The 56692-nt window shown below is 70.9% G+C and carries 47 protein-coding genes and 1 pseudogene (1 of these 48 cut by a window edge); 21 read left to right on the forward strand and 27 right to left on the reverse strand.

Annotated features, from left to right (window positions below; genetic code table 11):
* The 6 genes and pseudogenes from DW297_RS18745 to DW297_RS03225 all read left to right on the forward strand — a co-directional run.
* Positions 1–464, forward strand: a pseudogene (locus tag DW297_RS18745) (serine/threonine-protein kinase); the annotation flags it as partial.
* Between the two features lie 5 nt (positions 465–469).
* A complete protein-coding gene (locus tag DW297_RS03205; RefSeq protein WP_372490605.1) occupies positions 470–1186 on the forward strand; it encodes a hypothetical protein in 717 nt (238 codons plus the stop codon).
* Positions 1183–5655, forward strand: a complete 4473-nt coding sequence (locus tag DW297_RS03210) for an FtsK/SpoIIIE domain-containing protein (RefSeq protein WP_136029307.1) — start codon at positions 1183–1185, stop codon at positions 5653–5655. The genes DW297_RS03205 and DW297_RS03210 overlap by 4 nt, the downstream gene beginning before the upstream one ends.
* A gap of 104 nt (positions 5656–5759) precedes the next feature.
* A complete protein-coding gene (locus tag DW297_RS03215) occupies positions 5760–6725 on the forward strand; it encodes an intradiol ring-cleavage dioxygenase (RefSeq protein ID WP_136029310.1) in 966 nt (321 codons plus the stop codon).
* A 98-nt stretch (positions 6726–6823) separates the two neighbouring features.
* Entirely contained in the window at positions 6824–7120 is a 297-nt protein-coding gene (locus tag DW297_RS03220; RefSeq protein ID WP_017204355.1) for a WXG100 family type VII secretion target, read from the forward strand.
* Positions 7121–7359: 239 nt separating this feature from the next.
* Complete coding sequence (locus DW297_RS03225) at positions 7360–7752, forward strand: hypothetical protein (protein ID WP_136029312.1); 393 nt, start codon at positions 7360–7362, stop codon at positions 7750–7752.
* A 116-nt stretch (positions 7753–7868) separates the two neighbouring features.
* On the opposite strand, the gene DW297_RS03230 is transcribed toward DW297_RS03225, so the two are convergent.
* Positions 7869–8345, reverse strand: a complete 477-nt coding sequence (locus DW297_RS03230; protein WP_136029314.1) for a recombinase family protein — start codon at positions 8343–8345, stop codon at positions 7869–7871.
* Positions 8346–8458: 113 nt separating this feature from the next.
* Between DW297_RS03230 and DW297_RS03235 the strand changes: the two genes are divergently transcribed.
* Positions 8459–9025 (forward strand): hypothetical protein, encoded by a 567-nt coding sequence (locus DW297_RS03235; RefSeq protein WP_136029316.1) that lies wholly within the window; start codon positions 8459–8461, stop codon positions 9023–9025.
* Positions 9026–9043: 18 nt separating this feature from the next.
* On the opposite strand, the gene DW297_RS03240 is transcribed toward DW297_RS03235, so the two are convergent.
* The 4 genes from DW297_RS03240 to DW297_RS03250 form a co-directional block, all read right to left on the reverse strand.
* Complete coding sequence (locus DW297_RS03240) at positions 9044–9325, reverse strand: hypothetical protein (protein WP_136029318.1); 282 nt, start codon at positions 9323–9325, stop codon at positions 9044–9046.
* On the reverse strand, positions 9325–9498 hold the full coding sequence (locus tag DW297_RS18750) for a hypothetical protein (RefSeq protein WP_168442782.1): 174 nt from the start codon (positions 9496–9498) through the stop codon (positions 9325–9327). Before DW297_RS18750 ends, DW297_RS03240 begins: the two co-directional genes overlap by 1 nt.
* On the reverse strand, positions 9498–11786 hold the full coding sequence (locus tag DW297_RS03245; RefSeq protein WP_136029320.1) for a hypothetical protein: 2289 nt from the start codon (positions 11784–11786) through the stop codon (positions 9498–9500). The genes DW297_RS18750 and DW297_RS03245 overlap by 1 nt, the downstream gene beginning before the upstream one ends.
* 97 nt (positions 11787–11883) lie before the next feature.
* A complete protein-coding gene (locus DW297_RS03250; protein ID WP_136029322.1) occupies positions 11884–12873 on the reverse strand; it encodes a malate dehydrogenase in 990 nt (329 codons plus the stop codon).
* 51 nt (positions 12874–12924) lie between these two features.
* Here DW297_RS03250 and ypfJ point away from each other — a divergent pair, with 51 nt between their 5' ends.
* Together ypfJ and pip are read left to right on the forward strand one after the other, a co-directional pair.
* A complete protein-coding gene (gene ypfJ / locus DW297_RS03255; protein WP_136029324.1) occupies positions 12925–13809 on the forward strand; it encodes a KPN_02809 family neutral zinc metallopeptidase in 885 nt (294 codons plus the stop codon).
* Positions 13810–13877: 68 nt separating this feature from the next.
* Positions 13878–14852: a prolyl aminopeptidase gene (gene pip / locus DW297_RS03260; RefSeq protein ID WP_205812613.1), complete on the forward strand. Its 975-nt coding sequence runs from the start codon at positions 13878–13880 to the stop codon at positions 14850–14852.
* A gap of 10 nt (positions 14853–14862) precedes the next feature.
* On the opposite strand, the gene DW297_RS03265 is transcribed toward pip, so the two are convergent.
* Genes DW297_RS03265 through DW297_RS03290 form a run of 6 tightly spaced genes read right to left on the reverse strand, consistent with a single transcriptional unit; the run spans position 14863 to position 20751 of the window.
* The gene (locus tag DW297_RS03265; RefSeq protein ID WP_136029326.1) at positions 14863–16656 is read right to left on the reverse strand and encodes an aldehyde dehydrogenase family protein; all 1794 of its coding nucleotides are present in this window, start codon (positions 16654–16656) and stop codon (positions 14863–14865) included.
* Positions 16657–16682: 26 nt separating this feature from the next.
* A complete protein-coding gene (locus DW297_RS03270; RefSeq protein WP_136029329.1) occupies positions 16683–18074 on the reverse strand; it encodes an MFS transporter in 1392 nt (463 codons plus the stop codon).
* 30 nt (positions 18075–18104) lie between these two features.
* The gene (locus DW297_RS03275) at positions 18105–18368 is read right to left on the reverse strand and encodes a glutaredoxin family protein (RefSeq protein ID WP_136029330.1); all 264 of its coding nucleotides are present in this window, start codon (positions 18366–18368) and stop codon (positions 18105–18107) included.
* A gap of 9 nt (positions 18369–18377) precedes the next feature.
* Entirely contained in the window at positions 18378–19277 is a 900-nt protein-coding gene (locus DW297_RS03280; RefSeq protein WP_136029333.1) for an alpha/beta fold hydrolase, read from the reverse strand.
* On the reverse strand, positions 19274–20251 hold the full coding sequence (locus DW297_RS03285; protein ID WP_136029334.1) for a cation transporter: 978 nt from the start codon (positions 20249–20251) through the stop codon (positions 19274–19276). The genes DW297_RS03280 and DW297_RS03285 overlap by 4 nt, the downstream gene beginning before the upstream one ends.
* Positions 20248–20751 carry a hypothetical protein gene (locus tag DW297_RS03290; RefSeq protein WP_206251856.1) on the reverse strand — a complete coding sequence of 168 codons (504 nt, stop codon included), beginning with the start codon at positions 20749–20751 and terminating at the stop codon, positions 20248–20250. The genes DW297_RS03285 and DW297_RS03290 overlap by 4 nt, the downstream gene beginning before the upstream one ends.
* Before the next feature lie 115 nt (positions 20752–20866).
* Here DW297_RS03290 and DW297_RS03295 point away from each other — a divergent pair, with 115 nt between their 5' ends.
* Positions 20867–21259, forward strand: coding sequence for an SIP domain-containing protein (locus DW297_RS03295; protein ID WP_136029336.1), 393 nt, complete (start codon positions 20867–20869; stop codon positions 21257–21259).
* A 61-nt stretch (positions 21260–21320) separates the two neighbouring features.
* On the opposite strand, the gene DW297_RS03300 is transcribed toward DW297_RS03295, so the two are convergent.
* From DW297_RS03300 to DW297_RS03310, 3 genes are all read right to left on the reverse strand, one after another.
* Entirely contained in the window at positions 21321–25187 is a 3867-nt protein-coding gene (locus tag DW297_RS03300) for a fibrinogen-like YCDxxxxGGGW domain-containing protein (protein WP_136029338.1), read from the reverse strand.
* 40 nt (positions 25188–25227) lie between these two features.
* Entirely contained in the window at positions 25228–28881 is a 3654-nt protein-coding gene (locus tag DW297_RS03305; RefSeq protein ID WP_136029340.1) for a fibrinogen-like YCDxxxxGGGW domain-containing protein, read from the reverse strand.
* A gap of 201 nt (positions 28882–29082) precedes the next feature.
* On the reverse strand, positions 29083–29538 hold the full coding sequence (locus tag DW297_RS03310) for an adenylyltransferase/cytidyltransferase family protein (RefSeq protein ID WP_136029343.1): 456 nt from the start codon (positions 29536–29538) through the stop codon (positions 29083–29085).
* Positions 29539–29705: 167 nt separating this feature from the next.
* Here DW297_RS03310 and DW297_RS03315 point away from each other — a divergent pair, with 167 nt between their 5' ends.
* From DW297_RS03315 to DW297_RS03325, 3 genes are all read left to right on the forward strand, one after another.
* Positions 29706–30878: a glycosyltransferase gene (locus DW297_RS03315; RefSeq protein ID WP_136029345.1), complete on the forward strand. Its 1173-nt coding sequence runs from the start codon at positions 29706–29708 to the stop codon at positions 30876–30878.
* Between the two features lie 55 nt (positions 30879–30933).
* Positions 30934–32262, forward strand: coding sequence for a phenylacetate--CoA ligase family protein (locus tag DW297_RS03320; RefSeq protein ID WP_136029347.1), 1329 nt, complete (start codon positions 30934–30936; stop codon positions 32260–32262).
* A 99-nt stretch (positions 32263–32361) separates the two neighbouring features.
* Entirely contained in the window at positions 32362–33288 is a 927-nt protein-coding gene (locus DW297_RS03325) for a YveK family protein (protein WP_206251849.1), read from the forward strand.
* 65 nt (positions 33289–33353) lie between these two features.
* Here DW297_RS03325 and DW297_RS18755 read toward each other — a convergent pair whose 3' ends face one another.
* The 3 genes from DW297_RS18755 to DW297_RS03345 all read right to left on the reverse strand — a co-directional run bounded on the left by DW297_RS18755 (position 33354) and on the right by DW297_RS03345 (position 37095).
* Positions 33354–34955 (reverse strand): glycoside hydrolase family 16 protein, encoded by a 1602-nt coding sequence (locus DW297_RS18755; RefSeq protein WP_168442783.1) that lies wholly within the window; start codon positions 34953–34955, stop codon positions 33354–33356.
* Positions 34956–35074: 119 nt separating this feature from the next.
* Complete coding sequence (locus DW297_RS03340; protein ID WP_206251847.1) at positions 35075–35971, reverse strand: hypothetical protein; 897 nt, start codon at positions 35969–35971, stop codon at positions 35075–35077.
* Positions 35968–37095, reverse strand: a complete 1128-nt coding sequence (locus tag DW297_RS03345) for a Gfo/Idh/MocA family protein (RefSeq protein WP_205814420.1) — start codon at positions 37093–37095, stop codon at positions 35968–35970. Before DW297_RS03345 ends, DW297_RS03340 begins: the two co-directional genes overlap by 4 nt.
* Positions 37096–37289: 194 nt before the next feature.
* Here DW297_RS03345 and DW297_RS03350 point away from each other — a divergent pair, with 194 nt between their 5' ends.
* Genes DW297_RS03350 through DW297_RS03360 form a run of 3 tightly spaced genes read left to right on the forward strand, consistent with a single transcriptional unit; the run spans position 37290 to position 39218 of the window.
* The gene (locus DW297_RS03350) at positions 37290–38201 is read left to right on the forward strand and encodes a glycosyltransferase family 2 protein (RefSeq protein ID WP_168387168.1); all 912 of its coding nucleotides are present in this window, start codon (positions 37290–37292) and stop codon (positions 38199–38201) included.
* 4 nt (positions 38202–38205) lie between these two features.
* A complete protein-coding gene (locus DW297_RS03355; protein WP_136029358.1) occupies positions 38206–38655 on the forward strand; it encodes a UDP-N-acetylglucosamine--LPS N-acetylglucosamine transferase in 450 nt (149 codons plus the stop codon).
* Positions 38652–39218: a glycosyltransferase gene (locus DW297_RS03360; protein WP_136029360.1), complete on the forward strand. Its 567-nt coding sequence runs from the start codon at positions 38652–38654 to the stop codon at positions 39216–39218. Before DW297_RS03355 ends, DW297_RS03360 begins: the two co-directional genes overlap by 4 nt.
* Positions 39219–39239: 21 nt before the next feature.
* Here the strand turns inward: DW297_RS03360 and DW297_RS03365 are convergent, their stop codons facing one another.
* From DW297_RS03365 to DW297_RS03390, 6 genes are all read right to left on the reverse strand, one after another.
* Positions 39240–40751, reverse strand: coding sequence for a lipopolysaccharide biosynthesis protein (locus DW297_RS03365; RefSeq protein ID WP_136029362.1), 1512 nt, complete (start codon positions 40749–40751; stop codon positions 39240–39242).
* Positions 40741–42081, reverse strand: a complete 1341-nt coding sequence (locus tag DW297_RS03370) for an O-antigen ligase family protein (protein ID WP_136029364.1) — start codon at positions 42079–42081, stop codon at positions 40741–40743. The genes DW297_RS03365 and DW297_RS03370 overlap by 11 nt, the downstream gene beginning before the upstream one ends.
* 16 nt (positions 42082–42097) lie before the next feature.
* Complete coding sequence (locus DW297_RS03375) at positions 42098–42802, reverse strand: CDP-alcohol phosphatidyltransferase family protein (protein ID WP_136029366.1); 705 nt, start codon at positions 42800–42802, stop codon at positions 42098–42100.
* Positions 42799–46494: a fibrinogen-like YCDxxxxGGGW domain-containing protein gene (locus DW297_RS03380; protein WP_136029368.1), complete on the reverse strand. Its 3696-nt coding sequence runs from the start codon at positions 46492–46494 to the stop codon at positions 42799–42801. Before DW297_RS03380 ends, DW297_RS03375 begins: the two co-directional genes overlap by 4 nt.
* A 121-nt stretch (positions 46495–46615) precedes the next feature.
* Positions 46616–47305, reverse strand: coding sequence for a hypothetical protein (locus DW297_RS03385; RefSeq protein ID WP_136029370.1), 690 nt, complete (start codon positions 47303–47305; stop codon positions 46616–46618).
* Positions 47305–48831, reverse strand: coding sequence for a sugar transferase (locus tag DW297_RS03390; RefSeq protein ID WP_136029372.1), 1527 nt, complete (start codon positions 48829–48831; stop codon positions 47305–47307). The genes DW297_RS03385 and DW297_RS03390 overlap by 1 nt, the downstream gene beginning before the upstream one ends.
* A 363-nt stretch (positions 48832–49194) precedes the next feature.
* Here DW297_RS03390 and DW297_RS03395 point away from each other — a divergent pair, with 363 nt between their 5' ends.
* A complete protein-coding gene (locus DW297_RS03395; protein WP_136029374.1) occupies positions 49195–50343 on the forward strand; it encodes a low temperature requirement protein A in 1149 nt (382 codons plus the stop codon).
* 12 nt (positions 50344–50355) lie between these two features.
* Here DW297_RS03395 and DW297_RS03400 read toward each other — a convergent pair whose 3' ends face one another.
* Positions 50356–50970: a TetR/AcrR family transcriptional regulator gene (locus tag DW297_RS03400; protein ID WP_136029376.1), complete on the reverse strand. Its 615-nt coding sequence runs from the start codon at positions 50968–50970 to the stop codon at positions 50356–50358.
* Positions 50971–51447: 477 nt separating this feature from the next.
* On the opposite strand from DW297_RS03400, the gene DW297_RS03405 reads away from it, so the two are divergent.
* Complete coding sequence (locus tag DW297_RS03405; RefSeq protein ID WP_136029378.1) at positions 51448–51726, forward strand: hypothetical protein; 279 nt, start codon at positions 51448–51450, stop codon at positions 51724–51726.
* A 63-nt stretch (positions 51727–51789) separates the two neighbouring features.
* Here the strand turns inward: DW297_RS03405 and DW297_RS03410 are convergent, their stop codons facing one another.
* The 3 genes from DW297_RS03410 to DW297_RS03420 all read right to left on the reverse strand — a co-directional run bounded on the left by DW297_RS03410 (position 51790) and on the right by DW297_RS03420 (position 54260).
* Positions 51790–53193, reverse strand: coding sequence for a cell division initiation protein (locus tag DW297_RS03410; protein WP_136029379.1), 1404 nt, complete (start codon positions 53191–53193; stop codon positions 51790–51792).
* 210 nt (positions 53194–53403) lie between these two features.
* The gene (locus DW297_RS03415; RefSeq protein ID WP_136029381.1) at positions 53404–53922 is read right to left on the reverse strand and encodes a hypothetical protein; all 519 of its coding nucleotides are present in this window, start codon (positions 53920–53922) and stop codon (positions 53404–53406) included.
* A gap of 32 nt (positions 53923–53954) precedes the next feature.
* Positions 53955–54260 carry a DUF7882 family protein gene (locus tag DW297_RS03420; RefSeq protein ID WP_136029383.1) on the reverse strand — a complete coding sequence of 102 codons (306 nt, stop codon included), beginning with the start codon at positions 54258–54260 and terminating at the stop codon, positions 53955–53957.
* Between the two features lie 169 nt (positions 54261–54429).
* On the opposite strand from DW297_RS03420, the gene DW297_RS03425 reads away from it, so the two are divergent.
* The 3 genes from DW297_RS03425 to DW297_RS03435 form a co-directional block, all read left to right on the forward strand.
* The gene (locus DW297_RS03425; RefSeq protein WP_136029385.1) at positions 54430–54690 is read left to right on the forward strand and encodes a hypothetical protein; all 261 of its coding nucleotides are present in this window, start codon (positions 54430–54432) and stop codon (positions 54688–54690) included.
* Between the two features lie 138 nt (positions 54691–54828).
* Positions 54829–56154, forward strand: coding sequence for a VCBS repeat domain-containing M23 family metallopeptidase (locus tag DW297_RS03430; protein ID WP_136029387.1), 1326 nt, complete (start codon positions 54829–54831; stop codon positions 56152–56154).
* Positions 56155–56180: 26 nt separating this feature from the next.
* Positions 56181–56692, forward strand: the 5' portion of a protein-coding gene (locus DW297_RS03435) for a transposase (RefSeq protein WP_136029389.1). 334 nt of this gene lie beyond the right edge of the window; 512 of the gene's 846 nt are visible here — the first part of the coding sequence; its start codon is at positions 56181–56183; its stop codon lies beyond the right edge, outside the window.

Raw genomic sequence — 56692 nt, forward strand, 5'->3', positions numbered from 1 at the left:
TCGCTCCGGCCGTCCAGGCCCCGGCCGACGCGGAGCCGTCCGCCCCGCGGTCGCGCCGCGGGCTGTGGATCGGGCTCGCTGCGGCCGCGGTGGTCGTGGTCGTCGGCGGCATCGTAGGTCTCAACGTGCTGGTGTCCGGGCTCACGCCCGACCCGGCGCCGGAGAGCACCGAGTCCGCGGTCGACCCGCAGGACCCGGTGTCCGACGCGGTGCCCAAGGTCACCGAGCTCGCGGGCACCCGGGCCGGGGAGCAGGTCACGTTCACGTGGCAGAACCCCGACCCGCAGGAGGACGACAGCTTCATCTGGACCGAGACCGGCAGCGCGGCCGACGGAGCCGTGAAGCAGGTGGCGGAGCCGACCGTCACGTTCGCCCCGGCGTCGGCCGGCGAGGTGTGCATCGAGGTCATGCTGCGCCGCGGCGACGGCAGGGCGTCCGAGCCCGTGACGGGGTGCGTGGAGTGAGCGCGGTGGCGGGGGTCACGGTCGAGTTCGCGGGCGAGTACTACCCGATCGACCACGGGAACCGATTCGTGGTCGGGCGCGAGGGCGACCTGGCCCTCGACGACAACCTGTTCCTGCACCGGCACTTCCTGGAGATCAGCGAGGGCGACGGCCTGTGGTGGCTGACGAACATCGGCACCCGCCTCACCGCCACCGTCACCGACTCGGCCGGCGGTGTGCAGGCGTGGCTCGCGCCGGGGGCGCGGCTGCCGCTCGTGTTCGAGACCACCACGGTGGTCTTCAGCGCGGGACCGACCACGTACGAGCTGGTGCTGCACGCCGCGGAGCCCGCGTTCCGCGCCACCAAGCGCGACTACGACGACGACGGCATGTCCACGATCGGCGACGTGCCGCTCACGCTGAGCCAGAAGCTGCTGATCCTGGCGCTCGCCGAGCCGCAGCTGCGTCGCGACGGCACGGGCATGAGCGAGATCCCGTCGTCGGCCAAGGCGGCCGAGCGGCTCGGGTGGACGGTCACGCGGTTCAACCGCAAGCTCGACAACGTGTGCGACAAGTTCGACCGCGTCGGCGTGCCCGGCATGCGCGGCGGTCAGCGCAGCTTCGCGACCAACCGCCGTGCGCGTCTGGTGGAGCACGTGATCGCGTCGCGTCTCGTCACGAAGGACGACCTCCCGCTGCTGGACGCCCCGCAGCCGAGCGAGGCAGAGGGAGACAACGAGTGAAGGTACGGCTGACCCTGCTGCGTCAGGGCGCGGCATCCAGCGACATCGAGGTCACGGCGGAGAGCACGGCGACGATCGGCGAGATCGCCGCGATGATCGTGCGCGCCGATCCGCTGGGCTCCTTCGCGCACGCCGACCCGACCGCCGTGACCCTGGAGGCGTACAGCTCGGTGGTGTCGGGGGCGGGCGACCTGCTCGCGCCGGAGTCCACGTTCGCGCACGTCGGACTGGCGCACGGCGCCACGGTCCGTGTGGTCCCCGCGTCGTACGAGCAGCGTCCCGTGGTCGGCCGCATGGAGGTCGGTGCGGGCCCGGGTGCGCGCTCGATCGCGCTGACCCGCGGCACGATCGTGCTCGGTCGCGACGAGTCGTGCGACGTGGTGATCGACGATCCGCTGGTGTCGAAGAAGCACGCGCGACTGGAGATCGGCGACCGCGTCGAGCTGATCGACCTGAACTCCGCGAACGGCATCCTCGTCGACGGCGCCTCGGTCGTGCGCCTGGTGGCGGCGGAGGGCGAGCTGTCGGTCGTGCTGGGCGACACCCCCGTGCGCGTCAAGGTCGAGGCGGGTGCCACGACGCCGTCGCCCGCGGAGGCCTCCATCCGCCAGGTCGAGTTCGTGCGCTCGCCGCGCGTCGAGGAGCGGTACCTGGGCGAGGAGCTCGACGGCACCGACCTCCCCGTGCCCGCCCGCAAGCAGCCGTTCCCGCTGCTGACGCTCGTCGCCCCGCTGCTCATGGGCGGCGCGATGTACGCGTTCACGCAGAACCTGCTGTCGATCATGTTCGTGGCGCTGTCGCCGCTGCTGATGATCGGCACGTGGCTCACCACGAAGAACCAGCAGAAGCGCGAGCTGGAAGAGGACAAGAAGCGCTTCGAGGAGCAGCTGGAGCGCCTGGACGCGCGGCTGCAGAGCGAGCGCGACCGGGAGATCGACGTGCGCCGCCGCGAGGTGCCGCTGCTGCGCGAGATCAGCGACGCCGCGCTCACCGCCGGTCCGCTGGTGTGGACGCGCCGCACCGAGCACTGGTCGTTCCTGCACGTGCGACTCGGGATCGGCGACACCGCCTCGCGCAGCTCGGTGAAGGACTCCAACGGCCGCGACCGCGCGATCCCGGAGTACGTCGACCGCCTGGACGCGGTCGTCGAGGCGACCAGGATCGTGCCGCAGGTGCCGATCCTGGAGGACCTGACCGACGTCGGCGCGCTCGGCATCGCGGGCCTCGGCGGCCGCTCGACCGGATACGCCAGGGCCCTGCTCGCGCAGCTCGCGGGGCTGCACGCACCCGCCGATGTCGGGGTGGTGGGCCTGTGGGGTCCGCGCTGGGGCGCTCAGCTGGCCGATGCGAAGTGGCTGCCGCACGCGTGGTCGGCGCAGGCCGTGCTGGGTGTGCAGCCGATCGGCGACGGTCCCACCTCCGCTGGACAGATCGTCGCGCGCCTGGAGGAGCTGATCGCGCAGCGCTCGACCCGCAGCGGCGACGCGGTGGAGCTCGGGGCGCTGGAGGCCGAGAAGGCCGCGACGAACAGCGGCTCGAAGGTCGGCGAGGACTCCCGCAGCCGTCATGACGCGGTGCCCAAGCCCGCGATCGTCGTGCTGATCGCCCCGGACGCCCCGGTCGACCGCGGCCGCCTGATCCAGCTGTCCGAGCGTGCGGCCACCCGCGGCATCTTCCCGGTCTGGCTCACGGAGGACGCGGCCGCCCTGCCCGCGTCGTGCCGCACGTTCGTCGAGCTCGGGTCGACCGACAGCGCGCACTTCGTCCGGCTCGGCGAGGTGATCGACGACCTGTCCGTCGACGAGCTCACGCGGGAGCAGTTCGCGGTGTTCGCGCGCGCTCTGGCGCGTCTGACCGACGCGGGCGAGGTCGCCCTGGACCGCAGCGACGTGCCGCGCACGATCTCGATGCTGCACCTGCTCGGCCGCGACATGGCCACGCAGCCGGAGAGCGTGATCGACCGGTGGACGCAGAACGACTCGCTGCACTCCCGGCGCAAGGTCGGCTCCGCGCGCCGGTACCAGCCGAAGCTGCGCGCCCTGGTCGGCGCGGGGGCGGAGGGCGCCCTGCAGCTCGACCTCCGGCAGCAGGGCCCGCACGCGCTCGTGGGCGGGACCACCGGTTCCGGCAAGAGCGAGTTCCTGCAGGCCTGGGTGCTCGGCATGGCGACCGAGTACAGCCCGGAGCGCCTGACGTTCCTCTTCGTGGACTACAAGGGCGGCTCGGCGTTCGCGGATTGCGTGAGCCTGCCGCACTGCGTGGGCATCGTGACCGACCTGAACGAGCACCTGGTGCGCCGCGTGCTGGTCAGCCTCCGCGCCGAGCTGCACTACCGGGAGCACCTGTTCAACCGCAAGAAGGCGAAGGACATCCTGGAGCTGGAGCGCGCGGGCGACCCGCAGGCCCCGCCCGCCCTGGTGCTCGTGATCGACGAGTTCGCGGCGCTGGCGAAGGAGGTGCCGGAGTTCGTCGACGGCGTGATCGACATCGCCCAGCGCGGTCGCTCCCTCGGCATCCACCTCATCATGGCCACGCAGCGTCCGGCCGGTGTCATCAAGGACAACCTGCGGGCGAACACGAACCTCCGGGTCGCGCTGCGCATGGCCGACGAGACCGACAGCAACGACGTGATCGGCACGAAGGACGCGGCGCTGTTCGATCCGGGCACGCCCGGCCGCGGCATCGCGAAGACGGGTCCCGGCCGCATGACGCTGTTCCAGTCGGCGTACTCGGGCGGCTGGAGCCTGGGGGAGGACGACGGCACCGACGTCTCCATCGCCGCGTTCGGCTCGACGGACCAGGGCCCGTGGGAGCTGCCGATCGACGAGAACGCGGTCGTGGTCGACGACGACCTCGGCCCGAACGACCAGCAGCGTCTGGTGAGCACGATGGTGCTCGCCGCGCAGGCCGCGCAGGTCGCCCAGCCGCGGCGTCCGTGGCTCGACGAGCTGGCGCCGACGTTCGACCAGCTCAAGCTGCCGCAGCGCACCGATGCGGCCCTGCTGCTCGGCGTGATCGACGAGCCCGAGCGTCAGGAGCAGGTGCCGTTCCACTTCCTGCCCGACACCGAGGGCCACATGGTCATCTACGGCACCAGCGGCTCCGGCAAGTCGGCGGCCCTGCGCACGCTCGCGGTGTCGGCGGGCATCACGCCGCGCGGCGGACCCGTGCACGTGTACGGTCTCGACTTCGGCTCGGGCGCGCTGCGCATGCTGGAGCCCCTGCCCCACGTGGGTTCGGTCATCTCGGGCGACGACGCCGAGCGGGTCGCCCGGCTGTTCGCGACGCTGCGTCAGGAGCTCGACCGCCGCGGCGACGCGTATTCGGCGGTGGGCGCGGCGACGCTCACCGAGTACCGGCAGCTGTCGGGCAAGAGCGATGAGCCGCGCATCGTGGTGCTGATCGACGGGTTCGCGGCGTTCCGCAACGACTACGAGGCCGTGATCGGCCGCACCGACACGTACAACGCGCTGCAGGAGGTGCTGTCCGACGGCCGTGCGGTCGGCATCCACGTGGTGCTGTCGGCCGACCGGTTCCAGAGCATCCCGAGCGCTCTGAACGCGATGATCCAGCGCCGCGTGGTGCTGCGCATGGCCGATACCGACGCGTACAACATCCTCAACGTGCCCAAGGACGTGCTCACGCCGGAATCGGTGCCGGGGCGTGCGATCGTGGGCGAGAACGAGGCGCAGATCGCGATCATCGGCGGTACGCGCAGCATGAAGGAGCAGTCGCTGGCGATCGAGCGGATGGCCGCGTCGATGTCGCGCCGCGGCGTGCCCGACGCGCCGCCGGTGCGTGCGCTGCCGCTCAGCTACGGGCTGGAGGAGGTGCCGGCGACGGTCGGCGACCAGCTCGTGGTGGGTCTGGCGGACAGCGACCTCGGTCCGTTCGGCATCGAGCCGACCGGCACGTTCGTGATCGCCGGTCCGCCCGCGAGCGGCAAGAGCAACGCGCTGGCCGCGATCACGCAGCAGGTGCTGCGGGCGCGACCGGGCACGCCGACGCTGTTCCTCGGGTCGACCCGCTCCCCGGCGCGCCACGCGGTGTCGTGGACCGCGACGGCGGCGGACGGCATCAGCGGCACCGCGGCCGTGGCCGAGATCGTGGAGAAGGCCGAGCAGGGCCTGAAGCCGGTCGTGGCGGTGGAGGGCGTCGCGGAGTTCGCGTCGTCGCTGCTCGAGATGCCGCTGTCCGACCTGGTCAAGCGCGCGACGCGCGGCGAGCTGCTGCTGCTGTTCACGGGCGACACGAGCGAGTGGACCAGCAACTTCGGGCTGCTCGGCGAGATCAAGCAGGCGCGGCGCGGTGTGGTGCTCCAGCCGGAGACGATCGACGGCGAGCTCGTGCTCAAGGCGCCGCTGCCCCGCATCGGCCGCGGCGAGTTCCCGGTCGGCCGGGCGGTGCTGGCGCAGCGCGGCAAGATCGTGCGGGTGCAGTTCCCGCTCGTGATTCCCGAGACCGTCTGACCGGCGGCCCTTCGCCGCCCATACGAAAGCCATAGCCCCGCGAGAGGCTCCTGATCATCGGGGCGGGCACCATGGTGACTCCCGACGCCCCCGAAGGAGCCGCCATGAGCCCGAGTCCCGAACCCACGCCCACACCGCGGGGCCCCGCCTACGAGGGGCGACTGCTGCCGCGTACCGACGAAGAGGTCGTCGATCAGGGGGCCGCGTTCGACCTGGGCACGCTGTTCAGCCGGCGCGGCGTGCTCGGGCTGGTGGGACTGGGGGCTGCGTCCGCGGCGCTCGCGGCCTGCGCGCCGCTGTCGTCCGGAGCCGGCACGACCGCCGCACCCACCGCCGACCCGGGGAGCGACGGCACCGCGACGACGGGCGTGGACGGCGAGATCCCCGACGAGACGGCCGGCCCCTATCCGGGCGACGGCTCGAACGGCCCCGACGTGCTGGAGGAGTCCGGGATCGTCCGGCGCGACATCCGCTCGAGCATCGACGGGGGCGCGACGGCCGAGGGGGTGCCGCTGACGTTCGAGCTCACGGTGCTCGACCTCGCGAACGGCGGGGTGCCCTTCGCCGGGGTCGCCGTGTACGCGTGGCACTGCACGGCGCAGGGGGAGTACTCGATGTACTCCTCGGGTCTGGAGGACGTGACCTACCTCCGCGGCGTGCAGGTCGCGGATGCGGACGGCCGTGTCTCCTTCACGTCGATCTTCCCCGGCTGCTACTCGGGACGGTGGCCGCACATCCACTTCGAGGTGTACCCCGACGTCTCCGCGATCACCGACTCGACGGCTGCCATCGCGACCTCGCAGCTGGCGCTGCCCGAAGCCGCGTGCACGGCCGTGTACGCGCTGCCGGTCTACGACGGCTCGGCCGGGAACCTCGCGCAGACCTCGCTCGACGCCGACATGGTGTTCGGCGATGACGGCGGTGCCCTGCAGCTCGCGAGCATCGCCGGCGACACCGGCACCGGTTACCGCGCATCGCTCATGGTGGGCGTCGACACCACGACGACCCCGAGCGCCGGCAGCGCCCCGCAGGGTGGTCCCGGCGCGGGTGGGCGACCGCCGGGGAGCTGATGGGGACTTCTCCCCATTTGCGTGGCGGGTGCCCTTCGTTACTCTCGAAGAACAAGAACACCTCCGGCACCGGCCGGGGCGACCGGAAGGTAACACCAATGACGAACCTCAAAGTCAGCTACGCCGACATGAAGGACGCTGCTGGCCGTCTCCGCACGGGCCAGCAGGACATCGAGACCCAGCTCAAGAACCTGCGCGCCTACGTGTCGCAGCTCGTCTCGGGCGGCTTCGTGACCACGTCCGCCTCGGGTGCGTTCGACGCCTCGTACGCGCAGTTCAACCAGGGTGCCACCGCGACCATCGCGGGCATCGAGGGCATGGCCCGCTTCCTCGACGTGGCGGCCCAGTCGCTGCAGTCGACCGACGAGCAGCTCGCGGCGCAGATCCGCCAGTAACGCCTCAGCGAGAAGAGGGGATGCCGATCCGGCATCCCCTCTTCTGCGTCTCCGGGCGCTGTCCCCGACCCCGCACGAGGACGGATGCGGCACGCTCCGCGTCACCCGCGTCGGCATATTGCCATGCGCATGACCCGTGCCTACCGTGACTTCCGAAACACGCTGACGGGGGGCTGGCGTTTCGGAAAGCATCATCGTTTCGAGGCTTCATCCTGCCCGCAGCGGGAAAGGAAGAGATCATGGAGACGACGATGAAGAGCAACGGCAAGGGACGGCGGTTCGCGCGCTGGGGAAAGCTGGCGGTGGCGTCGGGAGCCGTCGCGGTCGCCTGCGGGATCGCGTTCGCGGCTCCCGCCTCGGCCGATGACGGCTACGGAGGCTACGACTTCGGCTCCGGCAACACGTACAGCTGGGGCCAGGGGTACGACGGCGGCTACGGCTACGGCAGCTCCTACGGCGACGGGTGGGGTCAGCCCAACGGATCGTCGAACTGGTGGGCGTCGAACGACGTCGTGCAGAACGTGCTGCAGGGCAACTCCTGGGCCGGAGCGCCCAGCGTGCAGAACTCGGGATACTCGCCGCAGCAGGTCTCCTCGTGGGGCAACAGCCTGTTCTCGTCGTGGTGGCGCTGAACGCTCGTCGCGTTTCGGTCGCGCAGCGGTGAGCACGAGTTCCTGACCGCGTCGGCGACCCCCACCGCGCAGAGTTCGACCCCTGGACGTCCGGACGTCCAGGGGTCGAGGTCTGCTCAGCGGAGGGCCGCGGCCGCGTCGGCCAGATGCCGGGCGTTGTGGTTGAGCACCTTCACGATGATGCCGTGGCGGCGCAGCTCGGCGACCGTGCGGGCGCCCTCCTCGCTGTCGCGGCCGAGCGCGGCGATCGTCGCGACGACCAGCACGTCACCGGCGTGCAGGGTGCCGATGAGACGGGCGATCCGGTCGCTCCAGCTCTCCAGGATGTCCGGGGCCGGATGGCGGAAGCCCTCGATGGGCACGCCGAAGCGGGTGAGGTCGGCGCGCTGCTCCACGACCGAGGGCATGTCGTCGCGGGAGACGACGAGGCCGACCAGGCGGGAGCCATCGGGCCGGGCGAGCCAGAAGTTGCGGTTCGCCTGCAGCTCGGTGAAGCACTTGGGGCACTCGGCGGCCGCGTGCGGCAGATGCAGCGGGCTCGTCAGGGCCTCGTCGACGGATGCCGCCGTCGTGGGTTCGATCGTCTCGCTCATCGCGCACCTCCGTCCTCCATTGTGCCCTGTCCGCGACCGGATCTGTGCCCTGCGGGCGCCCGCCGGGCGTCCGGTTTTGCACCCGTGGCGGGAGCCCGACCAGAATAGGGGTCATGCGTCGCCTCACCGCTGTCCTTCTCGCGTCCGCCTCGCTCCTCCTGCTGGCCGGATGCGCCCCATCGGAGGACGAGCGGCGCGGCGACCTCGCGGCCGAACTGGAGGGCATCGACGGCGTGGACACCGCGCGCGTGGACAGCGTCGAGGTCGTGGTCGCGACCGAACCGGGGCTGTCCGAGGACGACTCCGCGGAGGTGCTGCAGGGCGTGCGCGATCTCGTGCTCGCGCAGGACGACGCCGAGGACTACACCTCCGTCGCCGTCTGGTTCTACGGACAGGGCGAGAGCTCGTGGACCGGTGACTGGGGCCTCGGCGCGATCGCCGCGGACGGGTTCGACCAGCAGGCGGCGTTCCTCGCGTCCCTCGCCGGCTGGGACGGCGTCACCGCCGCCGATGCTCCCGTGAGCAGCGTCGAGCTGAAGGTGACGCGGAACGACGACCAGGTCGTGGAGCTCACGGCGAGCGCCGAGTCGGCGGGTGTCGCGGACGAGTGGAAGACCGGACTGCAGGAGCTGTGGACCTCCAGCGGCGGTGACGCGGATCAGGCGATCCGCTGGCGCTGAGCGAACGCGCCCCGCAGGTTACGGGGTGCCGCCGTTCGCGGCACTGGTGATCTCGGCCTCCTGCGTCTCGAACGCGGTCGCGGCATCGCGGGCGACCACGCCCGCACCGGCGGTCATGCTCTGCAGCTGCAGCAGCGTGCCCTTGGCCCACATCGCCCAGGTGTCGGCGGCCGCGGAGACGGCGGAGCTGCCGCACGCGCCGAGTGCGAGGTCCACGTCGAGGCTCATGGCCCAGGCGGTGCTCTGCAGCGTGCCGCCGGTCGCGCCGACGGCTTCGGAGTCGAACTGGAGATCGGTCATCACGGCACCTTCACATCGTCGGGGGAGTAGGTCTCGGTGGGGTCGGGTCGGGGGTCGCCGGAGGGTGCCGACGGCTCCGCGGAGACCGCGCGCGGAGCGGCTGCGGCGGGCGTGCAGCCGACGAGCGCGATCCCGCCGATCAGGATGAGCGCCCAGCCGCCGGACCGCCGCATCAGGTGCCCTCCGCCCACGAGGTGTTGGCCTCGACGCCGCGCTGGTAGTCGGCGAACATCTCGCGGGCGAGGTCGTCGACCTGTCCCGCCGAGAGGCCCTCGGTCATTCCCAGGTCCACGAGCATCTGCTCGATGGTCTCCATGGTCGCGATCTCGCGGCCGTTCGCCGCGTCGGCCTGAGCCTCCAGCAGCGCCTCGTGCGAGTTCGCCCACGCCGCCGTCGCCTGTCCGGAGCCCCAGTCGGAGACGCCGCCGATCACGGCGCTCTGCGCCACATCGATCACCACGCTCCCGCCGGCCACGAGAACGTCGCCCACGGCCGGGATCGGGATCAGGCCGACCACGGTGCCCACTCCGTCGATCGCGGCCTGGACCGCTTCGTCGTGACGGGTCGCCTCGCCGAGGGCGGCTCCGGCCGGGGAGCCGTCGAGCCAGCCCTGCAGCTCCACGACACGCTCCAGGGCGTCGGCCTTGAAGGCGCTGTCGGCGGGCGCCAGGTCGGCGATCGCGATGAGCGCGTCCTGGTACTGCTGCACCGACTGGGCGATGACCGCGGCGCCGGCGGACGGCGTCTCCCCGTCGCTCCAGGCGGCCGTGCCGAGGAGCTGCGCGAGCTGCGCCTGCGTGACATCGGGGATCGCGCGCGGGTCGTCCGTCCCGATCAGCAGGTTCTCGAAGTACGGACGGGTTCCCGCGGCCGGGTCGCTCTCGCTGATGGCCTCGGAGAAGTAGGGCATCGCGACCGAGATGCCCTCGGCGACGCGCACCTGGCCGATGCTCGTGAGGTTCTCCGGCAGGAACGATTCGTTGCCGGTGAGCTCGCGCACGACCTGGGTGGTGAGTTCCGCCACGCGCTGCCACGTCTCGGGGTTGTACGTGTGGGTCGCATCGGCCGGGCCTCCCGCGGCCTGCTGCGCGCCGGCCCACAGAGCTCCGGGCCCTTCGAAGCCGTCGCCGGACGAGTTCGCGCTCCAGTCGCGCTCACCGAACCAGTACTCGATGCGGCCGTCGCCGAGGTCGCCGTCGCCGAACGGGTCGTTCTCGGTGGAGGTGAGCCAGTCGAGGGCCGCGTCGGGGTAGGTGCCGAGGGTCGAGAAGATGCGCCCGGCCAGATCGTCGACGCGGTTGCCGTCGAGTCCGGTCTGCTCGCCCTCCAGGAACGCCAGGGTGCGGCCGCCCGCGTTCGGGGAGAAGTCGGTCCAGCCCCCGTAGAGCATGCTGGCGGGGTCGCGCTCGATGCGATCGATCTCGTCGGCCATCGCCACCGTGAGGTTCACCCCGAGCGGGTGGTTCTTCTCGTCGGAGAACAGGAAGCCGATCGCGGCGACCGCGCCGCCGACGCTCGACGAGGCGCCGGTGAGCATGCTCTCGGCGAAGTCCTTCGACGTCGACTCCATCCAGATCTGGGATCCGGTCGACAGGCCGCCGCGGATCGACGTCGCCAGGGCGAGCGCCGTCGCACCGGCAAGGCCGTCCACCATGACGGCGTCGCCGAGGTTGTCGATCATCGAGACGGTGTTCTCGCCGCCGACCTCCAGGAAGAACTGCGACATGACGAACGTGTCGTCGCCCCACACGTCGAAGAAGTCCTGCATCGCCTGCAGGTTCTCGTCGGTGATGTCGCCCTCGGCGATCTCGTCCGCCACGTTCGCGAACGCGTCGCCGAGGTTGTCGTAGTTCAGGTCGTCGATGTCGTCGATGCCCGCGAAGCTCAGCGCCGACTGCATGGCGTCCCAGCGCGGAGAGGCCGGCGGGGCGAGAGCGGCCACCAGGGTGCTGTCGGCGGTCTCGCGCTGCGTGGCGAGGGCCTTGAGCTGGTTCGCGGCCTGCCGCATGTCGGCGAGGCCCGCGGTGGTGCCGCTCGGCACCCACAGGCCCGGCTGCAGCGTGGGGCTGGGGGCGTTGAACGTGTAGGTCGAGAGCGGGAACGGGCTCTCCTCGGCCTCGGCGGCCTTCCACGTCGCATAGCCGTTCGCATACGCCTGGTGGGCGGCGGCGGTCGCGGCGCGGATGCGGTCGACCTCGGCGGCGTAGGCCGTGAGCGCCGACTGCACGGCCGCGAACTCGGTGGTCAGCTCGGTGCACAGGTTCTGCGGCTTGGTGAGCGAGGTCCGGAAGGCCGCACCGGCGTCACCCGCCCACACCTCGTCGGTGGTGCTCGTCGCGGCGTTCGCCAGCGCCGAGCGCACCGTCTCGGTCCCGGTGCTGCGGTTGCTCACGCGCGTCGCCGCGTCGTTCACCGCGCTCGTGACCCCGCGCCCCGGATGCAGATCGTCCCACTGTGCCATGTCGTCGCCCCTCCTCGACGGTGTCCCGTCCGCAGCAAATCTACCGGGGCGGCACGAACGCGGCGATGGGCAGAACTCCCCATGCGCCCCAGGGCCGTCAGAGCAGCCCGAGCGCCCGCACCGCCTCGCGCTCCTCCTGCAGCTCGGCGACCGAGGCGTCGATCCGGCGCCGCGCCCAGTCGCTCAGCTCCAGACCCTCGACGATCCGCCATTCGCCGTCGACCGACCGCACGGGGAACGACGACACGAGCCCCTCCGGCACGCCATACTCGCCGTGCGACACCACCGCGGCGGAGGTCCAGTCGTCGGTGCCGCGCACCCAGTCGCGCACGTGGTCGATGGTCGCGCTCGCCGCGGAGGCCACGGAGGAGGAGCCGCGCACCTCGATGATCTCCGCACCGCGCTTCGCGACCCGCGGGATGAACGTCTGCTCCAGCCAGGTCGGCACGTCCCCGACGATCTGCGCCAGCGCCTCCTGCACCGGTTCCCCGCCGACCGTCGCGTGCGACACGTCGGGGAACTGCGTGGCCGAGTGGTTGCCCCAGATCGGCACGCGCCGGACCGTGCGCACGGGCGTGCCGAGGGTCTGTGCGAGCTGCGCCCTCGCCCGGTTCTCGTCGAGCCGGGTGAGCGCCGTGAAGCGTTCGGCCGGCACCCCGTCCGCGGCCGCCGCGGCGATCAGCGCGTTGGTGTTGGCGGGGTTGCCCACCACCGTGACCCGCACGTCCGGCGAGGCGTTCGCGGCGATGGCCGCTCCCTGCGGGCCGAAGATGCCGCCGTTCGCCGCCAGCAGGTCGCCGCGCTCCATGCCGGGGCCGCGGGGGCGCGCGCCGACGAGCAGCGCGAGGTCGCAGCCGTCGAACCCGACCGCCGCGTCGTCCGTCACCTCCACGTGCTCGAGCAGGTCGAACGCGCCGTCCTGCAGTTCGAGGGCGGCTCCCTCCGCAGCGCCGAGGCCCTGCGGGATCTCCAGGAGCCGCAGCCGCACCCGCTCGTCCGTACCCAGGAGGTCGCCCGCCGCGATGCGGAACAGCAGCGCGTAGCCGATCTGTCCGCCCGCGCCCGTGATGGTGATCGTCGTGGTCATGACCCGAGCCTACGACCGTCGGCGCGGGGGTGCGCGGAGTACCCTCGACGCATGACGTTCAATCCCGATGCCGACCTCTCCGGCAACACCACGCGCCGTCGCGGACGCACGGCTGCGATCGCCGGTGGCACCGGTATCGGCGTCCTCGGCCTGCTCGCCCTCATCGCCGGTCCGCTGCTGGGGATCGACCTGTCCGGACTCGTCGGCGGAGGGGCACCGAGCGGTGGCGGCGGTCCCGCCGAGGGGTCGGTGATCGAGAACTGCGACACGGGGGCCGACGCCAACGCCGACGTCGACTGCCGCATGGCCGGATCGCAGCTCGCGCTCGATGCGTTCTGGGAGGACCACGTCGAGGGGTACCGTGCCCCGCAGCTCATCGTCGTCGACGGCTCGACCCCCACGGCCTGCGGCACCGCGTCGAACGCCGTCGGCCCCTTCTTCTGCCCGGGCGACGAGACGGTCTACATCGACCCCACGTTCTTCCAGCTCATGCAGCAGCAGTTCGGGGCGACCGCCGGCAACCTCGCGCAGCTCTACATCGTCGGCCACGAGTGGGGCCACCACATCCAGTACATCACCGGGGTCATGGACCAGTACCCGAACAACGGCACGGGTCCCGGCAGCAACGGGGTGCGCACCGAGCTGCAGGCCGACTGCTACGCGGGGGCGTGGATCGGACAGATGTCGAAGAGCACGGATCCGAACGGGGTGCCGTACCTGCAGCCGTCGACCGAGGAGCAGCGCGTCGACGCCCTCAACGCGGCGTTCGCTGTCGGTGACGACCACATCCAGGAGCAGTCCGGCTTCGTGAACCCGGAGAGCTGGACGCACGGCTCGAGCGAGCAGCGGCAGCGCTGGTTCGCGGAGGGCTACGCCAACGGACTCGAGGCGTGCGGGCAGGTCTTCACGCTGCCCGCCGACCAGCTCGACCCGTAGATCCCGGGCGGCGGCGACCGCTCCGCTACCGTGGAGATCGCACGACTGCACGACCGGCTGGGGGGCCGATGATGACGAACACCGAGGGACTCTATCCCGCGATCGAGCCGTACGACACGGGCGAGCTGCTCGTCGGCGACGGCCACCGCGTGTACTGGGAGGTCAGCGGCAACCCCGACGGCAAGCCGGTGGTCTTCCTGCACGGCGGCCCCGGCAGTGGCACGTCGCCGTGGCAGCGCCGGTTCTTCGACCCCGACGCCTACCGCATCGTGCTGCTCGACCAGCGCGGGTGCGGACGCAGCACCCCGTCGGCCAGCGAGCCCGACGCCGATCTGCGGCACGTCACGACGGCCCACCTGATCGCCGACCTCGAGCTGCTGCGCAAGAACCTCGGCATCCCGCGGTGGCAGGTGTTCGGGGGCTCGTGGGGCAGCGCCCTCGCCCTCGCCTACGCCCAGGCGCATCCGGAGGTGGTGACCGAGCTCGTCCTGCGCGGCATCTTCACCCTGCGCCGCGCCGAGCTCGAGTGGTTCTACGAGGGCGGGGCTGCGGCGCTCTTCCCCGACCTGTGGGAGCGGTTCATCGCCCCGATCCCGGTGCTGGAGCGCTCGCGGCTCATCGAGGCGTACCACCGGCGGCTGTTCGACCCCGACCCCGCGGTGCACGTGCCCGCCGCGATCGCGTGGTCGACCTGGGAGGCCGCGACCGTGACGCTGCGCCCCGACCCCGAGCAGATCGCGGCGATGTCGGATCCGCGCCGGGCGACCGCGTTCGCGCGCATCGAGAACCACTTCTTCGTGCACGGCGGCTGGTGGGACGAGGGACAGCTGATCGCGGGCGTCGACGCGATCCGGCACATCCCGGCCGTCATCGTGCAGGGTCGGCACGACGTCGCGACGCCCATGATGACCGCGTGGGATCTGCACCGCGCGTGGCCGGAGTCCGAGTTCGTGGTGGTCGACGATGCGGGTCACGCGGCCACGGAGCCGGGCATCAGCGCCGCGCTCCGCGCCGCGACCGACCGGTTCCGCGCGGAGGCCTGACCCCGCGGCGTCAGGCGCGCAGGGCCTTCGTCAGCGTCGCCAGCAGCCCGCCGACGCCGCCGTTCGCCCGGTGCCGGGTGAGACCCTCGCTCACCTCGGCGCCCGTGCGGGCCGACACGAACCACGGCGGCTTCGGGAGGATGGTCGCTCGTCCGCCACCGTTCAGGACCGGCAGGGAGCGTGGGAACGGGCGGAACGGGCCGCGCAGCACCGAGCGCTCGACATCGTCGAGCAGCAGCGCGTTGTGCACCACGCCGATGCCGCTGCCCACGTCGTCGATCGTGCTGCCGGGGAACGCGCCCCACGTGAGGGTCGGCGTGATGAAGCCGAACGCCGTCCAGCCGTTGATCGCGATCGAGCCGTAGTGCAGCGCGGTGAGCGCCCGGTCGAACCCGCTGCCGAGCGCCTTCTCGGTCGCCGGGTCGATCAGCAGATTGGCGCCGAGCGTGCCCTGCAGCTTCTCGTTGGCGTGCGCGACCGCCGCGTCCAGGAACGCCTGTCCCGTGCCCGGCAGGCTCACCACGCCCAGCACGGGGGCGAAGTACTCGGTGTTCTCCAGCGCCGTGGCGTCGTCGTCGCCGTCGACCTCGACGAGCAGGCGGTCGCCGAGCACGAGCGCGTCGGGGTAGGCGTCGGCGGCGGTCTGCATCCGCGACGCCGAACCCGGGTACCAGGTCGGGCGTTCCGGTGCGTTGGCGTACGCGCGGCGCAGGGCGGCACGGAACGCGTCGGCGCGATCCCAGTCCGCGGACAGGATCACGACCTGACCGGCGATGCAGTTGTGCCCGCTGTTCTGCAGCCGCATGGTGGCGATGTGCTCGGCCTGATACGCGATGTCGGCATCGGTCCACGGGCCGGGCACCACGATGATGGGGGAGACGCCGCCGAGCTCGGCCGTGATGGGCTTCTTCAGCAGCGGGCGGTTCTCACGCCGCCGCCGCTTCGTCGCCGCGGCGCCCTCGCCCGAGGAGGGGCCCCACACGATCGTGTCGAAGGTCGCGGCCGATCCGGTGATGTGCACGTGCGCGATCCCGGGGTGCTGCGTGAGGTAGGCGCCCGCCGCCGGGCCGCCGCGCATGATCCGCAGGAAGCCGGGCTCGATCAGCGGGGCGAGGGCGCGCTTGTACACCGGCACCAGCGGGTCCTGCGTGGGATTGACCTTGAGCAGGGCCGTGCGGTTGTGCGCCAGCAGCTCGTACAGCACGTCGAGCACGGGGATCGAGGTCACGTTGCCGGCGCCGAGCACGAGCCCCACGCCGCCGGACAGCGCCGGCGTGCGCTGCGCCAGTCCCGCCCTGGCCCGCGCGGCGTTCGGCGTTGTGCCCGGCCGCAGCCACACCTCGCCCGTGAAGCCCGACAGCAGGAAGCGGTCGATCCCCGTGAGCGGGAACGCGTGCACGCGGGCGCGGCCGCCCGGCGCGCGGTCGACCTTCACGCCGTCGAGCGGGTTGCGTCCATCGGCCAGGCGGGTCAGCGTGGCGATGGAGGCGTCGAGCGCGCCGAGCACGCTGTACGGACCGCTGAGCCACTCCTCGCCGCGCAGCGGGTGCCGGGCGTCGAGGCCCTTGGAGGCGGCGGCGGTGCGCGCCCAGTCCTCCGCGGTCGCGGCGACGCTCGTGCGCACCTGTCGCAGCAGCGTCGCGCGCTGGGCGATCGTGAGCGCGGCCCACAGCTGCGTCCCGGTGTGCAGCTCCTCGATCGCGGTGTCGAACCGCTCCTGCTCGCCCTCGCCCAGCGGGGGAGAGGCGGGGGCCGTCGCGGCGGTGGCGTCGGAGTCGGGCGTTGTCGTGCGCGCAGGGGTCATCGGCGTCTCCTTCGGACGGTCCCAGCTTAGGCGTCGGTGGTCTGCAGCGCCTCGATGTCCTCCCGGCGCAGCCGGTAGCGCCGGAGGGTCGCCAGGCTCGCGGCCATGAGTGCGGCGGGCAGCACGCTGAAGCTCAGCACGATGCCGGTGATCGCGGCGGGCGGCTGCACGACCGCCTCCCCGGCGACGGTCGAGACGTAGCCCGTCGCGGCCAGAGTGAGCGAGACGGCGGTGGCTCCGAGCGCGAAGCCCACCGTCTCGCCCGCGGTCCAGATGCCGGTGAACGTGCCGGCCTGTCCGGGGCGGCTCGACCGCTCGTCGTGCGAGATCACGTCGGGCAGCATCGCCATCGGCAGCGACTGCAGGCCCGCGTACGCGATGCCGGCCACGGCGACCGCGGCGTACATCCACCCGCCGGGCGACCACACCGCGGCGACGAGGGAGAGCGCGGCCAGCAGGAACAGGCAGCTGGCGATCGCGAACGCCCGCTCCTTGCCGAGGCGACGCGCGACCGCCGTCCACGCGGGCGTCGCCAGCAGTGCCGGGCCGACCAGGGCGACGAACACGAGAGTGACCGCGTCCTCCGAGCGCAGGACCCACGTCGCCACGTACTGGGCCCCGGCCAGCATCGTGCCGGTCGCGAGGGCCTGCAGCAGGAACGTGGCGAGCAGGGCGCGGAACGGCTGACTGCGGCGCAGCGCTCGGAACCCGGACAGGTACTGCTCCCGCCACGCCGACGATGCCGCGGGGTCCCGCGGCCGTGCGGGGTCGTCGCCGGTCGCGGCGGCGGTGCGCGCGGCGATGAGCATGCCGACGCCGATCGCGAGTCCCGCCGCGACGCCCATTAGCAGATACCCGGCGACCGGGTCGGGCGCGGCCGTCCGGAGTGCGGGACCACCGGCACCGAACAGCAGGATCGCGGCCGTCAGCACCACCACGCGCCAGCCCAGCAGTCGCGTGCGCTCGTCGTAGCCGGACGTCAGCTCGGCGGGCAGCGCGACGTAGGGCACCTGGAACAGGCTGAACGCGGTCGCCGTCGCGAGGAAGGCCAGGAGCACGCAGAGCGCCCCGGCCACGGGACCCCAGGCGGGCGGCACCGCGAAGGTGAGGGCGAAGAACACCGGGAGCGTGACGGCGCCGACCACCATGAACCCGCGGCGAGAGCCGGTGCGGGCGAGTTGCCGGTCGGACGCGGCACCGATCAGCGGATCGATCAGCACGTCCCACACCTTCGCGAGCGTGACGATCAGGCCGGCCGCGAGGGCGGCGACGCCGAGGTTGTCGGTGAGGAAGTAGGTCAGCACCAGGCCGGGAAGCGTCGCGTAGCCGCCGGTGCCGACGGAGCCCACGGCGTACAGCGCGATCGTGCGGGGGGACAGCCGGGCGGGGGCGCGGTCGGGTCGAGCCTCGGTGCTCATCGCGCCAGTGTAGCGGCGCGATGGGGCCGGTCAGATGAGCGAGAGCTCGCGCAGCTTCGACTCCACGTCGGCGTTCGACGGCTCGACGTGGTGGGTCGAGTCGGGGTACACCACGACGGGGATGTTGGTGCGACCCGAGATGTCCTTCGCGATGTCCGCGGCGGCGGGGTCGGCGACCAGGTCGACGTACGTGTACGCGACGCCCAGCTCGTCGAGCTGCTTCTTGGTGCGGATGCAGTCGCGGCACCAGTCGGCGCCGAACATGGTGATGGTGTCGGAGACGGGTGAGGTCATGCCTCCAGCCTACGTCCGCGCCGCGGGGGTGGCGCCGAAGAAGGCGGCCAGCGCCGCGGCGAGGGGTGCCGGGGCCTCCTCCGCCATGTGATGGCCGCTCTCGATGCCGTGCCCGCGCACGTCGTCGGCCCAGGCCCGCCAGATGCGGACCGGGTCGCCGTAGAGGTCCTCCAGATCGTCGCGCGTCGACCACAGCACGAGCGCGGGCATCCGCAGGCGGCGCCCCGCGGCGGCGTCCGCCTCCTCGTGCGCGCGGTCGATCGTGAGGCCGGCTCGGTAGTCCTCGAGCATCGCGCGCACGACGGACGGGTCGTGCACGGTGCGGACGAGTTCCGCATGATTCGCGGCGCCCATGGTCTCCGGATCCGCCTTGGGCGCGTACCACGCCTCCGGGTCGGCCCCGATCACGCGCTCGGGGATGTCGGGCTGCGCGAAGAAGAACCAGTGCCACCACCGTGTCGCGAAGCGGGCGTCGGCGCGCCGGAGGTGCTCCGTGAGTGGGAGGCAGTCCAGCAGCGCGACGCGTTCGACCGCCTCCGGGGAGTCGAGGGCGAGACGCAGCGCGACGTAGCTGCCCCGGTCGTGCCCCGCGAGGTGGAAGCGCTCGTGGCCGAGGTGGCGTGCGACGCCGCGGACGTCCTCCGCCACCGCCCGCTTCGAGTGGGCGGAGTGGTCGGGCGTGGGCGCGGGTCCGCGCGAGCGACCGTAACCGCGCAGGTCGGGGCAGATCACGGTGAACCCCTGCTCGACCAGGAGCGGGGCCACGCGATGCCAGGTGGCGGAGGTCCGCGGGTGACCGTGCAGCAGGACGACGGGGGGCCCGGAGCCGCCGTGCCGCACGAAGACGTCGGAGGCGCCGGTGCGCACGACCTCCTCGGTGAACCCCGGGAACAGCTCGCCGTCCGTCATCGCCCGGGGTCCGCCTCGTCCGGCAGCTTCTCCACCGGGGCGATCACGACGTCCTGCACCTTCCAGTCGAGATCGGTGATGCCGGCGGCCGCGGCGGACAGGTCGTGCGTGGTGACCTTGCCCCGGCGCGGCACGACGAAGGCCTCGATGTGGAACACCTGACCCTGATCGCGCATGCGCACGGCGGCTTCGGCGACCCACGGGCGACTGCGCAGATACGACACGATGTCGCCCGCGAGCGGGTGCGGGTTCTTGCTGTCGTACGTGCGGGCGCGCTGGTCCATCAGATCCACGATCGCGGTCCTGGTGTTGCGGAAGCCGTCCCAGATGATGCCGAGCGAGATGAACAGGGCGGCAGCGCCGTCCAGCCACCAGATGCCGATGCCCACCCCCAGCACGCCGACGATCGAGGCGACCGTCGTCTGCCAGTCGGCCTTCGCCATGTCGGCGTCGGCGTAGAGCAGCTTGTTGTGCAGCACGGGTGCCAGCTTCGACTTCGCCGGTCCGTAGAAGAACACGGGTCCGACGATCACGACGACCATGACCGCGACCATGAGCCAGCCCAGCCAGATGGTCTGCCCGAACAGCTGCACCGTGCCGATGGTGGGGTGCTCGCCGGAGATGAGTCCCGTGACCGCCTCGATGGCCAGGTTGAGGCCCACGGCGAGGAGGGCGACACCCGCGACGAGGTGACCGACGCCCATCGCCCTGTGCAGCCCGTACGGGTGCTTCCGCGTGGGGCGGCGGCGCACGAAGAGCAGCGCGGTGAGGAACGCCACCTGCGGGATGAGGGAGAGCATGTCCTCGATCCACGCGGTGCGCATGGCCTGCGACTCGCCCACCACGAGGGCGATCACGGCGATCGTCACCGAGGTGTAGACGATCGTGAAGACCTCCCACCGCACCGCCTTCCGGATCGCGCGCTGCTGCTCGTCCGGGAGGGTCGTCCGTCCGAACTGCCCGGTCGTCGTCATGGCGACCCCACCTTCCGGTCGAGGTACGACTCGAGCGACGAGAGGAAGGCGTTCTCCCCGAGCGGCACGAGCATCACGAGCTCGCGGTCGCCGGCGCCGTCGATGCCGGGGTAGCCGCGCGTGACTCCGGCTTTGTCGATCCAGGGGGTGTCCGGGGTGATGGCGCCGGCGATGAGGTCGAGGTCGCCCTGCTCGAGCATGCGCACGAGGGTCTCCTCCGACGCGACGGTCCAGGTCGTCTCGGCATCGAGGTGCGCCGCGAAGCCGTCGACGAGGTCGACGACGGGTCCTCGTGGTTCGTCGCCGGACAACTCGACGAGGTCTCCGTCGGGGGAGGTCCCGACGCGCAGCTCGCCGCCCGTCACGGCGTTCAACGTGCCGTCGGGGTCGCTGGGCACCGTGATCCCGCAGCCCGCCAGCAGTGCCGCGATCAGCAGCCCGGCGACGGCCGCGGCGGTGCGCCCGGCGCGGGCGGGTCGATCCGAGGAACTCCTACTCACGGCGCTCAGCCTCGCGGGCTCCACGACGGCCGACAACACTGTTGACGGCGGTGGCTGTGCACGCTAGCCCGGTGGGGTCTTGATAGGTAAGGGTATCCTTACCTATGGTGGTCTCATGAGCAGCGCGTGCGAGCACCGGGACGACCCCGACTGGGACGACCTCGTGGGGGTGGTGCTCGTGGCCGGCGATGCGGCGGACGCGGGCGTCATCGCCGGGATCGCGGCGCGGCTGCCGGGGGACGCGCAGGGCGTCATCCTGCTGGAGGCCGCCGCTCATCTTCCGCGCCGGCACATCGATGCCCCCGCCGGTGTCTCCGTGCGCTGGCTCGTCCGCGACGAGGGGATCAGGGCTCATGCGCGCGGCGAGCGGCTGGCGAGTGCCGTGCATGCGTGGTGCGTCGAGTGGACCTGCACGGAGCCGCCCGAGCACTGGACGGTCTGGCTCGGTCCGCACACCCCGCCGCACGTGGCCCGGATGGCACGCAGCCTGCTCGGCGTCGCGAACTGAGCGGACGAGGGCGCCCTCCCCGATCGGATCGGGAAGGACGCCCTCTGGTCCTGACCTGACCTCAGCCGCGCGGCATGGTCAGTCCGAGATCGAAGCTCAGGTCCGGGGAGAGATGGAAGTTGGCGTGCACGGATGCCGCGAGCACGTTCTCTCCCTTCGTGAGGAGCTTCGCCGGAACGGTGAAGGTGACGCGGTGGGCCGCCGCGGTCGTCGCCCGGGGCGCCGCCGTGGCGTACGTCTCCGCGGTGATCGCGCCGTCGGGAAGATTGCTCCGCCCGAGCTCGACCCCGTTCAGGTAGAGCACGACACCGTCGTCCGCGACCACCGTGACCGAGCCGTCGTGCACCGCCGCCGGGTCGTCCACGGTGAAGGTGTGCCGGAACTGGGCGCTCAGCGGTGCGGTGTCACCGCCCGCGCCGAGGTCGGTGGTCGCGGAGGTCACGCCCCGGCCGAACAGCGCCTCACCCGTGCTCCAGTCCGAGTCGTCGAACCCGACGGCGTTCCAGTCGGCCGGGAGCGCCTCGGTCGAGGAGCGCCACGACCAGGTGGAGCCCTCGGCGACGGTCACCGCGTCGGCCGCCGGATCGGCGTCGGGAGCGGCGTCCTGATCGGGATCGGCCTTCTGGTCGCCGCCCGCGTCGGGATCCGGAACAGGGTCGGGGGCCGTCGCGGTCGTCGTAGCGGTGACGGCGGTGACCGGTGAGGCTTCGCCGTCCGCGCCGAGCGCCGTCACACCGTACTCGTACGCCGTCGAGGCCGCGAGGTCCGTCTCCGTGAACGCCGTCTCCGGCGCGGCGACGGTTCCGACCTGGTTCCCAGCCCGCGTGATCACATACGACGCGGCCGTGTTCGCGCTCGCCGGCGCCGTCCACGACAGTGTCGCCGAATCCGCGGTGGCGGTGGCCGTGAGGTTGGTCACGGGGCCCGGCGCGGTGGAGCGCCGTGCCGTGAAGGCGAGGTCGAAGCCGAGGTCCGGTGTCGCCCGGTAGTTGGCGTGGACCGATGCCGCGAGCACGTTGGTGCCGTCGACGAGGGTGCCCGCCGGTACCGAGAACACGGACCTCGCTCCCGACGCGGTCTTCTGCGAGACCACCGCGGTCGCCGTCGTGTTCTGCGTCGGGGTGCCGTCCGGCATCCGCACGCGCCCCAGCTCCTTCCCGTTCAGGTAGAGGATCACGCCGTCGTTCGCGATGACCGAGACGGTGCCGTCGACCACCGAGGCGGCGTCCTGCACCGCGAAGCTCTTCCGGAACTGCGCGCTCACCGGCTTCGTCGCGGCGTCGGACGGATCGAGGTCGGTGGTGGCGCCGCTGATGCCGCGGCCGAACAGTGCCCGGCCGACCGTCCAGTCCGCGTCGTCGAAGTCGGCCTCCGACCAGGTCGACGGGAGCGGGTCCGTGGATGACCGCCACGACCACGTGTCGCCGTTGCCGATCAGGGTCAGCGCCGACGCCGGAGCGGGTTCGACCGTGAACGCGGCCGTGCTGGCCGACCGGTTGCCCACCGCGTCGCGCGCCCGCACGAACCAGTTCGTCGGCTCGGCGGTGACGGGCGCCGTATAGGTCGCGGCCGTGGTGGTCGCCACGACGCGGTTGCCGCGCAGCACCTCGTACACGAGCCCGCCACCGGCGTCCGTGGAGCCGCCCCACGTGAGCACCTGCTGATCCCCGCTCGCCGTGGGCGTCGCGGAGATCGGACCGGGTGTCGTCGGCGCGGTGCTGTCGCGGGGGGCGAAGCGGATGAAGCCGCCCGACCACTGGTTCACGCCACCCGCCCGCATCGAGTCGGTCAGGTCGCCGCCGACCCACAGCGTCCCGGTGCTGTCGAAGAACGAGCCCCACACGCCCTGCCCCGCACGCGAACGGACCACGGGAGACCAGTCGGGGATGTAGTGTCCGGTCGCCGCGTCCCAGGCTCCGGCGAGGTTGATCTTGTCGACCTCTGTCCAGGGTTCCGTGATCTCCCGCTTGAGGTACTTGTCCTGGTAGACCTCGTCGCCGCAGTGGCAGCCCGCGATGACCACCGAGCCGTTGTCGTCGACGGTCTGCATGTCGCCGCCGTCGTGCGCGATCGAGCCGCCGACCAGCTGGAAGGTGGAGCGGTCGTAGGAGAACAGCGAGTGTTGCGAGCCGCCGAGATACACGCGGTCGCCGACCTCGGTCACCCCGTTCTGCCAGATGTAGCCCTGATAGTTGCCGTTCGCGTCGACGGTCGCCTCGCTGAACGTCGGGACCCACAGCGGCGACACCAGCGGAGCGCCGGCCACGGTCTGCAGCGCGACGGCGCTCGGCGTCGACGTCGTCTGCTTCCGCGTGAAGTAGCCGGAGAAGTACGTGCGGTCACCGCGGTCCGAGGCGTCGACCGCGATGGCCGTGCCGTTCAGGTTCGCGTTCCAGTTCGTGTCCGGGGTGCTGGTGGACAGGAGGATGCGACCACCGTTCCAGGCGCTCGCGCTCTTTCCCGAGCCCACGGCCGTGAGATGCGTCATGGCCCCGGCGACGTAGAGGTAGCCGTTCTTCACGTCCAGGTCGTGCACCGAGGGCACGGCACCGACGGCGCGGCTCTGCACGGCCACCTGCGGCCCGGAGAGCCGGCCGGTCGTCGGGTCGAGGAACGCGAGGCCGACCTGAGGGGTGCCGTCGACCTGGGTGAACTGGCCGCCGATGGCCACGCGTCCGTCTGGCAGTGCGGCGATCGCCTTGACCTGTCCGTTGAGCTGCGGCCGGAACGTCGACACCCACTGTCCGCTGTTCACGTCGAAGCCCGCGAGGTACGGCTGCTCGACCCGTCCGGCGCCGTCTCGTGACTGCTGCACATACCGGAAGTTCCCTCCGGCGAACACGGTGTTCCCGACCTGACCGAACTCCGCGACTTCGACGTTGAGCTCCCCGTCCTTGCCGTTGGCGAGGCCGGAGACACCCCACACGGTGCGCTGGGCGTTGCTGTCGGGGATCGAGCGCAGCGTCGAGGCGGCCGTGCCCGTGGCGGGCACGGTACCGAAGTCGAGATCGGCGAGCTTCAGCTGCGGCCGTACGAACATCTGCGCGAAGGGGATCGCGAAGCCGGCGCCCGCCGGGGCCCACAGGTACGACGTCGGGGTGTCCTGCCCGGTGATCTCGGCGCCGTACGACCAGCCCATCAGGTACCGGTGTGACTGCCGCTGGGCGAAGTAGGAGCCGTTCCATCCCGTGTCGTGCCCGAAGCCCGACTGTGAGGGGCCGCCCCAGCCGACGGCACCCGTCCAGCCGCCGGTGCCGGTGAAGCCGCCGATGATCCAGTCCTTGATCGGGTTGCCGCCGGCCATGGTCCAGTTCCAGCGGTCGCGGCGCGCGAGGCTGAAGCGAACCTCCTGCCACCGGCTGCCGTCGACGGCCGATGCGCGGTGCACGCGGATGCTGTCCGGAGGGAGCTGGTCGGGACGGGCGCCGTCGAGGAGCCCGTCGACGGTCTTGGCCGGCAGCTGTGCCGGCGCGAAAGCGGCCGTCCCCGAGGGTGTCGTGGTGATCTGCTCGGGCGTTCCCACGCCGTTGTAGTTCTCCTTCCACCCCTCGCGTCCGCGGCCGATCATGACCCAGCCTCCGCCGAGGGTGGTCTGGTCGCAGTAGAACTGCTGCGGGTCCACGAGCGTGGGCGTGACCAACCAGTACACCCCGTCCGCCGACCCGGGGTTGTTCTGCTTGATCTCCCAGCAGGAGGCGGCCGCGGTCTCCGGGGTGAGCCCGTCCGGTGCGCTGGCGCCCGCCACCGGAGCGTTCTCGGTCGGCGCGTTCTCGGCCGCCGCGATCTCGACGGGCGCGTTCGCGTCGAGCGCGTTCTCGGTCGCTGAGGCGCCGAGTGGCGCCAGGAGCGAGCCCGCCAGGACCGCGACCGTCGCGATCCCCACGAGGGCGCCCGCGCGGGCGGAGCCCCTCTGCGTGCTTCTGGTCATTGTTGTTCCTTCCTGATGGGGGGCGGGGTGCGGCGTGAGGTCAGCCGCGAGCCATGGTCATGGCGAGGTCGAAGCTCAGATCCGGTGTGGTGCGGTAGTTGGCGTGCACCGAGGCGGCGAGCACGTTCGTGCCCTTCACCAGCAGGCGGGCGGGAACGACGAACGAGACGCGGCGTGCCGAGGCGCCCCGAGCAGCCGCCGACGCCGAGGCGAACGTGTTCTGGCCGATCGCGCCGCCCGGCATGCGCGCCCGGCCGAGCTCGACGCCGTTGAGGTACACGACCACGCCGTCGTCGGCGATCACCGTGACCGTGCCGTCTCGCACGGTGGCGGGGTGGGTGACGGTGAACTCGTGGCGGAACTGGGCGCTGATCGGCGAGGTCGACTGATGGCCGGGATCGATGTCGGTCGCGACGCGCGCACCCCGGCCGAGCAGCGCCGCGCCCGTCGCCCATCCCGAGGCGTCGAAGCCGAGCGTGTTCCATCCGGCGGGGAGGGCGGCGTTCGTGTACCGCCATGACCACGCGGATCCGTTCGCGATCGCGATGGGCGCGTCCGCCGTGGTGCTGGCCTGAAGGGTCGCCGCGGTCGAGGCCTGTCCGTCGGCCGCGACGGCGACCACGGTGTAGCGGTGTCCCGCCGAGGCGGCGAGGTCTCCGTCGGAGAACGCGACGGTCGGCGCGGCGACGATGCCCACCTGCTTCCCGTCACGGCGGATCACGTACGACGCCGGGGCCGTGCCCCCGGCCGGGGCGCGCCACGTGAGGGCGATCGTGTCGGCGGTGCTCGTCGCGGACAGGCCGGTGACGGGCTGCGGTGGGGCAGCGCGCTCGCCGATGAGGGCCAGGTCGAATCCGAGGGCGGGCCGTGCGCGGTCGGCGGTGTGCACCGAGACGGCGAGCACGTTCGTGCCCTCGATCAGGGCGTCCGCGGGGATCGGGATCACGACCCGCCCCCCGGCCGCCTCGAGCGGTGAGACGGCCTGCGTCGCGAGCGTGTCCGCGGTGACCTGTCCGTCCGGCATGCGGATGCGTCCGAGTTCGGTGCCGTTGAGTGTGAGCACGGCGCCGTCGTCGGCGATCACGGAAACGCGTGCGTTCGTGACGGTGGCAGCGTTCTGCACCTCGAACGACTTGCGGAACTGCGCGCTCAGCGGTCGCCCGCCCCCACGGCTGAGCGTGGTGGCTGCACCCCGCACCCCGGCGCCGAACAGTCCGGACCCGGTGTGCCAGGAGGAGTCGTCGAAGCCCGGCGTCGTCCAGTCGGAGGGAGGGGCGGTCGCCGAATAGCGCCACGTCCAGGTGTCGCGGTCGCCGATGAACGTGAGGTCGGCCGGGGAGGGGGGCTGCACGACGAAGGCCGCGGTGCCCGCCGATCGGTTGCCCGCGGTGTCACGCGCTCTGACCTGGTACGCGGTGGGGTCGGCGGTGATCGGCACGGTGTAGGTCGATGCCGTGGTGGTGGCGACCACACGGTCCCCGCGCAGCACCTCGTAGACGACGTCCGTGGTGTCGGTCGACGCGCCCCAGGTGAGCACGGCCTGCTCGCCGCCCGCGACCGGGGTGGAGGTGATCGGCCCCGGGGTGGTGGGCGGCGTGCTGTCCCCCGGGGCGAACCGGGCGAAGCCACCCGACCACTGCGTCGAACCGCCGGCGCGGACCGAGCGGTCGAGGTCACCGCCGACCCACAGCGCTCCCGCGCTGTCGACGAAGCTGCGCTGCACGCCGAGGTGACCCGCGAAGCCGAGCCGCGGCGCCCAGTCGGGGAGGAAGACGCCGGTGGCCCCATCCCAGGCACCCAGGCCGTCGAGGCGATCGACCTGGAGCGCCCTCGCCCGCATCTTGCGCGTCTTCCGCTTCAGCGTCTCACCCTGGTACTGGTAGGTGTAGCGCCCGCACGCGCAGCCGCCGATCACCACCGTTCCGGCGGCGAGGATGCTCCGGATGTCGGAGCCGCCCGAGGCCGTCGACCCGGTGAGCACGCGAAAGGTGGCGTGGTCGTATGCGGCGATCGAGCGGCGCGTCGAACCGAGGTAGACGCGCCCGCCCGTCTCCACCACGGCGCGTGCAGGGACTCCGGTCGCGCTGAATGCCGGTGCCCACAGGGGAGGCACCGGAGCGGCACCCGGCGCGGTCGTCAGCGCGGCCGCGCTCCGGGACGGGGTGGTGCGCGTCGCCGTGAAGTACCCGGCGACGTACGCGCGGTCGCCGAGGTCGGACGCGTCGATCGCCAGCGCGGTGCCGTTCAGATCGGGGTTCCACTCCGGGTCGGGGAGGCCGGTGGCGAGGTCGATCCGTCCGCCGTTGTGCGCGGGCGTCGCGGCGTCGGCGTCCGCGGCGGACAGGTGGGTGAACGACCCTGCGAGGTAGAGCTCGTCGCCGTGCACGTCGAGGCCGAGCACCGCCGGTGTGCGCGCGGTCTCGCGCTGCTCCACCGTCACCTGGGGGCCGGCCAGGCGGCCGGTGCTCGGGTCGAGCAGGGCGAGCCCCGGTTGCGGCGCGCCGTCGACGGTCGTGAACCGGCCGCCGATCGCCAGGCGACCGTCGGGCAGGGTGGTCATGGCGGTCACCTCGCCGTCCAGGTCCGGTCGGAATCGCGGGAGCCATTCGCCCGTCGTCACATCGAAGGCCGCGAGGTACGGCTGCTCCGCGCGACCGATCCCCGACTCGGTGCGCTGCACGTACCGGAAGTCGCCGCCGACGAACACGCTCGCGCCCGCCTGCCCGAAGGCGCGCACGGCGGCACTCCCGTCCTCGTCCTGCGCCGACTGGGCCACACCCCACTGCGTCTTCATCGCGGTGCTGCGGGGGAGGGCGCGCACGGCTGCGGCGGGCGTGCCGGTGACGGGTGCCGTCGGGAACGAGAGATCGGACAGCCGGAGCTTCGGGCGGACGAAGACCTGCGCGAACGGGATCGCGTAGCCCTCGCCCGCCGGAGCCCACAGGTACGACGAGCTGTCGCCGGTTCCGGTCACCGTGCGGCCGTACGCCCACCCCGCCTTCTTCTTGTGCGTCGAGCGGCGGACGAACGACGAGACATGCCACCCGTCACCCTCGCCGAAGCTCCGGGAGCTCCCACCCGTGCCGCTCGTGCCGTCGAACACCCAGTCGCGCAGGGGGTTGGCGCCGCCCAGCGCCCAGGTCCAGCGGTCGCGCTGCTGGATGCGGAAGCGCACCTCCTGACCGTAGGTCCCGTCGATCGAGGAGGCGCGGTGCACCCGCACGCCGTCTGCGAGCTTGTCGACCCGGCCCCCGTCGAGGAGGCCGTCCACGGTCTTCGCCGGAAGCTGGATCGGGGTGAAGGCGCCGGGGCCGTCCGGCGTCTCGGCGAGCTGCGTCGGCGCGCCCTGCCCGGCGTAGTCCTCGCTCCACCCCTCGCGGCCACGCCCGATCATCACCCATCCGCCGCCGTACTCCTCCTGAGCGCAGTAGAACTGCTGCGGAGCGACGAGCGTCGGCGTGACCAGCCAGTAGACGCCGTCGTCCGAATCGGGGTCGTTCTGCTTGATCTCCCAGCACGATGCGGCGGCGGTCTCGGCGGTGCGTCCGTCGGGAGCTGCGCTCCCGGTCCCGGCGGCGCGCGCGGAGGGCGCCGACAGGGGTGCGAGCAGGGAGCCGACCAGCGTGGCCGCGGCGGCCAGCGCCACCAGCGTGCGCGCAGATCTGTTCCCCCACCGAATCGCGTCGGTTCGCATCGTGTCCTTCCGGAGTGATCCGCGGCGGAGCGCGGGCTCGGCGTCGCTCCCGGTGGGGGTCCCGGGTCGGACGGCGCCTAGGTCGCTGCGTCCGAGCATGCCGCCGGCACGCTCGGAGTCCTGCGCACTCCTCGGTTCATGGCACGAGTGGCGCGCTTCGGGGGCGGACGCCGGTGTCCGCCCCCGAAGGGTCGCGTCGCGTCAGCGGGTGGACGCCGTAGCGGCGCCGGCCGCGTTGGCGGTGATGGCGTCGAGCGCACGACGGAGCGCGGAGCTCGACGTATGCGCGGTGTACGGGAAGTAGACGACCTCGACGCCGACCTCGGCGAACTCGCGCTCGAGGCGCAGGCCCTTGTCGGTGCCTCGCCAGTCGTCGCCCTTGAAGAAGTGCGTGAACTGCACGTCTCTCCAGGAGTCCATCTTCGAGGGCGTGGTCTCGATGTAGACGTCGTCCACGAACGAGATGTGCTTGACGATCTCTGCGCGCTCGGCGGTCGGGATGACCGGCTCGATGCCCTTGACCTGCCGCAGCATCTCGTCGCTCACGACGCCCGCGATCAGGATGTCGCAGTGCTGCTTGGCATGCCGGAGCAGATTCAGATGCCCCACATGGAAAAGGTCGAATGCTCCGACGGCATAGCCGATACGCGTCCCCATGATCTCCCCAGATCACTAAATCCCCAGTTAAGCGGATCCCCACCCACTTAATGCGACTCCCACAGCCGCGCTGCCAGAGTCTATCAGACGCGGGTTTCCCCGCCCATAGGTCGGCGTGAAACGATGGAGCGCGCAGGCGCGGTGCCTGCCGAGCGAAGGGGACTCGAGTGGGGCCAACCGTCACGGTCATCGTGCCGACGTTCAACGAGCGCGACAACGTCGCCGAGCTCGTGGCGCGCACGGCGGCGGCGCTTGCCGGTCGGCAGGCGGAGATCCTGTTCGTGGACGACAGCTCGGACGACACCGTCGCAGAGGTCGAACGCGTGGCCGTCGACGCGCCGCTCCCGGTGCGGGTGATCCATCGCGCCGAGAACACCGGCGGGCTCGGCGGTGCCGTCGTGCTCGGGTTGCACGCCGCAGCCGCTGACCTCTGCATCGTGATGGACGGCGACCTCCAGCACCCGCCCGAGCTGCTGCCCGCGCTCCTCGACCGGCACGCCGAGGGCGGGGCGGACGTGGTCGCGGCATCGCGCTACATCGGCGGCGGCGACACCAGCGGCCTCGGCACGGCGCTGCGCTTCGGGGTGTCCCGCGCGGCGACGTGGCTGACCAGGGCCATGTTCCCCATCCGGCTGGCCCGCAGCACCGACCCCATGACGGGCTTCTTCCTCGTGGACCGGTCGCGCCTCGACCTCGACGGCTTGAAGCCGCAGGGGTTCAAGATCCTGCTGGAGATCCTGGCGCGCAACGACCTGCGCATCGCCGAAGTGCCGATGGAGTTCGCCGAGCGGCGGCACGGGACGTCGAAGGCGAGTATCCGCCAGGGCGCCACGTTCATCACCCATCTCGCTCGGCTGCGCTTCGGGAAGATGTCGCTCTTCGCGCTGATCGGCGTCATCGGGGCCGTGGCGAACCTCGGCATCATGTGGGCGCTGACGGCCGCGGGCGTGCCGTACGTCTGGGCGGCGATCATCGGCGCCGAGGTCACCATCATCGGCAACTTCCTCTTGCAGGAGCGCTTCGTGTTCGCCGACATGCGCACGGACGCCCGAGCGCTCGGCATCCGCTTCGCGAGCTCCTTCGCGTTCAACAACGTCGAGGCGGCGCTGCGCATCCCCGTCATGGCGCTCATGGTCGAGACCTGGCACATCTCCAGCGTGCTGGCCACGGCCCTGTCGCTGATCGTGGCGTTCTTCGCGCGCTTCCTCTTCCATTCGCTCGTCGTGTACGCGCCGCAGCGTCGCCGTCGTGGCGAGAGCGCGGAGCCCGAGACCGACACCGCGGCGCAGCGCGTGATCCGCGCGATCGACGTCGAGGTGATGAAACCGGGCGAGCTCTGAGGCCGGCGCTCTACCATGGACCTGACCGGCAGGGGGCCGGGCTGCTGGGGGAGTGGTGAAAAGAGCGATCTTCGACGCCAAGACGCGTCTGCTGATGCGGAACGACCGACGCGCCTTCGAGGTGATGGTCCGCAATGAACGTCTGGGGGGCGCGGCCTTCGAGGACCTGTCGCGGGGCGCGGCGACCCGCATCGCGCTGCACGCGTTCGACTCGTCGCCGTTCTATCGCGAGCTGTACGCGGGGGCGGGGTTCGGTCGGGAGGACGTCGCGGAAGCGGGCAACTTCTCCGCGCTGCCGGTGGTGACCAAGGCCGCGCTGCGCGACGCGGGGGATGCCGTGCTCTCCACGACGGTGCCCTCCTCGCGCGCGCTGGTGTCGCAGACGGGCGGCACCACCGGGTCGCCGTTGCGGGTGCGCAACGACCAGGCCGCCCCGACCGCGGCGATGTGGTGGCGGATCTACCGCTGGTGGGGCGTGCATCCCGCGGACGACATGGCCTTCATCTATCGACGCCTCCGGCAGGGCAGGGAGGCGCTGGTGTACGCCGCGCAGTGGTGGCCGAGTCGCCACCTGCACCTCGATGCGCGGGCGATCACGGACGACGCGATCGAGACGTTCGTCCGCGACTGGCAGCGGGTGCGTCCGCGGCTGCTCGTCGCCTATGTCGAGGGCGCGACGGCCGTCGCGACGCACCTGGCGCGGACGGGGCGGACGCTGCCCACGTCGGCCGTCTCCGTCACGGCGGCGATGCTGCAGCCGGGGCAGCGCGCCCTGCTCGAGTCGGTGTTCCGTGCTCCCGTGTTCGACACGTACCGCTCGGCGGAGATCCCCTGGATCGCGGCCGAGTGCGAGCAGCACGAGGGACTCCACGTCGCGGGCGATCAGCGCCTGGTGGAGATCGTCGACGACGCGGGGCGTGCGGTGGATGCGGGGACGGAGGGCTCGGTCGTCGTCACGGACTTCAGCAACGAGGTGTTCCCGCTCGTGCGGTACGAGATGGGGGACCGATCACGGCGACTCGACGGCGCGTGCGCGTGCGGGCGGGTCTTCCCCCGGATCGCCCCCGTGCAGGGACGACTGGCCGATGTGGTGCGAACCCCGTCGGGGCGCCGCATCACGGGAGGCCTGAGCGGGCTGTTCCTCGGCGACCCCGGAGCCATCCGGCAGATGCAGGTCGTGCAGGCGGCGGACTACGCGGTCACGATCCGCTACGTCCCGACGACTCCGGGAGGGGCGCGCGATGCCGCCGCGACAGCGGTGCGTGCCCTGCGCACGCTGCTCGATGACGACGCCGTCGCGGTGTCGGCGATGGAGGTCGAGAGCATCGAGAGCCAGGGCGGCAAGGCTCGGCTCGTGATCTCGCACGCCCCCGACGCCCCCTGAGGCGCGTAACGCTCACGGCTCCTGAACAGGACCGAGTACTAGACTTACGCCGTTCTGCGCCCGACGACGTGTCGGGCGCCGCATTGGGGGAGTGCACAAGTGGCAACACACTGGACATTGGAAGACCTCTATCGAGGGGTCATGCAGTCGTGGATGGTCCTGGTGGGGACGATCGTCGCGTTCGCGTTGGTCGGTTTCGGGATCTTCCTGATCTATCCGCAGAAGTACACGGCGGAAGCGCAGCACACGGTCGAGCCGATCAGCGTGCTCTCGACCGGATCGAGCTTCAACACGGTGAACATGGAGACCGAGAAGGTCGTGGCGACCTCCACGGCCGTGCTCAAGCGCGCCGTGGAAGACCTCGACGACACGTCGATCGAGGCGCTGCGCAACAACACCGTGATCGACGTGCCGCGGAACTCGCAGGTGCTGAGCTTCCAGGTGACCGCGAACACGCCGCAGGAGGCGGCCGACCGGGCGAACGCGCTCGCTGAGGCGTACGGCGCTCAGCGCACCGACAACGCGCGTGCCGTCGTCGAGCAGACCACGGCGGAGTTGGGGGACTCCATCGCGCAGCTGCAGGCCGTCGTCGACTCGCAGCCCATCGACAGCAGCGAGCGGGCTGCCACGCAGCTCCAGCTGCAGGGTCTGCTCGACCAGCAGGCGCGGATCACCGCGACGCCGTTCTACTCGGGCACGCTCGTGACGCCGGCCGATCCGCCGCAGAAGTCGAACCGGCCCTCGGTGCTGGTCTTCATCGCCGCGGGTCTCTTCCTCGGCATCCTCGTCGGCGCCATCGCCGCGCTCATCGTGTCGCGCGTGCGCAACGGACCGGGCGCCAGCTACAAGCGCAGTGTCGCTGGCGAGGTCGACGCCGACGATGCCGACGACACCGAAGAGGTGCCGGAGCACGACGACGTCGCCCTCGATGAGGACGACCGGCTGCTGGAGCCGGAAGACGCGGGGCTGCCGGTCTCGCGTCCGATCGGAGCTCCGAAACGCGGGCACACGACCTCGCGGCGCTGAAAGGCCACGAGAAGACGAAGAGGGCACCGGGTCATGACGACCCGGTGCCCTCTTCGCTTGTCTCGTCAGCCGGAGTAGCTCCAGACCCGCACGTAGTCAACCTGGAAGTCGAGGTTCTGGGTCGCCGCCTTGTCGGCCGGGTTGGGGAGGCCCCAGTAGGTCGTCGACGGACCCACGTGGAGGTTCAACCGCATGTGCAGCGGTGAGCCGAAGTAGTTCGGGTTCCACAGGTTCGGGTGGGTCGCGGGGGTCGCGCGCAGCAGCTGCTTCCCGTCGACGATCACGGCCGCGTACGTCGGCGTGAACTCGAACGCGTACGTGTGGAAGTCCTTCCACACCGGTGTCGCGGCGCCGTAGTCGGCGTGATGCCAGATGTAGCGCTGGTTGGCCGAGGGCGTCGAGGTGTGCGTGTGGACCGTCGTCGTGGCGGTGTCGATCCGCTGGTCGCGGACCGCGGCGTCGTCGTAGCCCCACGCCTCCATGATGTCGATCTCTCCGGACTGGTTGTTGCGCAGCCAGAAGGCGGCCAGCGAACCGAACGTGTTCGGGCCGCTCGGCGTCTTGGCGCGGATCTCCCACCGACCGTACTGCTGGCTCATGCTGACGTCATCCGCCTGCAGGCGGCGCTGGTCCAGGTATCCGGTGTTGTGCCAGAGCTCGCGCGGGCCGCTCTGCGTGGAGGGGCGGATCGCGGGGGTGGTCCGCCAATCGGCGCGGATGTGGAGGACGCCGCTCCCGTCTACCGACACCTGGTCGCGGGAGGGGACGGCCGCGTCGAAGAGGAGGCCGAGGTCGTCCTGGCCGCGGACGTTCCACTTCGCGGGGTCGACCGCGGGGCTGCCGGAAGAGTCGCGGTAGGTGAACTCGTCACGCCAGGTGGGGGCACCCCAGCCCGGGACACTGCCGTCCGATGCGGGAGGCGTCGTCGGCTTCTGCGGCTGCGCCGGCGGGGTGGTCGGCTTCGGCGTCGGGCTCGGTGTTGTCGTGGGAGTCGGTGTCGGAGTCGGCGTGGGCTTCGGCGGCGGTGTCACGGCCGGCTTGTCCTCGCGCACGAGGTGGGCGTCGAAGCTGATGTTGTGGGTCTCTCGCCAGTTGGAGAGCACCTGCACGGCGATGGTGTTGGTGCCGGTGCGGAACAGTCGGCTCGGGATGGAGAACGAGACCGGGTTCTTGCGGGCGGCGGTGGACGACGGAGCGGCGGTCGCGTAGCTCTTGTCGGTGATGCGCCCGGTGGGGGCGTTCTTGCGGCCGATCTCGACGCCGTTGATCCAGATGACGATGCCGTCGTCGGCCCACGTGTTCACCCACGCCCATTCCGGCATATCGGAAGTGAGCGTGAAGGTCTTGGTGGCGTACGTGGCGATCGGCTGCTGACCCGACGTGCGGGGGATGAGCGTGCCGATGGTGCCGACACCGGTGCCGGCACCGAGCGGTGCCGTGCCCGTCTTCCAGGTGGTGGCGGCCGTCTGCCACCCGGCAGGCGGAGGCGTCGCGGCCCGGTAGTAGGACCACCCCGCGGAGCCGCGGGGGATCACCGAGGTGATCGTGGTGTCAGCGGCCACGGCGGGCCCGCTGGCGACGACGGATGCCCCGACGACCGCGAGCGCGGCGACGAAGGCGAAGAGGATGCGATGGATGGGGGTTCGGGTGTGTGTCTTCAGTTTCATCTCGAGGGGGAGCGAAACGGTGCTGTGCAAACCGGTCGCTCGCACAGCACCGTCCGGGTTGCGGATGCGGGCCGAGCATTCCCCCTCGATGCATCCTGTGGACGGGTGTTGTCCGCCTACTATACGGCGTCGCTCCCCCAAAGCTCCCTGACAATTCCCGTGGTGCTCTCGATCGACGACCGCGACGACGCGCCGAACACGATCGACTCGACGTTCGCGTGGTCGTGGATCCACTCCAGGGCGCGCCGCGGCGGGATGGCCCCGGACGCGAACACCGACATGGCCACGGGGCGGAACGGGCGCTCACGCAGAGCCTGCTCGTACGCCTCGATGCCGCCGGACATCCGGAAGCCGATCTCGTTGATGTTCGCGCACACGATCGGGTTCTTCACTCCGACGCGGTCGAGCGTGTCGAGCAGCATCGGCAGGTTCATCGTGATGAAGCCGGGCTCCGCGTTGTAGCGCTCGCGCACGTGACGATCGAAGATCGCGAAGGCCTCGTCGAAGCCGAGTCCCAGCATCAGGTCGACCACGACGTTCTGGAGGAAGACCACCGGGGTGTTGAGGCCCTGGAACATCTTCATCTCCGCGTCGACGAGCAGCGTGATGATGCCCTCGATGTCTTTCTTCATGAACGACTTGCCGCCGCGCACCGCTGCGTTGAGCAGACCCTCCTCCGGGAGGAACTGCTTCAGCGCGCCGAGCATGCCGTTGTCGGTCACCGCGTTGGCGTACTTGTGCGCGTACGGCATGCACGGGTAGAAGCGGTAGTCGGCGTACCGCTGCGGGTTCGCGCGCATGTGATCGCAGACCTCGGCGATGCGCTCGTGCGTGGTGCACATGAGGGTGCGGATGCCGTTGTCGAGGGCGATGTCGACCACGTCGATGATCGCCTGGGTGTCCTGGAAGCGGATGGCCTGCGCCCGCGCCTTCTCCTCCGACATGTGGTTGATGCCGAAGAACTGGTTGTCGCCCAGCAGCAGCCGGTCCATGGTCGTCGTCGTCATCTCGCTCATGCCTTCCTCCCGCGTCCGAACAGTCCGCGTTTCGCCGCGGGTGCCGCGGCGACCACGGCAGGTGCCGGTGCGGACTCCGCAGCGGCAGCGGAATCCTGCAGGATCCACTCGATGACGCGGTCCGTCTCGGCCGCTCCGGCGAAGCCGTTCTCCCGCGCCTCCGTCTCGCCCGCCGCGATGGCGTCGACGAACGATGCCAGCTGCGCGCTGTACTCCTCGCCCCGGAGGTAGAAGGCGACCTGCTCGGTGAGGTCGGTCGTGTAGGAGATGTTCCACCCCGCACGGTAGCCCGCCGGGATCGTCGCCCCCTCGCGGAGGTAGACGCGCAACTCCTGGCGGTCGGCGATGATGCGGCCCTGCGAGCCGGAGATCGTGACCGAGGTCGACATCTTCCGGAAGGACTCGTCGGACCAGTTGACCGAGAGCTGCACGCTCAGGCCGTCGGGGTAGTCGAGCGTGGAATAGACCTCGTCGTCGATGTCGGCGGAGAAGATGCTGTTCAGCACCGATCCGCGGACGCGCTCCGGCGTGCCCAGGTACCAGTTGACGAGGTTGAGCGGGTGTGCCGCGTAGTCGTAGACGCATCCGCCTCCCGTCGACCGCTTGGTGCGCCAGGTCGAGCCCTTCGGCTTGAGCACGACGGGCCCGTAGGCCTCGGCCAGGACGTGCGTCACACGACCGAGCGCTCCGGCGTCGAGCAGGCGCTTGACCTCCTGGAACGTCGCGATGAAGCGGTTGTGGAAGCCCACCTGTGCGATGAGCCCCCGCTCGGCGGCCAGCGCGGCGAGCTCGAGCGATTCGGCCGCGCTCAGCGTGAGCGGCTTCTCGCAGAAGACGTGCACACCGCGCTCGAGCGCGCTGCGGACGAGTGCAGCGTGCGAGGCGTTCGGCGTGGCGATGATCACCGCCTCCGGCGCCGCGTCGTCGAGCATCTTGTCGAGCGTCGAGTACGTCGGCGCCCCCGTGTACTTGTTCAGCACGTCGAGCAGGTAGTCCGTGGCGTCGACGACGCCCACCAGCTCCACGTTGTGCAGAGCCCGGACGATGGACAGATGGGAGAGCCCCATCTTCCCCACGCCGACGACTCCGACCCGAACACGTCGTGTGTCAGTGTTTTCTGGCACGACGAAATCCCCTTCCCCAGTTGGTTTCCCCTTCAGAAGCGCCTCTCCCCGTAGAGACGCCAGCCGCTATACTAACCCGAAGTCCGCGCTGATGGCAGTGCGAACTTCGCGCCGGGATGGGGCCCGGTGCATCTCAGGGGATTCCGACGCACGCCGACGGCGTGGGTCGGACGCGTCACACAAGGGGAGTGACCATGCAGTTGGATGTTTCTGTCGTCCTGCCGACACACAACCGACCGGAGCTGATGAAGCTCGGCGTCGAGAGCGTGCTCGCGCAGAAGACCTCGGCCACGGGAGAGGTCGTCATCGTGTTCGACGCCTGCCCGATCGAGGTGCCGGACGTCGAGGTGCCGGAGGGGTGGACGGTGCGCGGCATCTCGAACACCCGCACCCGCGGACTCGCCGGCGCGCGCAACTCGGGGATCCTGGCCGCCGAGGGGCGGCTGGTGGCCTTCCTCGACGACGACGACGAGTGGCTGCCCGGCAAGCTCGCCGCGCAGCTGCGCCGCTTCGAGGAGAAGCCGGAGGCGATCATCGTCGGCACCGCCATGGTCGTCGACGACGGCACCAACCGCATCGTCCGCCGTGTGCCATCCGATGACCTCACTCACGAGGACTTCCTGCGCAACCGCAACCCCGGCCTGCACTCGTCGAGCCTGATGTTCCGGCGCGAGGTGCTCCTGGGCGAGCTCGGACTGATCGATGAGGAGCTTCCGCGCAGCTACGGCGAGGACTACGACATCCTGTTGCGCGGTTCCTCCCTCGGGCTCGTGACCGTGGTGAACGAGCCGCTGGTGCGCGTGCTGTGGACGGGGCAGTCGTACTACTTCGGGAAGTGGGCCGCGTACGCCGAGGCCCTGCAGTACCTCCTGCGCAAGCACCCCGACTTCGCGACCATCCCCGCGGCCCTCGGTCGCATCGAGGCCCAGGTCGCGTTCTCCCTGGCCTCGGCCGGGCAGGGCAAGGAGGCCCGCTCGTGGGCCTGGCGCGCGCTCCGCCACAACCCGAAGCAGGTCAAGGCGGCGCTCGCGATCGCCATCTCGTGGAAGCTCGTGACCCCGCAGGCGATCACGAAGGTCGTCCAGAAGCTCGGCCGGGGGATCTGACGCCATGAAGATCCTCATCGCCTGTTCCTCCGGCGGGCATCTCACCCAGGCGCTGGCGCTGCGGGACTGGTGGGGCGAGCACGAGCGGTGCTGGGCCACGTTCCCGGTGGAGGATGCGCGCTCGCGCCTCGCCGACGAGAAGGTGTACGAGATCCACTACCCGACCGTGCGGAACGTGCCGAATCTGCTGCGCAACTTCGGTCTCGCCCGACGCGTGCTGGCCGAGGAGCGGCCCGACATCGTGTTCTCGACCGGCGCGGCCATCGCCCTGCCGTTCTTCACCCAGGCGCGGTTCTTCGGGGCGCGGACGGTGTACCTGGAGCCCGTCGATCGCATCACCTCACCCGGCCTCAGCGGGCGACTCGTCTACCCGTTCGCGGACGAGTTCCTCGTGCAGTGGGAGCGGATGCGCCGGTTCTACCCCGGGTCGCGCAACGTGGGGGTCGTGCTGTGAGCGCGCCGCTGGTCGTCGTGTCCGCCGGCACGTACCACCTGCCCTTCGACCGGCTCTCGCAGTGGGTGGAGGAGTGGCTGCACCGGAACCCCGGCGTGCGCCTCGTGATGCAGCACGGCCCGTCCGCTCCGGTCGACGGCGCCGAGAACGTCGAGATCCTGCCCTACACCGAACTCCTGACGCTGTGCCGGGAGGCCGACGCGGTCGTGCTCCAGGGCGGCGCCGGCGGCGTGATGGACATGCGTGCCCTCGGCATCGTGCCGATCGTCGTGCCGCGCGTGCCCGGAGACGGCGAGGTGGTCGACGATCACCAGCTCGTGTTCAGCGCGGAGATGGCCGAGCTCGGGATCATCCGGCGCGCCCTGTCCTCCGCTGAACTCGCCGCCCAGCTCGACCGCGCGCTCTCCGGCGGCGCGGAAGCCCCCGGGACGATCGCCACGCCGGGGGCGGACACCGTGCGCGCCCTGCTCGAGCAGCCGGTCCGCCGCGCGCCGTGGTTCGCCTTCGTCCCGCGCGTGTTCCGCAGCGGGGCTGCGATCATCGCGACCAAGCTGCGGCGCTGACGCTCGGGCGCCGGACTCCCGTCAGGCCCAGCGGCCGAGGAACGGGATCCGGCGCCACAGCGTCTCGATGTGCAGGGCGTGCCGGAACAGCCAGAGCACGGCGGCGTACACCGCGCACAGCACGACACCGGCCACCAGCAGCACGAGCAGACTCGACCCCGCGAACCACGTGAACAGGAGTCCGCCCCCGCCGAAGATCAAGACGGGCGGCAGCATCGGCACGAGCAGCTTCGAGGGCTGCAGGTCCACATGCATCAGGCGGTGCACCTGGACGGCGGCGATGAGGTTGTCGGCCAGCATCACGATGACCCAGGTGATCGCGGCACCCCAGACCCCCAGGAGCGGCACGAGGGCGAGGTTGCCTCCGATGCTCACAGCCAGCGCGATCGCCTTGTTGTACATCTGCCACGTGCTCTTCCCGCCCTGCAGGAGGATGCTCTGCAGCATGCCGCACGCGGTCTGGAACATCATCGCCAGAGCCAGCAGCACCATGGGACCCCAGCCGGAGCGGAACTCCGAGCCGAAGATGCCGAGGACCGCGGGGCCCATCGAGATGAGCAGCATGTAGAACGGCCAGTTCATCAGGATCATCGCCCGCACGACCTTGGTGTGCAGCCGTGTGGACTCGGCGTAGTTCTCGCGGGCAAGGAGAGCGGAGATCGTCGGGGACACCGCCACGCGCATCGCCTTGTCGACCACGCCGCCCGCGCGCACGGCACGGGTGATGACCGCGTACACGCCCGCGGCGGAGGGCGAGGCGAGGGCGGCGATGATGAGCACGTCCGACCACTCGAGCGCGGTCTCCAGGCCAGAGCTCACCGTGCGCGGGGCGTTGAACCGCCAGAACTCGCCCATCGTGGGTCGCGTGCCCGGCGCGCTCTCCCGGCGACGGCGGAAGTCGCGCACGAACGGCGCCGCGATCACCACGAGCGTCACGACCAGCCAGAACGGCTGCGGCAGCAGCCACGCCTCGAACGCTCCCCACGCGCCGACCCCGGCGACCGAGACCGCGAGCAGCACGGTCAGCAGTCGGCTGGCCGGGAGCAGGATGCTCTGCAGCAGCGTGAAGGCAGTGACGCCCCGAAGCATGCGCGCCGCGATCTGCAGGACGCCGATCAGGGCGCCCACCACGACATACGGCACCATCGCACGCATCAGATCGGCCATCGCCGCTGCGTCGCGCGGCGCGGCCAGCCACTCTCCGAGCGCATCCGCCAGCAGCCAGATCGCGAGCGACACGAGACCGGAAACCACCGCGACCGGGCCGACCGCGAACATCACGATGCGCCACTCCGCCCCGGCGCGGTGGAAGGCGCGCTGCTCGGCGATGAAGCGGACGATGCCGCTGTTGGTCCCGAGCCGGAGCACCTGGGTGAGGATCGTGAAGATCCCCATGGCCTGGAAGAACAGACCGGTCCCGTCGGCACCGAGGGTGTTACCGACGATCGCGGTGAGCAGCAGGGCGGCGAGGGCGGCGAAAGCGGAGCCGAACAGGCTGATCAGACCACTCTTCGCCAGCCCCTCACTCTTCATTCGCCGCCTTCGCGAACGGCGTCGGCTGTGGTGTCCAGTACGAGGACTTGCCGAGATACTTCTCCCGCAGCAGCACCGCGAGGGCGATGCCGACGAACACCAGCTGCCTGTCCAGGCCGTAGAAGATCGACAGGCCGACCGCCACGACCACGCTGGCGTGGATCCACACCGCCGACAGGTTCGGGGCGTCGAACGTGCGCACCGCGCCCATCACGATCATGCCGAGGAACAGGACGAGGCCGACCAGCCCGAAGCAGAACATGGCGTTCCAGATCGCGCCCTGCGTGCCGACGTAGATCTCGCTCCAGGTGCTGGGCCGGGGAGCGCCCCAGCCGATGACCGGCGATTGCAGCGTCCGCTCCCAGGTCTCCGCGTAGAGGTTGCCGCGTCCCTCGGTCGTGTCGACCGTCTCCTGGCGGGCCACGATGCCGTCGAGGAACCCGGAGAGGAAGAGGATGACGGCCGCGGCGATACCCAGCACCGTGACCCAGAAGAAGGCGAGGAAGCGTCCGCGGATCAGCAGGCAGAACAGGACGTAGACGATCGCGCCCGCGATGCCGAGGAACAGGCCGCGGTTCGTGGTCGCGATCGCCGGCGGGATCGCGGCGACGAGGGCGATCACCAGGAACCACATGGCGCGCGCGGTGCGGTGGCCGATCGCCGTGCCGATCGCGATGGGGGTGAGCACCGCCATCGCCGCTCCCCAGCCGTTCGTGTACGAGAACGGTGCCGACGGGCGGACGAACGGCTCGGCAGCTCCCCACGGCGTCTGGATCTCGGCGAGGGTCGGGAACACGAGCTCCGACACGTAGTCGTTGCTCGAGATCGCGTCCGGCAGCAGCCGACCGATCGTCATGGTCAGCTGCACCTCGGGGAACAGCATCCCCAGGTAGCCACCTACGATGACGAACAGCCAGATGAAGGTCAGCCCGTTGAAGATGCGCTTGGGCGTGAGCGAGCTGCGCGCGTTGACGATGTAGACCATGATGATCGCCAGCGCGAGGAACTGGCTGATGCGTACGCCGAGGCCGACGCCGCGACCGAGCTGATCGATCATGAGCGCCGACGGGATCATCCACAGCACGAACCCGATCCACGGCAGGATGCCGGGGACGATGAGGATGCGCCGCCGCATGATCAGCAGCGCCACCATGGGCACCGCCATGATCACCGACGCGAAGGGCAGCATCCCGAGGAGCCAGAACAGCGGGTAGCCCCACAGCACGGTCAGCACCGGCCAGGCCGGCAGCGATCTCGGCTCGACCTCCAGGCTGGGGTCTTGACCGGTCGCTGCGATCAGCGAACGGCTCGGTGAAGAGATGAGTGCCATGCGGATGCGTCCAGGTTCAGAGTGCGGTCAGCTGCGTGTACTTGCGGCGGAGCGAGCCGGCGAAGATCAGCACGTGCCAGACGAACAGTGCGGTGTAGAGCACCGCGAACGCGAACGGCAGTCCGATGAACGCCAGGACGACATACGTCGTGGAGGGATCCTGAGGCTGCTTGACGAACGACTCCAGGATGCCACGGCGTCCGTCGTCCGGGGAAGGGGGAGTCTTGGGGAGGAGCTTCTCGGCGAGGAGCTGGGAGAGGAACCAGCCGGACACGAGCACCGAGAACAGGCCGGCGACCAGCACCAACCACGGCCACGCGTCCGTGCGGAGCAGGTGCACCGCGACGGCGATGTGCACGAGCGGGGCCCGCACACCGTCGACCACATGATCGAGCCATTCGCCGGCGGGGCCGCCGCGCTTCTGGATGCGCGCGAGCTGGCCGTCGGCGGAGTCCAGGATGTACCCGATCAGGAGGAGAACGGCCGCGAGCGGCCCCGCCCACCACGCGGTGACGCCGGCCAGCACGACGACGGCCGCGAGGCCGAACAACGCGCTGACCGCCGTGACCCCGTTGGGGCTGGCGCCCCAGGTGGCGGCGACCACGGCGGCCCTGCCGCCGAGCGGTCGATTGATCCAGCGCAGGTACGCGGGAACGCCCGCCCCCGCTTTCTGTGCGGAGGCGAGCGCTCGACGCGCGTCTGCGTAGGAGATTTTCGTCATTTACGAGGCATGTCCAATGCGAGATCGAAGCTCAGGTCGGGAGTTCCGCGATAGTTGGCGTGCACAGACGCCGCGATCACGTTCGTCCCTTCCACGAGCAGGTTGGCGGGCACCGCGAAGGTGACCTTGTTGGCCGCAGCCGTGGTCGCCCGCGGTGCCGCCGTGGCATACGAATTCTGCGTCAGGGTCCCCGCCCCGAGGTTCGCCCGCCCGAGCTCCACCCCGTTGAGGTATACCACGACACCGTCGTCCGCCGTAACCGTGACCGTGCCGTTCGCGACGCTCGCGGCGTCCGTCACCGTGACGGAGTGCCGGAACTGCGCGCTGAGCGGCTTGGTTGCGAGGTTCGTCGGGTCGATGTTCGTCGCCGCCGTCGCGACCCCGCGGGCGAGGACGGCCGAGCCGCTCGCCCACGAGGAGGCGTCGAACGCCACCGCGTTCCAGTCCGCCGGCAGCGGATCGGCCGAGTAGCGCCACGACCAGGCCGAACCGCTCGGCACGCTGACCGGCAGCTCGTTGTCCGACGGCGGAGTCGCCGTCGTCACCTGGACCGTCGCGGGAGTCGAGGCGAGACCGCCGATCCCGACCGCGACCACGCTGTAGTCGTACGCCGTGGCGGCGGTCAGGCCGCTCTCGGTGAACGTCGTCGTCGCGGCGTCCGTCGTGCCGACCTGCTGGCCGCCCCGGCTGATCACATAGGACTGCGGGGTGGTGCCGCTCGCGGGAGCGGTCCAGGTGAGCGTGGCGGAATCGAGAGTGGTGGTCCCCGAGAGACCCGTGACCGGGTTCGGAGCCGCCGGCGCCTGGCCGCGCTCCGCCGTGAAGGCGAGGTCGAAGCTCAGGTCCGGAGTGGTGCGGTAGTTCGCGTGGACCGAGGCGGCCAGCACGTTCGTCCCGTCCACGAGCACGCCCTGCGGCACCTCGAACACGACCCGGTTCGCGGCGGCGGTCGTGTGCGACACGACGCCGTTCGCGTAGGAGTTCTGCGTGAGGGTGCCCGCGGGCATCCGCACCCGTCCGAGCTCGACGCCGTTGAGGTACAGCACCACGCCGTCGTTCGCGATGACCGAGATGCTGCCGTTCACGACGCTCAGCGCGTTCGTGACCTGGAACTCGTTGCGGAACTGCGCGCTCAGCGGCTTCGTCGCGAGGTTCGTCGGGTCGATGTTCGTCGTCGCCGACGAGACGCCCCGGCCGAAGAGCCCCTGTCCGGTGTTCCACGACGCGTCGTCGAACGCGAGCGTGTTCCAGTCGGACGGCAGCGCGTCGGACGAGTACCGCCACGACCAGCTCGCGCCGTTCTCGATGAACGTGAGGGCGCTCTCGGGTGCGGGCTGGGCGACGTAGGCCGCCGTGCTCGCGGAACGGTTGCCCGCGGCGTCGCGTGCCCGGACGAAGTAGTTCGTCGGGGTCTCCGTGATCGGCACGGTGTAGGTGGCCGACGTCGTCGACGCGATCACCCGGTTGTCGCGCAGCACCTCGTAGGTCACGCCTCCGGTGTCGGTCGAGGCCGCCCAGGTGAGCGTCGCCTCGGTGCCGCCGTTGCCGGGGGTCGCCGTGATCGCACCCGGCGTCGTGGGAGCGGTGGTGTCGCGCGGGGCGAAGCGGATGTACCCGCCCGACCACTGGTTGACCTCGCCCGCCCTGACCGAGCGGCTGAAGTCGCCGCCCGCCCACAGCACGCCGGTGCTGTCGAAGAACGTGCCCCAGGCGCCGTAGCCGGCGCGAGCCTGCACGACGGGCGACCACGCGGCCACGAACTTGCCGGTCTGCGCGTCCCACGCACCCATCAGGTTCATCTTGTCGGCCTGCGTCCAGCCGGTGCCCACGTCACTCCACGAGTACGCGTCCTGGTAGACCCAGTGGCCGCAGTGGCAGCCGCCGATCACGAGGTTCGCGTTGTGCTCGACCGTCTGGAAGTCGCCACCGTTCTTCGTGATCGACCCGCCGACGCGCTCGAACGTGTTCCGGTCGTAGGCGAAGAGCGAGTGCTCCGAGCCGCCGAGCCACACCTTCCCACCGGCCTCGGTCACGCCGAGCTGCCAGATGTTGCCGGAGTAGGAGCCGTCCGCGTTGAGCGTGGCCTTGCTGAACTTCGGCACCCACAGCGGGTCGACCAGCGGGGCGCCCGCGGCGGTCTGGATGGCGGCCGCGCTCGGGGTGGACGTGGTCTGCTTCATCTTGAAGTAGCCGGAGAAGTAGGTGCGGTCGCCCTGGTCGGAGGCGTCGACGGCGATCGAGCTGCCGTTGAGGAACGCGTTCCAGTTGGTGTCGGGACGACCCGTCGTCAGGTTGATGCGACCGCCGTTCCAGGTGCTCGCGCTGATGGTGGAGCCGACCGCGGTGAGGTGCGTCATGGCACCGGCGACGTAGAGGAAGTCGCCCTGCACGTCGAGGTCGCGCACGTAGGGCACGCTGCCGGTCGCCCGGTGCTCCGCGTTGACCTGCCAGCCCGAGAGCTGCCCGGTCGTGGGGTCGAGGATCGCGATGCCCGCCTGCGGGGTGCCGTTGACCGTGGAGAACTGTCCACCGATCGCGACGCGCCCGTCGGGCAGACCGGCGATGGCCTTGACCTGACCGTTGAGCTGCGGACGGAACGTGGAGACCCACTCGCCCGTGTTCACGTCGAAGGCCGCGAGGTACGGCTGCTCGACCTGACCGGTGCCGCCCTCGTTGCGCTGCACGTAGCGGAAGTTGCCGCCGACGAAGACCTTGCCGGCGACCTCGCCGAACTCGGCCACCTCGGTGTTGAGCTCGCCGCTGCTGCCGTTGGCGAAGCCGGAGACACCCCAGACGGTGGTCATGGCGTTGCTCTCCGGGATGGCCGCGACCGTGGAGGCGGGCGTGCCCGAGGCGGGCACGGCGCCGAAGTCGAGATTCGCGAGCTTCAGCTGCGGCCGCAGGAAGACCTGCGTGAACGGCCGCGCGTAGCCCTGGCCCGACGGGGCCCACAGGTACGAGGTGGCCGCGGTGCTGCCGCCGATGCTCGAGCCGAACGCCCAGCCGTTGATGTAGTTGTGCGACGCCTGCTCATTGAACACGACGCGGCGCAGCTGGTTGTTGTTGCCGAAGTTGTTGGTCTGGCCGCCGGTGCCGGTCGAGCCGTCGAAGTTGTAGTTCTTCACGCGGTGCTCGGCGCCGAAGGTCCACACCCAGCGATCGCGCTGCGTGAACGTGAACCGGCCCTCCTGCCACGTGGTGCCGGCCGTGTTGGTGGCGCGGCGCAGGCGGATGCCGTCGGCCAGCGCGTCGACGCGGCCGTTGTTCAGGAGTCCGTCGACCGTCGCCGCCGGCAGCTGTGCCGGCTGGAACGCGTCGGTGCCGGTCGGGGTGTTGCGGATCTGGGCTGCGGTGCGCAAACCGTTGTACCCCTCCTTCCAGCCTTCGCGGCCTCGGCCGATGAGCACCCAGCCGCCGCCGGACGTGGTCTGGTCGCAGTAGAACTGCTCCGGCGCGACGAGCGCCGGGGTGACCAGCCAGTACACGCCGTCGGTGGACTGCGGGTAGTTCTGCTTGATCTCCCAGCACGACGCGGCGGCGGTCTCCTGAGAGAGGCCGTCCGGCAGTGCCGGGGGTGCGGCGTTCGCCGCGAGCGGGGTGAGCAGTGAGCCCACCAGGACGGCCGCGGCGATCATGGCGCCAGCGGCTGCGCGGGTCGCCTTCACTCTCCGCGCGGGTGCTGCAGTGTTCATGGAGTCCTTCTTCGGGTGTGAGGCTCGCCTGGAGCGACTCGGGGGTGAGTCGCTCCAGGTGCGGGTGAGCCACGTTCGGGTGTTCGAGAGATCGGCGATCCCCCGGGGGGTGTGGGGGAGGTCAGGCTGCGGGGCAGTCCTGAACGTCGGGGATCTCGTGCGACGAGATCTTCCAGGTGTCGTCCTCGAAGACGGCTCCGTAGATGTGGGCCACGGGGTGGCCGGGGTTGTACAGCGAGTCCTTGAGCGAGTTGCCCGCCGCGTCCTTCACGTCGATGTCGGACACGTCGACGCACACCTTGAGGGTGATGGTCGCGGGGGAGGACGCCAGGTCCACCGCCGTCGGGGTGACGCTCGTGACGACCGCCTTGCCCGTCTGCGTGTAGCCCAGGTCCATCTGCTCCCGTGCGTGGGACTGCACCTCGCCGAGCACCCAGCCGGTCGCGACCGCGTCGACGCCGACCGCCGAGCCGTCGCCGCGCTGGCTGACCTCGTCGAGGGCGGCGACCACGGCGTCGGCGGCCGCGGTCGCCCGCTTGACCTCGGCGTCCTGGTCATCGCTCATCGGGCCGTCGACCACCTTCGGGACGGACTTCAGCGGATCTTCGGATGCCGCCTTGTCCTCGTCGCCGTCGTCGACGGGCTTGTGGGTGGACGAGGCCGACGGCGCTCCGCCGTTGTTCGTCACGAGGGCGACGCCAACCCCTGCGGCGCCCAGCGCGAGCAGTGCCACGGCACCGATCGCGATCCATCGTCTGCGGTGCGTCGCGGGCGCCTTCTCGCCCTCGATCACCTGTCCTTCGTCATCCATCAGTAAGCCCCCTTCGGCTGGATCATCACCTTCGCGGTCCGCCACATGATTTGCAGATCATTCATGACCGACCAGTTCTCGACGTACCGCAGGTCGAGGCGCACGCTCTCGTCCCACGACAGGTCGCTGCGCCCGGACACCTGCCACAGGCCCGTGATGCCGGGCTTGATGTACAGGCGGCGGAACACGGTGCCGTCGTACGCCGTGACCTCGCTGGGAAGCGGCGGACGAGGCCCGACGACACTCATGTCGCCGGTGAGGACGTTCCAGAACTGCGGCAGCTCGTCGAGCGACAGCTTGCGCAGCACCTTTCCCACGCGGGTGACGCGGGGGTCGTCCTTCATCTTGAACAGAAGACCGGCGCCGTCGTTCTGCGCCTTGAGGGCGGCGAGCTGCTGCTCGGCGTCGGTCTTCATCGAGCGGAACTTCACCATCTTGAAGCGGCGGCCGTCGCGGCCGACGCGCTCCTGGAAGAAGAACGCGGGTCCGGGCGAGTCGAGCTTGATGAGCGCCATCAGCACCGGGGTGAGGAGGGCGATCGGGATCAGCGCGACCGTCGCGACGAAGATGTCGAGCGCCCGCTTGAGCACGTGCACCCCGCCCTCGTACGTCGGGATCTTCACCTGGATCAGCGGCAGGCCGTCGACCTGACGCAGCGAGATGCGAGGACCGGCGACGTCGGTCAGTCGGCTCGAGAGCACGAGCTCGGCGGCGGTGCCCTCGAGCTGCCAGCTGAGCTGCTTGACGAAGTCGGGGTCCCCATCGGGACGGCTCGCCACGATGATCGTGTCCGCCCCGAGCTGGGCTGCCGCGGCGGCGACGCTGTCGAGATCGCCGACGACCGGGTAGATGCTCTCCCCGATCGCGAACGCGCCGGCCTTGCGATCCACCAGCGTCGTCCCCACGACGTGGTAGCCGTTCTCTGCGCCCTTCTGCAGAGACGTGATCACATACTCGACGTCTTCGGTCGCGCCGACCACCAGGGTGCGCGACGCGTACTGGCCCCGGATCCGGCGGCGCTGCAGCCACCGTCTCCAGGCCCAGCGCGCGCCGAGCAGCCCGAACGTCCCGACAGGGAGCGCGACGAGGAACAGCGGCTGCAGTCCCTCCCACGCCAGCAGGACGCCCGCGATAGCGGTGATGCCGAATGCCAGGCCGCTGGCGTGTGCCACGCGGCGGTATTCCGTGGCCCCGGAACCGAAGATGGCGGCGTCGCGGGTGTTGAGCGCCGACAGCATCAGATACCAGGCGAGGCCGAGCAGAGCAGCGTTGCGCCCCGCCTCGATCGCCACGACGCCGGAGGTCAGCTGGACCGCGACCGTCAGAGCGACGGCGATCAGGATGACAGCCGCATCCGTGATCCGCAGCCGCATCCGATAGTGACGTTCCCACTGCCGACGCCGTTCCAGCGTCGCCGAAGCGCGCGGCGTGGTCGCCGGGCGCGTGGACGACGTGGTGGCCCGCGGAGCGGTGGCCGGAACGAATCCCGTGCGAGAGATGCTCAGAGCATCCTCGACGGACGTCATGCCGAGGCCCCTTGAGCCGTGAATGTACGCAGAATTCCCCAGTGCGACATTGATTTCCCCAGTTTGATATCCCCAGACCGTGAACCCCACGTTCACGGCAGTCGTCTGCGTCCCGACCCCTCGGGTCCTGCTGGAACTCCGTGATCCCACATCTCGGAGTCGAAGGCGCCGTCCCAACCGGCGGCTTCGTGCAGCAGGCGCTGCAGACCTGGAACACTGTAGCGGACGCGGCCAGGAAACGGAAGACAAATCCGGGGAATGGATGAAACCCCATCGCGGGTGGTGCGCGGTCGGGCGCGGCCCGGGCGCTATCCTGACGCGGTGATGGCGCCCCCACCCTCTCCTCGTTCTCGCCTGCGCACCATGCTGCCCCGTGACCCGGCGCAGCCGCATCGCACCGCGAGCACCCTCGAGCTGTTCTTCGACCTGGTGTTCGTCGTGGCCGTGAGCATCGCCTCGTCGCAGCTGCACCACGCTCTCTCCCACGGGGACTTCGTCCACGGCATCACGTCGTACGCGATGGTGTTCTTCGCGATCTGGTGGGCGTGGATGAACTTCACGTGGTTCGCCACCTCGTTCGACACGGACGACTGGCTCTACCGCGTGACGACGTTCGTGCAGATGGGCGGGGTGCTCATCCTCGCGGCCGGTGTGCCGCGGGCCTTCGACGAGGGCAACTTCACCGTGCCGGTCATCGGGTACGTCGTGATGCGCGTGGCCATGGTCGCGCAGTGGCTCAGGGCCTCACGGTCGGCCGGTGCGCTGCGCTCCGCCACCCGCCGGTACGCGGCGGGCATCGCCGGGGTGCAGGTGCTCTGGGTGCTGTTCCTCCTGATCCCGACGGGGCCCGCCCAGCTCGTGGCGTTCGTGGTGTTCGCCCTCATCGAGATCTCCGTTCCGGTGTTCGCCGAATACCGCCGGCAGACCCCGTGGCACCGGCACCACATCACAGAGCGCTACGGGCTGTTCACTCTCATCGTGCTGGGGGAGAGCCTGCTCGCCTCGGCGAACGCGATCATCGACGCGCTCGACGAGGTCGAGGCGCTCGGGCCGCTGATCGCGATCTCGGTGCTCACGCTGGTGGTCACCGCCTCGCTCTGGTGGATCTACTTCTGGCCGCCGCATCACCGCGCGATCACCTCGTTCCGCCGGTCGCTGCGGTACGGCTACACGCACTACTTCGTGTTCGCGGCGGCCGCCGCCTTCTCGGCAGGCATCGAGGTGGAGCTGGACGTGCTCACCGGTGAGAGCCACCTGTCGAGCATGGCCGCTTCGTTCACCGTGACCGTCCCCATCGCGGTGTTCCTCCTCGGCGTCTGGTGGATCGCGATCAAGGAGAACGCCGACCGTGTGGTCAACACGGTGGTGCCGACCGGAGCGGCACTCGTGCTGTTGGATCCGGTGCTGCCGGTCCCGGTGACGCTCACCGCCCTGATCCTGGCAGCCGTCGTGGTCGTGCTCGTGCTCCGACCGCCGGTCACGCGCGAGGCCGAGGCGCCGGTGGGGACGTAGGCGCCGCGCCGCTCAGACGCAGGCGGCGAACAGGGCGAGGCACTCCTGACGCAGTCGCGAGATCGCCTCCGTGTCGCCGCGCAGATGGCGGATGAGGGCGTTCTGGAGCATGCCGTCGGTCAGGGCGTACGCCAGGGTGGCGTCGAAGCGACACGGTTTCCCGGCGAGTTCCGCGTAGCGCGCGAGCACCTCGCCGATCGCCTCCTGCAGCATCTGCTCGATCTGCTCGATCGTGTCGCCGAAGCCGGACTCGAACAGTGCCTGATTGCGCAGGTCGTACCAGAGGCGGTGCAGCGACGCGTCGTCCTTCAGGCTCCTGGCCATCTCGTCGGCCACGCGCCCGGCGAGCTCGTCGGGGGTGGTCGCCGTCTCGATGATGGCGGCGTAGCGCTCGGCCGGCTGGCCGCGCGAGATGCGGACGGCCTCCGCGATGAGGTCGTTCTTGTCGGTGAAGTAGTAGTGCAGCGAGCCGTGGGAGAGCTCGGAGTGCTGGGCGATCTCGCGCAGCCCCGTGCGGGCGAACCCGCGTTCGGCGATCGCCTCCAGCGCGGCCTCCGCCAGGCTCCGTCGACGGAGGGCGAACTTGTCGGTCCCGGCGCGCTCGGCCCTCTTGATCGCTGTGTTCATCGTCTCGTCTCGACTCCGTCCCTGCGTTCGGTATCGGTCATGCTAGTGGGCACCGTCACGGATTTGAACAGTCGTCAAGTAAAAACTGGACACTCATCCAAGAAAAACTTGACACTTGACCAATCCCGTGATGCACTGGATGGATCGCGATCGTGAGCGTCCCCAGCGCCCGATCGTCGACCACGCCGCGCGCGCGATTCCCCGTCGCCCCGGCAACCGCTGCCTGACGAACTCTCGCTCGGCAGCGTGCGCGGCGGAGCGATGTCCCCACCTCCTCCGTCGCGCCCCCGAACCCGTCGTCACGGCATCTCTGCTAGACTGACGATGCAACGTGTGCGTTTCGCCCCTCTCGGCCGCCGCGTCGCCACTGATCAGGGCCCATCCACGGTTCGCGCACATCGACGCGCGCGACGCCGCCTTCGATCTCCTCACTTGCGGACCGCCCTGCGTGCCCGCCACATAGCAATGAGCATCACCATGAGCACCACCACCGTCCCTCCGTCCGACCCCCTCACCTGGAAGCAGGCCGACATCGACGTGCACGTCGCCACCCGCGGCGGCGAGTTCGCCGGCTTCGTCGAGTTCGACGGCGCCGCACATGTGCTGCGCGACGAGCGCGGTACCGACCTCGGTACCTACGCCTCGCTCGACGACGCCTGCGACGCACTCGACGCTGCGACCCGGCCCGCACCGCGCTCCGGGCTCCGGTCCGTGCCGCGCTCCGGACGCCGCCGCGTACGCCGGGCCAGGGCCTGACCACACCGACGACACGACGAAGGCGCGAGCAGAGAGCTGCTCGCGCCTTCGTCGTGTCCGGCTCTACCGCTTGCTGTCGTCGGTCTCCACCACGTCGATCGTGATCTTCTCGAGCGGGCTGTCGTCGTCGAGCTCGTCGTCCAGCACCTCGTCGCCCAGGAACGTCTCCACGACCGTCTCGGTGGCCTCCGAACCCGACTCGTCCTCGTCGTCGATCGTGGCCTCGGCGACCGCGATCGACGAGGGCAGCGCATCGTCGCTGAAGATGCCGTCGGGGCGGATGAGCTCGCGCACCTCGGCCATGAAGCTCGACAGCTGCTGCTGCTGCCAGCGCAGCTGCCGCGTGCGGTCCTCGGCGTCGTGCAGCACCGCGGTCGTGTGACCGGTGACCGCATCGACGATCTTCTGCGACTTCACCCTGGCGCGGTCGAGGATCTCCCTCGCGCGCACCTGCGCGTCCGCCTCGATCGCCTGCGCCTGCGACCGCATGAGCCGCTCGTAGTCGTCCGCCTTCGCGGAGATCCGCTGCGCGTGCTCCAGGGAAGCGGTGACCTGCTCGTTGGCATCGGTCGTGATGCGCTCCGCGTGCGCGACGGCCTGGTTGTGCAGCACCAGGAACTCCTGCTGCGCGTCGTCCTGGCGACGGGTCAGCGTCTCCTCGAACTCGAGCACGCGGGCGTTCATCTCGCGCACCTCGCGCTCCGCATCCGCCCGCAGCTGCGTGGTCTCCCTCGTGACGAGCGAACGCAGCGCCGCCGCGCCCTTCTCGGCCTCCGTGCGGATCGCGGTGGCCTCCTGCGACGCCTGGTTCACCTTCTCGGCGGCGTGCGACGCCTCCCGCTCGATGCGCGCCTCGTGAGCCGTGTACTCGGTCTCCATCTTCAGGCGCACCTGGTCGGCGTCCCGCTGGGCCTGCGAAGTGATGCGATCGGCGTCGGCCTCGGCCTCGGCGCGCTGCGCAGCGACCTCTTCGCGCGCCGCCGCCATGAGCCGGTCGGCCTGCACGGCGGCGTTCTGGATCAGCACGTTCGCCTGCTCCTCCGCGACGCGCAGGATCGCCTCGAACTGCTGACGAGACGGCGCCTCCTCTCCATCGGGCTGCGGGGTGTCGACGAGCTCGGAGGTCAGCGTGGCGACCTGCTGCTCGGCGTCGGCGGCCTTGGCGTTCGCGGCGGCGAGCTCGCTCTCCAGCGCCTCGCGCGCCTCACGCTCCTCCGCGCGGATGGCCTCGACCGACTCGGTCTCCCTGGTCTGCGTCTCGGCGAGCTGGTCGGACAGCTGCTGCACCTGCGCCCGCAGGGAGGCGAGCGCCGCGTCGACCTCGCCCTTGTCGTAGCCGCGGAAGCCGATCGTGAACGCGGTATTCGACGCCGACGACGACTGCTGGTCGCGCGGTGCCGTCTCGATCAGCTGGTCGAAGAAGTCCGGCGACCGCTCGTCGCGGGAGCCGTCCGGGGAGTCGCTCATGGTTGGGCCTTTCTGGCGTGTCCGGACGCGGAGCGGGGGCTCCGACCGCCGAACGGGATCGCACGCACGGACGAGGAGGCCGCCCGGCGCACGTCGCGACCGTGTCCTCAGCGGACGCTGTGCCGGGCGCGACGCGGTCCTAGCCTAGTTGCGCCGGCTGTGGATCGTGAGCCCCTCTTCACACCGGGGAGGGCGGTGCCGACGGACGGTTCATCCGGAGCGCGACCAGCGGGCATTGCGATCGTCGAGCAGCGCGCCACGGACGTACGAGACCGGCGGCCCGTCGGACACCGTGATGCCCCGCGCCCCCGCCGCCGCCGCGACGCGGGAGCGCAGCTCGGTCCACAGCGCCGTGGTCTGCGGGAACCCCATGTACTCGCGGAAGGTCTCGACGCGCAGCACCGCGCCCATCGGGTCGGCGGTCACGCGCACGACGGTGTCGTCGGGGTCGACGAAGCGGATGCCGATGGCGCCGTCTTCCAGCGGGAGGAAGTCCTTGCCGGCGGCCGCTGCCATCGTCAGGAGCTCACGTGCCTCCGGGGCGGGCGCGTGGATCCGCAGCGTGCGACCGAACTCGGCGAGGGCCTTGTCGAGCTGGTCTCGCGCGAAGCGGTCGCCCGCGCGGCGTCCTGCGGCCGCGGTGCTGCGGTTCAGCCACGGGCGCAGGAAGGCGGCCCCGACGATGATCGCCAGGATGAGCAGTCCGAAGAGAAGGAGAGCGGGAACCACGACTGATCCGTGTGGGCGGAACGGCGGTCCGTTCAGCGGGGTGCGGTGAGCGCGTCCAGCACGAGCTCACCGGAGGAGTTGAGCGCCTGCATGATCTCCTGCACGCGGTGCGGGTCGATGCGGGGCGGCTCCGCCGCGTCGAAGCCGAACTGGAGCGGGATGGCCGGGTGGATCCAGATCGTCGCGCGCTTGTCCACCCCGGCTGCGACGGGCAGCCAGGTCATCATGAAGCTCTCCTGTCGACGGAGCTTCGTGGAGATCACGATTTTCAGGTGCGCCAGGGTCTCATCCTCGATGAGAATCGGGTCGGAATGACCGTCGTAGCGGAGTCTGCCCATAGTGCTGACCGTACACCGCTCCGAGGCCCTCTGCCTCTCATCCCTGATCGGCGCAACCCCCTTCGGTGCGAGGAACCGGAGGCCTATTGTCGCCGGACAGGCGGGCCTCGGAAACGCGCAGACGGGACAGGTGACGGCAGTGACACATGAGGCGAAGAGGACGGCGCGCGTGCGGATCGTCGTGAACGATGTCGGCTTCGTGCTCGCACCCGGTGAGTCGGCGGACGGGATGAAGCAGGAGATCGATGCCGCGGTCCGGGCGGGAGGCGGGTTCGTCGCCTTCACCGTGGCGGACGGGTCGCGGGTGAACGTGCTCGTCTCCCCGATGAGTCACGTCGTGATCTCGGTCGAACCGCACGACGCCGAACCCGATGAGCCTCCGGTCGCGATCTTCCCCCGAGGCGACTTCTTCGACCACGAGCTGCTCTGACGCGGACAGCGCCGGAACCCGCCCCGACCGATCCGTCGCCCGCGGGGTGGCGTTGACGGGTATCGCGCTCCGCGCTTGGTACGGTGACCGCGGTGGACATGATGTCCCTGGGGCCGCTGAGCAAGAGAGAACGTCACGATGAAGCGCACGTCCCGCTTGCGCCTTGGCCGCATCGGGATCGTCGCCGTGCTCGCGGTGATGCTCGGCACCCTGGCTCCCGCGTTCACCACGGGCGACCCGGCCGCGGCCGCCGCGCCCGACGGCTACATGGTCTACCCGGCGTCGGGCAACATCCAGTCCAAGGTCGGTGACGGCTGTCTGGGCAACTACCGCGCCCACGACGGCATCGACATCTCACGCAACGGCGGCACCCCGATCCTGGCGGCCTACGACGGCGTCGTCCGCACGCGCACGTCGAACGGCGGATACGGCAACTACACCGACATCGAGCACGCGGGCGGCTACGTCACCCGCTACGCCCACATGGCCAGCACCGCGTGGTACCCGCCGGGCACCCGCGTGCTGCGGGGCCAGCAGATCGGCGTGGTCGGCAACACCGGCAACTCCGCCGCCTACCACCTGCACTTCGAGGTCTGGCTGAACGGCCGCGTCTACTCGCAGATCAACAACGGTTTCACGTGCCTGTCGAACGTCACGCGCGGTGCCACCATCCCGCTGTTCTTCCCCGGTCTCGGCACCGGCTCGGGCACCGTCGCCTCCGCGGACTACACGGGCGACGGCAACGCCGACGTGCTCGTGGTCGCCGGCAACGGCGACCTGCGTCTGCGCACCGGCAACGGCCAGGGGTCGTTCGCCGCGGCGACCACGGCCCTCGGACTCTGGGGCGGCAGCCGTCGCCACGTCACCCACGCCGACTTCAACGGCGATACGAAGGCCGACCTGATCGCGGCGAGATCCGACGGCACGCTCGAGTTCTACGCCGGGAACGGTGCGGGAGGATTCGCGGCCGGGACCGCGATCGGGAACGGCTGGTACGGCCTGCTGCACATCGTCTCCGGCGCCGACTTCACCGGCGACGGCAGACAGGACGTGATCGGCGTCGCCCCCAACGGGGCGATGTCGCTGTACGAAGGCAACGGCTCCGGCGGCTTCACCGGGCGCGTGACCACACTCGGCGTCGGGTGGGAGGGCTTCCACTTCATCGTGGGCGGCGACTTCGACAACGACGGCAAGGGCGACCTGATCGCCGCGTCGGACACCGGGACGCTCTACTTCTACCGTGGCGCGAACTACGGCTTCCAGACGGCTCGGGTCGTCGGCGAAGGGTGGATCGAGTTCACGGCGCTCACGGGCGGGGTCGACTACAACGGCGACCGCCGGGCGGACCTCCTCGGACGCACCCCTGCGGGCGAGGTCTACCTGTACAGCGGTCTCGGCGACGGGACCTTCGGGACCAAGACGCTCGTGGGCTCCGACTGGGGCGGACACCTCACGATCGAGTAGGGTCTGGTGCCGCGTATCGTGGGCGCATGGCGGCTTCCACGTTCGACGAGATCGTCGCGGACCTGTACGCGGCGTCGCCGGGCGACTTCGTGGCGGCGCGCACCGCTCGTGCGAAGGACACCGCGGATGCCGCCACCGCCGCGGCCGTGCGAGAGCTGCGCAAGCCCTCGGTCGCGGCGTGGGTCGTGAACGTGTTCGCTCGGGAGAGGGCGGAGCAGCTGGGGGAGGCGCTGAGCCTGGCCGCCGAGCTGCGGGAGGCGCAGGCGGACCTCGACGCCGCGGCGCTGGCGAAGCTCGGACGTGAGCGGCGCGCCCTCACGCGACGGCTGGCGCAGGCGGCGGGACAGCTCGCGCAGTCGCGCGGGGAACGCGTGACGACGGCGACGCTGGACGCGGTCGAGCAGACGATCTCCGCCGCCTTCTTCGACCCCGACGCGGCGGCGGCGGTGGCGTCGGGGCGACTCCTGCGCGCCCTGGAGCCGAACGCGTCGGGCGACGACGTCCGTGAGGCCGTGGCGGGGGAGGTGCCGACACTCGC

The organism is Microbacterium sp. PF5 (genome assembly GCF_004794315.1).
GTDB lineage: Bacteria > Actinomycetota > Actinomycetes > Actinomycetales > Microbacteriaceae > Microbacterium > Microbacterium sufflavum.

What these genes read in the sequence shown, in the direction of transcription:
- DW297_RS03305 (WP_136029340.1), bottom strand. Translation starts at nt 28,881, where the DNA reads ATGCGAACCGACGCGATTCGGTGGGGGAACAGATCTGCGCGCACGCTG.
- pip (WP_205812613.1), top strand. Translation starts at nt 13,878, where the DNA reads ATGATGACGAACACCGAGGGACTCTATCCCGCGATCGAGCCGTACGAC.
- DW297_RS03240 (WP_136029318.1), bottom strand. Translation starts at nt 9,325, where the DNA reads ATGACCGATCTCCAGTTCGACTCCGAAGCCGTCGGCGCGACCGGCGGC.
- DW297_RS03340 (WP_206251847.1), bottom strand. Translation starts at nt 35,971, where the DNA reads ATGAGCGAGATGACGACGACGACCATGGACCGGCTGCTGCTGGGCGAC.
- DW297_RS03265 (WP_136029326.1), bottom strand. Translation starts at nt 16,656, where the DNA reads ATGACCCCTGCGCGCACGACAACGCCCGACTCCGACGCCACCGCCGCG.
- DW297_RS03420 (WP_136029383.1), bottom strand. Translation starts at nt 54,260, where the DNA reads ATGGGCAGACTCCGCTACGACGGTCATTCCGACCCGATTCTCATCGAG.
- DW297_RS03285 (WP_136029334.1), bottom strand. Translation starts at nt 20,251, where the DNA reads ATGACGACGACCGGGCAGTTCGGACGGACGACCCTCCCGGACGAGCAG.
- DW297_RS03390 (WP_136029372.1), bottom strand. Translation starts at nt 48,831, where the DNA reads ATGACGTCCGTCGAGGATGCTCTGAGCATCTCTCGCACGGGATTCGTT.
- DW297_RS03385 (WP_136029370.1), bottom strand. Translation starts at nt 47,305, where the DNA reads ATGGATGACGAAGGACAGGTGATCGAGGGCGAGAAGGCGCCCGCGACG.
- DW297_RS03245 (WP_136029320.1), bottom strand. Translation starts at nt 11,786, where the DNA reads ATGGCACAGTGGGACGATCTGCATCCGGGGCGCGGGGTCACGAGCGCG.
- DW297_RS03350 (WP_168387168.1), top strand. Translation starts at nt 37,290, where the DNA reads ATGCAGTTGGATGTTTCTGTCGTCCTGCCGACACACAACCGACCGGAG.
- DW297_RS03300 (WP_136029338.1), bottom strand. Translation starts at nt 25,187, where the DNA reads ATGACCAGAAGCACGCAGAGGGGCTCCGCCCGCGCGGGCGCCCTCGTG.
- DW297_RS18755 (WP_168442783.1), bottom strand. Translation starts at nt 34,955, where the DNA reads ATGAAACTGAAGACACACACCCGAACCCCCATCCATCGCATCCTCTTC.
- DW297_RS03370 (WP_136029364.1), bottom strand. Translation starts at nt 42,081, where the DNA reads ATGGCACTCATCTCTTCACCGAGCCGTTCGCTGATCGCAGCGACCGGT.
- ypfJ (WP_136029324.1), top strand. Translation starts at nt 12,925, where the DNA reads ATGACGTTCAATCCCGATGCCGACCTCTCCGGCAACACCACGCGCCGT.
- DW297_RS03250 (WP_136029322.1), bottom strand. Translation starts at nt 12,873, where the DNA reads ATGACCACGACGATCACCATCACGGGCGCGGGCGGACAGATCGGCTAC.
- DW297_RS03230 (WP_136029314.1), bottom strand. Translation starts at nt 8,345, where the DNA reads ATGAGCGAGACGATCGAACCCACGACGGCGGCATCCGTCGACGAGGCC.
- DW297_RS03225 (WP_136029312.1), top strand. Translation starts at nt 7,360, where the DNA reads ATGGAGACGACGATGAAGAGCAACGGCAAGGGACGGCGGTTCGCGCGC.
- DW297_RS03275 (WP_136029330.1), bottom strand. Translation starts at nt 18,368, where the DNA reads ATGACCTCACCCGTCTCCGACACCATCACCATGTTCGGCGCCGACTGG.
- DW297_RS03220 (WP_017204355.1), top strand. Translation starts at nt 6,824, where the DNA reads ATGACGAACCTCAAAGTCAGCTACGCCGACATGAAGGACGCTGCTGGC.
- DW297_RS03355 (WP_136029358.1), top strand. Translation starts at nt 38,206, where the DNA reads ATGAAGATCCTCATCGCCTGTTCCTCCGGCGGGCATCTCACCCAGGCG.
- DW297_RS03395 (WP_136029374.1), top strand. Translation starts at nt 49,195, where the DNA reads ATGCTGCCCCGTGACCCGGCGCAGCCGCATCGCACCGCGAGCACCCTC.
- DW297_RS03400 (WP_136029376.1), bottom strand. Translation starts at nt 50,970, where the DNA reads ATGAACACAGCGATCAAGAGGGCCGAGCGCGCCGGGACCGACAAGTTC.
- DW297_RS03280 (WP_136029333.1), bottom strand. Translation starts at nt 19,277, where the DNA reads ATGACGGACGGCGAGCTGTTCCCGGGGTTCACCGAGGAGGTCGTGCGC.
- DW297_RS03270 (WP_136029329.1), bottom strand. Translation starts at nt 18,074, where the DNA reads ATGAGCACCGAGGCTCGACCCGACCGCGCCCCCGCCCGGCTGTCCCCC.
- DW297_RS03380 (WP_136029368.1), bottom strand. Translation starts at nt 46,494, where the DNA reads ATGAACACTGCAGCACCCGCGCGGAGAGTGAAGGCGACCCGCGCAGCC.
- DW297_RS03405 (WP_136029378.1), top strand. Translation starts at nt 51,448, where the DNA reads ATGAGCACCACCACCGTCCCTCCGTCCGACCCCCTCACCTGGAAGCAG.
- DW297_RS03430 (WP_136029387.1), top strand. Translation starts at nt 54,829, where the DNA reads ATGAAGCGCACGTCCCGCTTGCGCCTTGGCCGCATCGGGATCGTCGCC.
- DW297_RS03365 (WP_136029362.1), bottom strand. Translation starts at nt 40,751, where the DNA reads ATGAAGAGTGAGGGGCTGGCGAAGAGTGGTCTGATCAGCCTGTTCGGC.
- DW297_RS18750 (WP_168442782.1), bottom strand. Translation starts at nt 9,498, where the DNA reads ATGCGGCGGTCCGGCGGCTGGGCGCTCATCCTGATCGGCGGGATCGCG.
- DW297_RS03375 (WP_136029366.1), bottom strand. Translation starts at nt 42,802, where the DNA reads ATGACGAAAATCTCCTACGCAGACGCGCGTCGAGCGCTCGCCTCCGCA.
- DW297_RS03410 (WP_136029379.1), bottom strand. Translation starts at nt 53,193, where the DNA reads ATGAGCGACTCCCCGGACGGCTCCCGCGACGAGCGGTCGCCGGACTTC.
- DW297_RS03295 (WP_136029336.1), top strand. Translation starts at nt 20,867, where the DNA reads ATGAGCAGCGCGTGCGAGCACCGGGACGACCCCGACTGGGACGACCTC.
- DW297_RS03235 (WP_136029316.1), top strand. Translation starts at nt 8,459, where the DNA reads ATGCGTCGCCTCACCGCTGTCCTTCTCGCGTCCGCCTCGCTCCTCCTG.
- DW297_RS03310 (WP_136029343.1), bottom strand. Translation starts at nt 29,538, where the DNA reads ATGGGGACGCGTATCGGCTATGCCGTCGGAGCATTCGACCTTTTCCAT.
- DW297_RS03215 (WP_136029310.1), top strand. Translation starts at nt 5,760, where the DNA reads ATGAGCCCGAGTCCCGAACCCACGCCCACACCGCGGGGCCCCGCCTAC.